The sequence below is a fragment of the Prosthecodimorpha hirschii genome (assembly GCF_001305515.1).
GTDB lineage: Bacteria > Pseudomonadota > Alphaproteobacteria > Rhizobiales > Ancalomicrobiaceae > Prosthecodimorpha > Prosthecodimorpha hirschii.
This window is the reverse complement of sequence record NZ_LJYW01000002.1, coordinates 1-57107: the sequence shown is the minus strand read 5'-3', so window position 1 is coordinate 57107 and position 57107 is coordinate 1. Positions and strand designations below refer to the sequence as shown.

Annotated in this window: 49 protein-coding genes (1 of these 49 running past the window's edge); 32 read left to right on the top strand and 17 right to left on the bottom strand. The window is 68.5% G+C overall.

The genetic code is table 11. From position 1 onward, the window contains the following. Positions 1–198, bottom strand: the 5' portion of a protein-coding gene (gene xth / locus ABB55_RS28065; protein ID WP_083464284.1) for an exodeoxyribonuclease III. Its footprint begins 591 nt before the window's first position; the window shows 198 of its 789 coding nt (coding positions 1–198); the start codon lies at positions 196–198; its stop codon lies off the left edge, out of view. A gap of 542 nt (positions 199–740) precedes the next feature. Between xth and ABB55_RS28060 the strand changes: the two genes are divergently transcribed. From ABB55_RS28060 to ABB55_RS27940, 25 genes are all read left to right on the top strand, one after another. Next, a complete protein-coding gene (locus ABB55_RS28060; protein WP_054362380.1) occupies positions 741–1106 on the top strand; it encodes an NADH-quinone oxidoreductase subunit A in 366 nt (121 codons plus the stop codon). Continuing rightward, on the top strand, positions 1097–1681 hold the full coding sequence (locus ABB55_RS28055) for a NuoB/complex I 20 kDa subunit family protein (protein WP_054362379.1): 585 nt from the start codon (positions 1097–1099) through the stop codon (positions 1679–1681). Before ABB55_RS28060 ends, ABB55_RS28055 begins: the two co-directional genes overlap by 10 nt. 36 nt (positions 1682–1717) lie before the next feature. Next, the gene (locus tag ABB55_RS28050) at positions 1718–2323 is read left to right on the top strand and encodes an NADH-quinone oxidoreductase subunit C (RefSeq protein ID WP_054362378.1); all 606 of its coding nucleotides are present in this window, start codon (positions 1718–1720) and stop codon (positions 2321–2323) included. Between the two features lie 15 nt (positions 2324–2338). Continuing rightward, positions 2339–3529 carry an NADH-quinone oxidoreductase subunit D gene (locus ABB55_RS28045; protein WP_054362377.1) on the top strand — a complete coding sequence of 397 codons (1191 nt, stop codon included), beginning with the start codon at positions 2339–2341 and terminating at the stop codon, positions 3527–3529. After that, positions 3529–3804, top strand: a complete 276-nt coding sequence (locus tag ABB55_RS28040) for a hypothetical protein (RefSeq protein ID WP_054362376.1) — start codon at positions 3529–3531, stop codon at positions 3802–3804. Before ABB55_RS28045 ends, ABB55_RS28040 begins: the two co-directional genes overlap by 1 nt. Positions 3805–3815: 11 nt before the next feature. Further along, positions 3816–4496, top strand: a complete 681-nt coding sequence (gene nuoE, locus ABB55_RS28035) for an NADH-quinone oxidoreductase subunit NuoE (RefSeq protein ID WP_054362375.1) — start codon at positions 3816–3818, stop codon at positions 4494–4496. 61 nt (positions 4497–4557) lie between these two features. Continuing rightward, positions 4558–5847 (top strand): NADH-quinone oxidoreductase subunit NuoF, encoded by a 1290-nt coding sequence (gene nuoF, locus ABB55_RS28030; RefSeq protein WP_054362374.1) that lies wholly within the window; start codon positions 4558–4560, stop codon positions 5845–5847. Positions 5848–5852: 5 nt separating this feature from the next. Further along, entirely contained in the window at positions 5853–6497 is a 645-nt protein-coding gene (locus ABB55_RS28025; RefSeq protein ID WP_054362373.1) for a hypothetical protein, read from the top strand. A gap of 173 nt (positions 6498–6670) precedes the next feature. Beyond that, on the top strand, positions 6671–8776 hold the full coding sequence (gene nuoG, locus ABB55_RS28020) for an NADH-quinone oxidoreductase subunit NuoG (protein ID WP_054362372.1): 2106 nt from the start codon (positions 6671–6673) through the stop codon (positions 8774–8776). Between the two features lie 12 nt (positions 8777–8788). Beyond that, positions 8789–9841 carry an NADH-quinone oxidoreductase subunit NuoH gene (gene nuoH / locus ABB55_RS28015; RefSeq protein ID WP_054362371.1) on the top strand — a complete coding sequence of 351 codons (1053 nt, stop codon included), beginning with the start codon at positions 8789–8791 and terminating at the stop codon, positions 9839–9841. A gap of 10 nt (positions 9842–9851) precedes the next feature. Then, a complete protein-coding gene (locus tag ABB55_RS28010; protein WP_054362370.1) occupies positions 9852–10088 on the top strand; it encodes a hypothetical protein in 237 nt (78 codons plus the stop codon). Between the two features lie 32 nt (positions 10089–10120). Further along, positions 10121–10609, top strand: coding sequence for an NADH-quinone oxidoreductase subunit NuoI (nuoI, locus tag ABB55_RS28005; protein ID WP_054362369.1), 489 nt, complete (start codon positions 10121–10123; stop codon positions 10607–10609). A 77-nt stretch (positions 10610–10686) separates the two neighbouring features. Then, entirely contained in the window at positions 10687–11295 is a 609-nt protein-coding gene (locus ABB55_RS28000) for an NADH-quinone oxidoreductase subunit J (RefSeq protein WP_054362368.1), read from the top strand. A 119-nt stretch (positions 11296–11414) separates the two neighbouring features. Continuing rightward, entirely contained in the window at positions 11415–11723 is a 309-nt protein-coding gene (nuoK, locus tag ABB55_RS27995; RefSeq protein ID WP_054362367.1) for an NADH-quinone oxidoreductase subunit NuoK, read from the top strand. A 7-nt stretch (positions 11724–11730) separates the two neighbouring features. After that, positions 11731–13911: an NADH-quinone oxidoreductase subunit L gene (gene nuoL / locus ABB55_RS27990; protein WP_054362366.1), complete on the top strand. Its 2181-nt coding sequence runs from the start codon at positions 11731–11733 to the stop codon at positions 13909–13911. Continuing rightward, positions 13911–15422, top strand: coding sequence for an NADH-quinone oxidoreductase subunit M (locus ABB55_RS27985; RefSeq protein ID WP_054362365.1), 1512 nt, complete (start codon positions 13911–13913; stop codon positions 15420–15422). The genes nuoL and ABB55_RS27985 overlap by 1 nt, the downstream gene beginning before the upstream one ends. 162 nt (positions 15423–15584) lie before the next feature. Beyond that, positions 15585–17012, top strand: a complete 1428-nt coding sequence (gene nuoN / locus ABB55_RS27980; RefSeq protein ID WP_054362364.1) for an NADH-quinone oxidoreductase subunit NuoN — start codon at positions 15585–15587, stop codon at positions 17010–17012. After that, the gene (locus tag ABB55_RS27975) at positions 17012–17794 is read left to right on the top strand and encodes a biotin--[acetyl-CoA-carboxylase] ligase (RefSeq protein WP_054362363.1); all 783 of its coding nucleotides are present in this window, start codon (positions 17012–17014) and stop codon (positions 17792–17794) included. Before nuoN ends, ABB55_RS27975 begins: the two co-directional genes overlap by 1 nt. A gap of 120 nt (positions 17795–17914) precedes the next feature. Then, positions 17915–19597, top strand: coding sequence for a ribonuclease J (locus ABB55_RS27970; protein ID WP_054362362.1), 1683 nt, complete (start codon positions 17915–17917; stop codon positions 19595–19597). 89 nt (positions 19598–19686) lie between these two features. Beyond that, positions 19687–20805 carry a hypothetical protein gene (locus ABB55_RS27965; RefSeq protein ID WP_054362361.1) on the top strand — a complete coding sequence of 373 codons (1119 nt, stop codon included), beginning with the start codon at positions 19687–19689 and terminating at the stop codon, positions 20803–20805. Positions 20806–20948: 143 nt separating this feature from the next. Continuing rightward, complete coding sequence (gene mce, locus ABB55_RS27960) at positions 20949–21353, top strand: methylmalonyl-CoA epimerase (RefSeq protein ID WP_054362360.1); 405 nt, start codon at positions 20949–20951, stop codon at positions 21351–21353. A gap of 185 nt (positions 21354–21538) precedes the next feature. Next, positions 21539–21802: a DUF1467 family protein gene (locus ABB55_RS27955; protein WP_054362359.1), complete on the top strand. Its 264-nt coding sequence runs from the start codon at positions 21539–21541 to the stop codon at positions 21800–21802. A 1111-nt stretch (positions 21803–22913) separates the two neighbouring features. Further along, positions 22914–24236, top strand: a complete 1323-nt coding sequence (gene proS / locus ABB55_RS27950) for a proline--tRNA ligase (protein ID WP_054362399.1) — start codon at positions 22914–22916, stop codon at positions 24234–24236. After that, positions 24233–25564: a lipoprotein-releasing ABC transporter permease subunit gene (locus ABB55_RS27945; protein ID WP_394367208.1), complete on the top strand. Its 1332-nt coding sequence runs from the start codon at positions 24233–24235 to the stop codon at positions 25562–25564. Before proS ends, ABB55_RS27945 begins: the two co-directional genes overlap by 4 nt. A gap of 5 nt (positions 25565–25569) precedes the next feature. Next, complete coding sequence (locus ABB55_RS27940; protein WP_054362397.1) at positions 25570–26307, top strand: ABC transporter ATP-binding protein; 738 nt, start codon at positions 25570–25572, stop codon at positions 26305–26307. Between the two features lie 196 nt (positions 26308–26503). Here the strand turns inward: ABB55_RS27940 and ABB55_RS27935 are convergent, their stop codons facing one another. From ABB55_RS27935 to ugpB, 4 genes are all read right to left on the bottom strand, one after another. After that, complete coding sequence (locus ABB55_RS27935; RefSeq protein WP_054362358.1) at positions 26504–27601, bottom strand: sn-glycerol-3-phosphate import ATP-binding protein UgpC; 1098 nt, start codon at positions 27599–27601, stop codon at positions 26504–26506. 1 nt (position 27602) lies between these two features. Further along, positions 27603–28451, bottom strand: coding sequence for a sn-glycerol-3-phosphate ABC transporter permease UgpE (gene ugpE / locus ABB55_RS27930; protein WP_054362357.1), 849 nt, complete (start codon positions 28449–28451; stop codon positions 27603–27605). After that, positions 28451–29332 (bottom strand): sn-glycerol-3-phosphate ABC transporter permease UgpA, encoded by an 882-nt coding sequence (gene ugpA, locus ABB55_RS27925; protein WP_054362356.1) that lies wholly within the window; start codon positions 29330–29332, stop codon positions 28451–28453. The genes ugpE and ugpA overlap by 1 nt, the downstream gene beginning before the upstream one ends. A 147-nt stretch (positions 29333–29479) precedes the next feature. Beyond that, positions 29480–30796: a sn-glycerol-3-phosphate ABC transporter substrate-binding protein UgpB gene (ugpB, locus tag ABB55_RS27920; RefSeq protein ID WP_054362355.1), complete on the bottom strand. Its 1317-nt coding sequence runs from the start codon at positions 30794–30796 to the stop codon at positions 29480–29482. Between the two features lie 413 nt (positions 30797–31209). Between ugpB and ABB55_RS31360 the strand changes: the two genes are divergently transcribed. From ABB55_RS31360 to ABB55_RS27885, 7 genes are all read left to right on the top strand, one after another. Beyond that, positions 31210–32877, top strand: coding sequence for a septal ring lytic transglycosylase RlpA family protein (locus ABB55_RS31360; RefSeq protein ID WP_054362354.1), 1668 nt, complete (start codon positions 31210–31212; stop codon positions 32875–32877). Between the two features lie 214 nt (positions 32878–33091). Beyond that, positions 33092–34381: a D-alanyl-D-alanine carboxypeptidase family protein gene (locus tag ABB55_RS27910; protein ID WP_244472211.1), complete on the top strand. Its 1290-nt coding sequence runs from the start codon at positions 33092–33094 to the stop codon at positions 34379–34381. Continuing rightward, positions 34381–35061 carry a dTMP kinase gene (gene tmk / locus ABB55_RS27905; protein ID WP_054362353.1) on the top strand — a complete coding sequence of 227 codons (681 nt, stop codon included), beginning with the start codon at positions 34381–34383 and terminating at the stop codon, positions 35059–35061. Before ABB55_RS27910 ends, tmk begins: the two co-directional genes overlap by 1 nt. A gap of 9 nt (positions 35062–35070) precedes the next feature. Then, positions 35071–36150 carry a DNA polymerase III subunit delta' gene (locus tag ABB55_RS27900; protein WP_054362352.1) on the top strand — a complete coding sequence of 360 codons (1080 nt, stop codon included), beginning with the start codon at positions 35071–35073 and terminating at the stop codon, positions 36148–36150. Between the two features lie 142 nt (positions 36151–36292). After that, positions 36293–37852, top strand: coding sequence for a methionine--tRNA ligase (gene metG, locus ABB55_RS27895; protein ID WP_054362351.1), 1560 nt, complete (start codon positions 36293–36295; stop codon positions 37850–37852). A 79-nt stretch (positions 37853–37931) separates the two neighbouring features. Beyond that, positions 37932–38711: a TatD family hydrolase gene (locus tag ABB55_RS27890; RefSeq protein WP_054362350.1), complete on the top strand. Its 780-nt coding sequence runs from the start codon at positions 37932–37934 to the stop codon at positions 38709–38711. 7 nt (positions 38712–38718) lie between these two features. Further along, complete coding sequence (locus ABB55_RS27885) at positions 38719–39528, top strand: MBL fold metallo-hydrolase (protein WP_054362349.1); 810 nt, start codon at positions 38719–38721, stop codon at positions 39526–39528. 664 nt (positions 39529–40192) lie between these two features. Here ABB55_RS27885 and ABB55_RS27880 read toward each other — a convergent pair. From ABB55_RS27880 to ABB55_RS27825, 12 genes are all read right to left on the bottom strand, one after another. Continuing rightward, positions 40193–41398 carry a diaminopropionate ammonia-lyase gene (locus ABB55_RS27880; RefSeq protein ID WP_054362348.1) on the bottom strand — a complete coding sequence of 402 codons (1206 nt, stop codon included), beginning with the start codon at positions 41396–41398 and terminating at the stop codon, positions 40193–40195. A gap of 122 nt (positions 41399–41520) precedes the next feature. Beyond that, the gene (locus ABB55_RS27875) at positions 41521–42282 is read right to left on the bottom strand and encodes an SDR family oxidoreductase (protein WP_244472210.1); all 762 of its coding nucleotides are present in this window, start codon (positions 42280–42282) and stop codon (positions 41521–41523) included. Then, the gene (locus ABB55_RS27870; RefSeq protein ID WP_054362395.1) at positions 42279–43913 is read right to left on the bottom strand and encodes an AMP-binding protein; all 1635 of its coding nucleotides are present in this window, start codon (positions 43911–43913) and stop codon (positions 42279–42281) included. Before ABB55_RS27870 ends, ABB55_RS27875 begins: the two co-directional genes overlap by 4 nt. Before the next feature lie 1037 nt (positions 43914–44950). Further along, positions 44951–45457 (bottom strand): aromatic-ring-hydroxylating dioxygenase subunit beta, encoded by a 507-nt coding sequence (locus ABB55_RS27865; RefSeq protein WP_054362346.1) that lies wholly within the window; start codon positions 45455–45457, stop codon positions 44951–44953. A gap of 11 nt (positions 45458–45468) precedes the next feature. Continuing rightward, positions 45469–46782: an aromatic ring-hydroxylating dioxygenase subunit alpha gene (locus ABB55_RS27860; RefSeq protein ID WP_054362345.1), complete on the bottom strand. Its 1314-nt coding sequence runs from the start codon at positions 46780–46782 to the stop codon at positions 45469–45471. Positions 46783–46949: 167 nt separating this feature from the next. Then, positions 46950–47915, bottom strand: a complete 966-nt coding sequence (locus tag ABB55_RS27855) for a PDR/VanB family oxidoreductase (protein ID WP_054362344.1) — start codon at positions 47913–47915, stop codon at positions 46950–46952. Then, positions 47915–49483, bottom strand: coding sequence for an indolepyruvate oxidoreductase subunit beta family protein (locus ABB55_RS27850; RefSeq protein WP_054362343.1), 1569 nt, complete (start codon positions 49481–49483; stop codon positions 47915–47917). The genes ABB55_RS27855 and ABB55_RS27850 overlap by 1 nt, the downstream gene beginning before the upstream one ends. Before the next feature lie 363 nt (positions 49484–49846). Then, positions 49847–52003, bottom strand: a complete 2157-nt coding sequence (locus ABB55_RS27845) for an indolepyruvate ferredoxin oxidoreductase subunit alpha (RefSeq protein WP_054362342.1) — start codon at positions 52001–52003, stop codon at positions 49847–49849. A gap of 431 nt (positions 52004–52434) precedes the next feature. Then, positions 52435–53229, bottom strand: coding sequence for an SDR family NAD(P)-dependent oxidoreductase (locus tag ABB55_RS27840; RefSeq protein WP_054362341.1), 795 nt, complete (start codon positions 53227–53229; stop codon positions 52435–52437). Beyond that, the gene (locus tag ABB55_RS27835) at positions 53226–54902 is read right to left on the bottom strand and encodes an ATP-dependent acyl-CoA ligase (RefSeq protein WP_083464279.1); all 1677 of its coding nucleotides are present in this window, start codon (positions 54900–54902) and stop codon (positions 53226–53228) included. The genes ABB55_RS27840 and ABB55_RS27835 overlap by 4 nt, the downstream gene beginning before the upstream one ends. Beyond that, a complete protein-coding gene (locus ABB55_RS27830) occupies positions 54899–55693 on the bottom strand; it encodes a cyclase family protein (RefSeq protein WP_054362340.1) in 795 nt (264 codons plus the stop codon). The genes ABB55_RS27835 and ABB55_RS27830 overlap by 4 nt, the downstream gene beginning before the upstream one ends. Then, positions 55690–56928, bottom strand: a complete 1239-nt coding sequence (locus tag ABB55_RS27825) for an SDR family NAD(P)-dependent oxidoreductase (RefSeq protein ID WP_338053640.1) — start codon at positions 56926–56928, stop codon at positions 55690–55692. Before ABB55_RS27825 ends, ABB55_RS27830 begins: the two co-directional genes overlap by 4 nt. Positions 56929–57107 lie beyond the last annotated feature (179 nt).

The window sequence follows — 57107 nt, the reverse complement described above, 5'->3', positions numbered from 1 at the left end:
CGCCACGCCGTTGAAACCCTTCTGGCCGTGCACCGCAGCGTGGTAGCCGAGCGCCTGCACGTCGGCGACCGGAAAGCCCTCGTCGACCGTCTTGATCTCCTGCAGGCAGACCACGTCCGGGCGTGCCTCCGCGAGCCAGGCGACGAGCCCGTCGATCCGCGCCTTGGAGCCGTTGATATTCCAGGTCGCGATCTTCATCGTTCGTCCAAAATGCCAGAGTCGGCGCCATCTTAGCGGAGGTGCGCGGTTTGTCATCACGGGCCTGCGCCGCGCCGGCCGCCGGCACCGCTTCCGTCGCCAGCCATTCCGGAGGCGATCGGCTGGTATGCCAGATTGTCGTGGTCGGCGACGAATCGGAACCATGCCGGCGGCGGGCGGCCGGGCGCCGCATCGGGCGTTGCGTTCCGGCGTCCCATCGGTGCGGCAGCGCTCCGCCTGCCGGGGCGGGTCGGTGCGGATGCGCCGGCGTTGCGAACTCGTCCGAATTGATGGGTTCATGGTGCCGCGGGGCGGGCGGGAATGCGCTTGCGCGAGCCCCCACGCTGGGCTAAGCGTGCGGCGGTTGCGGTGCGGAAAAGGCGGCGTCGGACGGGTTCCGGACACGGGTTCCGCGGCGCTACGGGAAACTACGAAATGCCCTCCGGCGGCACTCTCTGGGCGCCAGGGCGGATCGGGAAATCCCTGAACGGTCTTGCCTGCCCGCCTTCCGCTTCAAGCGGCGTTCGACGAGGTCGACGGTCATGAATGACCTTCTGAGCAACTACCTGCCGATCGCGGTCTTCATCGGCGTTGCCGCCGTGATCGGCCTTGCTCTTCTGATCGCGCCCTTCGCGGTCGCCTACAAGAGCCCGGATCCGGAGAAGCTGTCCGCCTACGAGTGCGGCTTCAACGCCTTCGACGATGCGCGCATGAAGTTCGATGTCCGGTTCTATCTGGTCTCGATCCTGTTCATCATCTTCGATCTCGAAGTGGCGTTCCTGTTCCCCTGGGCGACCGTGTTCGGCGACATCGGCTGGTTCGGTTTCTGGTCGATGATGGTGTTCCTCGGCGTGCTGACCATCGGCTTCGTCTACGAGTGGAAGAAGGGAGCCCTGGAATGGGATTGATCCAGCCGACGGGCGGCCCGCTGGTCGCCCCGAGCCCCAAGGGCCTCATCGATCCGTCGACCGGCAAGCCGATCGGGGCCACCGATCCCTTCTTTCTCGACATCAATGCCGAGCTCGCCGACAAGGGCTTCCTGGTCACGGCGACCGACGATCTGATCAACTGGGCGCGCACCGGCTCGCTCATGTGGATGACCTTCGGCCTCGCCTGCTGCGCGGTCGAGATGATGCAGATGTCGATGCCGCGCTACGATGCCGAGCGTTTCGGCTTCGCGCCGCGCGCCAGTCCGCGCCAGTCCGACGTGATGATCGTCGCCGGCACGCTGACCAACAAGATGGCCCCGGCGCTGCGCAAGGTCTACGACCAGATGCCGGAGCCGCGCTACGTCATCTCGATGGGCTCCTGCGCCAATGGCGGCGGCTACTACCACTATTCCTATTCGGTGGTGCGCGGCTGCGACCGCGTGGTGCCGGTCGACATCTACGTGCCCGGCTGCCCGCCGACGGCGGAAGCGCTGCTCTACGGCGTGCTCCTGCTGCAGAAGAAGATCCGGCGCACCGGGACGATCGAGCGCTGACCGCGCGTCGCCCCGGACCCAAGAAGTGAGGAGCCCATGAACGAGGCACCGACGGAACTCGGGGACTACATCGCCGGCGCGCTCGGGCCGAAGGTCGAGGGCTGGGCGGTCGGCGTCGACATGCTGACGCTGACGGCCACGCCGGCCAGCATCCTCGATGTGCTCGCCTTTCTGCGCGACGACGCGCGCCTGCGCTTCGTCAGCTTCATCGACATCTGCGGCGTCGACTATCCGGCCCGCGAGCAGCGTTTCGACGTGGTCTACCATCTCCTGTCGCCGAGCCTGAATGCGCGCCTGCGCATCAAGGTGGCGACCGACGAGATGACGCCCGTCCCCTCGGCAACCGGGCTCTTCCCCGGCGCCGACTGGTTCGAGCGCGAGGCCTACGATCTCTACGGCATCCTGTTCACCGGCCATCACGACCTGCGCCGCATCCTGACCGACTACGGTTTCGACGGTCATCCGCTGCGCAAGGACTTCCCGATGACCGGCTTCGTCGAGGTCCGCTACGACGAAGAGCAGAAGCGGGTCGTCTACGAGCCGGTCCGGCTCAATCAGGAATTCCGCAATTTCGACTTCCTGTCTCCGTGGGAAGGCACCGAATACGTGCTGCCCGGCGACGAAAAAGCCAAGTCGAACTGACGAGAGTGCGCGACCATGTCCGACGGGCAGCTGCGAAACTTCAACATCAACTTCGGACCGCAGCATCCGGCCGCGCACGGCGTGCTGCGCCTGGTGCTGGAGCTCGACGGTGAGGTCGTCACCCGCGTCGATCCGCATATCGGCCTCCTGCATCGCGGCACCGAGAAGCTGATCGAGGCCAAGACCTATCTGCAGGCCGTGCCCTATTTCGACCGGCTCGACTATTGCGCGCCGATGAACCAGGAGCACGCCTTCTGCCTGGCGGTCGAGAAGCTGGTCGGGCTGGAAGTGCCGAAGCGCGGCCAGTTGATCCGCGTGCTCTATTCCGAGATCGGCCGCCTCCTCTCGCATCTCCTCAACGTGACCACCCAGGCCATGGACGTAGGCGCGCTGACCCCGCCGCTGTGGGGCTTCGAGGAGCGCGAGAAGCTGATGATGTTCTATGAGCGGGCCTCCGGCTCGCGCATGCACGCGGCCTATTTCCGGCCCGGCGGCGTCCACCAGGACCTGCCCGACCGTCTGGTCGCCGACATCGGCGCCTTCTGCGATCCCTTCCTGAAGACGGTCGACGATCTCGACGAGCTTCTGACCGAGAACCGCATCTTCAAGCAGCGCAACGCCGATATCGGCGTGATCAGCCTGGCCGATGCCTGGGCCTGGGGCATGTCGGGCGTGATGGTGCGCGGCTCCGGCGCCAAGTGGGACCTGCGCAAGGCGCAGCCCTACGAGTGCTACGGCGAACTCGCCTTCGACCTCGCCATCGGCAAGAACGGCGACTGCTACGACCGCTATCTCATCCGCATGGAAGAGATGCGCCAGTCGGTCCGGATCATGAAGCAGTGCGTCGAGCGTCTGCTCGGCAAGGAGCGGGTCGGCCCGGTCTCGTCGACGACCAACAAGGTGGTGCCGCCGAAGCGCGGCGAGATGAAGCGCTCGATGGAAGCGCTGATCCACCACTTCAAGCTCTACACGGAAGGCTTCCACGTCCCCGAGGGCGAGGTCTATGCGGCCGTCGAGGCGCCGAAGGGCGAGTTCGGCGTCTATCTCGTCTCCGACGGCACCAACAAGCCCTATCGCTGCAAGATCCGCGCGCCGGGCTTCGCCCATCTGCAGGCCATGGACTTCATGAACCGCGGCCACATGCTGGCCGACGTGTCGGCGATCCTCGGCTCGCTCGACATCGTCTTCGGGGAGGTCGACCGCTGATGCGCCGTCTCGCTGCCTTCGCGCTCCTCATGGCGGCCGCCGGTCCGGCCGCCGCCCAGTCGCTGGCCGACCAGCCGACCAAGTCGATGTCCGACCTGCTCGGCGACGCCTATTCGGTGGTCTCGACGACCGGCAACGGACGGCCGGGCGAGGTGGTGGTGATCCTGCGCCGCGAGGCCAAGCACTATGCCTGCGTGCTTTCGGAGCTGCGCGGCACGACCTATTCGGAGGCGAAGGCCAAGCCCGTCGCCAATCCCTGCATTCCGCTGAACTGAAGGCGCTTCCGATGGCCGTTCGCAGACTGGCACCCGCCGAAGTCCAACCCGCCAGCTTCGCCTTCTCGGCGGAGAACCTGGCCTGGGCGCAGGCGACCATCGCCAAGTATCCGGCAGGCAAGCAGGCCTCGGCGGTGATCCCGCTTCTGTGGCGGGCGCAGGAGCAGCATGACGGCTGGGTGTCGGAGGCGGCGATCCGCTATCTCGCCGACATGCTCGGCATGCAGTATATCCGCGTGCTCGAAGTCGCGACCTTCTACACGATGTTCCAGCTGGCCCCGGTCGGCAAGAAGGCGCATGTCCAGGTCTGCGGCACCACGCCCTGCATGCTGCGCGGCTCGGACGACCTGATCAAGGTCTGCAAGTCCCGGATCGCCCCGCACGCGCACGAACTCTCCGCCGACGGCAATTTCTCCTGGGAAGAGGTCGAATGCCTCGGCGCCTGCGTGAACGCGCCGATGGTCCAGATCTGGTCGGACTGCTACGAGGACCTGACGCCGGACACGCTGAACGGCGTGCTCGACATCTTCGAGCGCGGCGACAAGCCGTCGCCGGGACCGCAGAACGGCCGCCATCTCTCGGTGCCCGAGGGCGGCGCGGTCACGCTGACCGATCCGGGCCTCTACGATGGATCCTACCGCGTCAACATCGTGACCGACGGCTCGGTGACGCCGAAGCCGGCGGGAGAATGAGGACGCCGATGACCAGCCGCGCCGACCGCATCCGTGACCTTCTCGTGAGCCGGGACTGAGCATGCTCCAGGACAAGGACCGCATCTTCACGAACATCTACGGCCTTCAGGACAAGAGCCTGAAGGGCGCGATGTCGCGCGGGCTCTGGGACGGCACCAAGGCCATCCTGGACATGGGCCGCGACTGGATCATCGACCAGATGAAGGCGTCTGGCCTGCGCGGCCGCGGCGGCGCCGGCTTCCCGACCGGCCTGAAATGGTCGTTCATGCCGAAGAAGTCGGACGGGCGGCCGCACTATCTGGTCGTCAATGCCGACGAGTCCGAGCCCGGCACCTGCAAGGATCGCGAGATCCTGCGCAACGATCCGCATCACCTGGTCGAGGGCTGCCTGATCGCCTCCTTCGCGATGGGCGCCAACGCGGCCTATATCTATGTGCGCGGCGAGTTCATCCGCGAGCGCGAGGCGCTGCAGCGGGCGATCGACGAGGCCTATGAGGCGCGTCTGATCGGCAAGGACAATATCCACGGCTATCCGTTCGATCTCTACGTGCATCACGGCGCCGGCGCCTATATCTGCGGCGAGGAGACGGCGCTGCTCGAAAGCCTGGAAGGCAAGAAGGGCCAGCCGCGCCTGAAGCCGCCGTTCCCGGCCAATGTCGGCCTCTATGGCTGCCCGACCACGGTCAACAACGTCGAATCCATCGCCGTCGCGCCGACCATCCTGCGCCGCGGCGGTGCCTGGTTCGCCGCGCTCGGCAAGCCGAACAACACCGGCACCAAGCTCTTCTGCGTCTCCGGCCACGTCAACAAGCCGGCGACCTTCGAAGAGGAGATGGGCGTCTCCTTCCGCGAGATGATCGACAAGCATTGCGGCGGCATCCGCGGCGGCTGGGACAACCTGCTCGCCGTGATCCCGGGCGGCTCGTCGGTGCCGCTGGTGCCGGCGGCGCAGATCGCCGATGCGTCCATGGATTTCGACACCCTGCGCGGCCTCGGCTCCGGCCTCGGCACGGCGGCGGTGATCGTGATGGACAAGTCGACCGACATCGTCCGGGCGATCGCGCGGCTGTCCTATTTCTACAAGCACGAGAGCTGCGGCCAGTGCACGCCGTGCCGCGAAGGCACCGGCTGGATGTGGCGCGTCATGGAACGCATGGTCCATGGCGATGCCACCAAGAAGGAAATCGACACCCTCTTCCAGGTGACCAAGCAGATCGAAGGGCACACCATCTGCGCCCTCGGTGATGCTGCCGCCTGGCCGATCCAGGGCCTGATCCGCCACTTCCGCCACGAGATCGAAGCGCGCATCGATGCCCGTCACGGCGCGCGCCCGCTGGTGGCGGCGGAGTGACAGCGATGACTTGGCTGGGGCGCATATTCGGGACAAGCGTTGCGGTCGCGTCGGCCGCCGCACCGAATTGCGCGTCGGCGGAAGACGCGCAGAAGGTCTTCGAATATGTGGAAGCCAGCGGGTTCATCTCGTTGGCGGCCCCAGAGGAAAGAGTTGGCCTTCAAGCCGCGCTGATGCAGCGCGGTGCGGCGGCAATTTTCGAAGCGCAGTCGCTGCTTGCTCCGGCCGATGCCGAAGATATCGCAGAAGGCGGTGTCGCGACGTTTTTGGAAGACATCGAGCCGAGGCTGGCTCGTTTCGGCGTGCAGCTCGGGGCCATCTCGGAAACTTACGAAGAAGATCGGCATGTCGTGCATGTCGGTGGCCGAGAATGGACGATCTGGTCTAACGACCGAGATGGCAGCCCTGACACTGTGGAAATGGGCAAGTTTTGGGCGGTCTCGACGGCGCGAACCTTTGCGTTGCTCAATGATCGCCTTGCGGCTTCGGGGACCCAGATTCGCGCCTATGCAGTCGGTGGCGGCGAAGATGGCTTGGTCTTTTTTCTGACTCCGACCGTGGCGGCGTCCCTTGCGCGGATCAAGGAACTTGGCCGCGAAGCGCCTTACCTAATGACCGAGACGCCGCCCTACTACGGAGCGCCACAATGATGATTCGGGTCGTGGCGGTTTCGAGGGTCCGGCGGTACGACCGCTGCAGTTGGACCGTCGGAGAAGGTCTCGCAGGCGCTGCGCGTCCGGGAAGCGGCAGGCGAGTTCGCATGGACTGGTTCGAGCGGCAGCTCGACTTGGTCGATCAGAGGTATTGAGAGGCACTACGGGCCATGGCCAAGATCAAGATCGACGGCATCGAACTGGACGTCGCGCCCGAGTCGACGTTGCTGCAGGCCTGCGAAATGGCCGGGGCGGAGGTGCCGCGCTTCTGTTTCCATGAGCGGCTGTCGATCGCCGGCAATTGCCGCATGTGCCTGGTCGAGGTGAAGGGCGGCCCGCCCAAGCCGCAGGCCTCCTGCGCCATGGCGGTGCGCGACCTGCGCCCGGGTCCGAACGGCGAGGCGCCGGAAGTCTTCACCAAGACCCCGATGGTGAAGAAGGCGCGCGAAGGCGTGATGGAATTCCTGCTGATCAACCATCCGCTCGATTGCCCGATCTGCGATCAGGGCGGCGAGTGCGACCTGCAGGACCAGGCGATGGCCTATGGCGTGGACACCTCGCGCTATGCCGAGAACAAGCGCGCCGTCGAGGACAAGTATATCGGCCCGCTCGTCAAGACGAGCATGAACCGCTGCATCCAGTGCACGCGCTGCGTCCGCTTCACCAACGAAGTCGCCGGCGTCGGCGATCTGGGCCTGATCAGCCGCGGCGAGGATGTCGAGATCACCACCTATCTCGAAACCGCGATGCGCTCGGAACTGCAGGGCAACGTGGTCGATCTCTGCCCGGTCGGCGCCCTGACCTCGCGTCCCTACGAATTCACCGCCCGGCCCTGGGAACTGACCAAGACCGAATCGGTCGACGTAATGGACGCGCTCGGCTCGAACATCCGCGTCGACAGCCGCGGCCGCGAGGTCCTGCGCATCCTGCCGCGGCTCAACGAGGCCGTGAACGAGGAATGGATCTCGGACAAGACCCGCCATGTGGTCGACGGCCTGCGGACCCAGCGGCTCGATCGCCCCTATCTGCGCGGCGCCGACGGCCGGCTGAAGCCGGTCTCATGGGCCGAGGCCTTCGGCGCCATCGCCGCGAAGGTCAAGGCGACGGCGCCGAACCGGATGGCCGCGATCGCCGGCGATCTCGCTTCGGTTGAAGAACTCTACGCGCTGAAGACGCTGGCGACCGCGCTCGGCATCGCGTCGATCGACGGCCGTCCCGCTCTGAGCGGGCTCGATCCGAAGTTCGGCCGCGGCAGCTATCTGTTCAATGCGACCATCGAGGGTGTCGAGGCGGCGGATGCGGTGCTGATCGTCGGCGCCGACCTGCGCAAGGACGCGCCGATCCTCAATGCCCGCATCCGCAAGCGCTGGCGCCAGGGCGGCTTCAAGGCCGCCGTCATCGGCACGCCGGTCGACCTGACCTACGACCACGTCCATCTCGGCGTCGGTCCGGATACGCTCGAGGCGCTGGCCCGCGGCGAACTGGCCTTCGCCGAGGTGCTGAAGGCCGCCAAGCGGCCGCTGATCCTGGTCGGGCAGGGCGCTGTCGCCCGGGCCGACGGCCTCGCGGTCCTGTCCGCCGCCGCCCGGCTCGCCCGGGATGTCGGCGCGGTGTCGGACGAGTGGAACGGCTTCTCGGTGCTGCATAACGGCGCCTCCGCCGTCGGCGCGCTCGATATCGGCTTCGTGCCCGGCGAGGGCGGCCTCGGCACCGCCGGCATCGTGGCGGCGGCCGGTCGCGGCGATCTCGACGTGGTCGTGCTGCTCGGCGCCGACGAGATCGATACCGCGGCGCTCGGCTCGGCCTTCGTGGTCTATCTCGGCACCCATGGCGACGCCGGGGCGCATCGCGCCGACGTGATCCTGCCCGGCGCGGCCTATACGGAAAAGTCCGGCACCTTCGTCAACACCGAGGGCCGGGTCCAGCTTGCCAACCGGGCGGCCTTCCCGCCGGGCGAGGCGCGCGAGGACTGGGCGATCCTGCGGGCGCTGTCCGCCGTGCTCGGCAAGACGCTGCCGTTCGACAGCCTTGCCGGGCTGCGCGCCAAGCTCTATGCAGCCTATCCGCATCTCGCCCGGATCGACACCATCGCCCCGACATCGGCCGGCGACGTGATCGCGCTGGCCGATGTCGGCGGCGCGATGGACCGGGCCGGCTTTGTGGGACCGATCCAGGATTTCTATCTGACCAACCCGATCGCGCGCGCGTCCGCCGTGATGGCCGAGTGCTCCGCGCTCGCCCGCGCGCGGACGACCGCGGCCGCGGCGGCCGAATGAGGACGGACGACAATGGCTGACTTCTGGTCCTCCTATCTCTGGCCGCTGATCATCATGGTCGCACAGTCCGTGCTGCTGATGGTCGTGCTCCTGGTCGTGATCGCCTACATCCTCTATGCCGACCGCAAGATCTGGGCGGCCGTCCAGCTGCGGCGCGGCCCGAACGTGGTCGGACCCTGGGGGCTGTTCCAGTCCTTCGCCGACCTGCTGAAATTCGTGCTGAAGGAGCCGGTCATCCCGGCGGGCGCTTCCAAGGGCCTGTTCCTGCTGGCGCCGCTGATCACCGTGATCCTGTCGCTCGCCGCCTGGGCGGTGATGCCGGTCGCGCAGGGCTGGGTGATCGCCGACATCAATGTCGGCATCCTCTACATCTTCGCGATCTCCTCGCTCAGCGTCTACGGCATCATCATGGGCGGCTGGGCTTCGAATTCGAAGTATCCGTTCCTGGCCGCGCTGCGCTCCGCGGCGCAGATGGTCTCCTACGAAGTCTCGATCGGCTTCGTGATCATCACCGTGCTGCTCTGCGCCGGCTCGCTGAACCTGTCGGCGATCGTGCATGCGCAGGAGACCCGGGGCCTGGCCAGCCTGCTCGGCGTGCCGTGGCTGACGGTGCTGAACTGGTACGTCATCCCGCTCTTCCCGATGTTCGTGATCTTCTTCGTGTCCGCACTCGCGGAGACGAACCGGCCGCCCTTCGATCTGGTCGAGGCGGAGTCCGAACTCGTTGCGGGCTTCATGGTCGAGTACGGTTCGACGCCGTACATGATGTTCATGCTCGGGGAATATGTGGCCATCGCGACCATGTGCGCGCTGACCACGATCCTGTTCCTCGGTGGCTGGACGGCGCCGATCGCGCTGCCGCCCTTCACCTGGATCCCGGGCATCTTCTGGTTCCTCCTCAAGGCGCTGCTGGTCTTCTTCATGTTCGCCATGGTGAAGGCCTTCGTGCCGCGCTACCGCTACGACCAGCTCATGCGGCTCGGCTGGAAGGTGTTCCTGCCGATCTCGCTCTTCGCTGTGGTCGCGGTGGCGGGCTTCCTGCGGCTGACCGGGCTGGCGCCCTGAGGAGACGCCGATGGAATTGTCGCTGCCGGGTCTGATCGGCGCGGTCTTTGGGCTGGGGGTCGGCGTGATCGACTACGGCCTGATCGCGATGCTGATCCGTCGGGCGGCCGAGCGCAAGGGAACGGCCGCTCCGCTGATCCGGGTCGGTCCGACCGCGCTCGATCGGGTCATGAAGGTGGTTTTCGTGGTCAATGCCCTGGTCTTCGCCGGGCTCGGCTACTGGTTCGGATCGACCGTCGGCGGGTGAGCCGGTCGGCGGATGATGAGGGAAGCGACAGGATGACACTCGATCAGGCTGCAAGGGCCTTGTTCCTGAAGGAGTTCGTGCAGGCCTTCGTCCTGTCCATGCGCTACTTCTTCAAGCCGAAGGCGACCATCAACTATCCCTTCGAGAAGAATCCGATCTCGCCGCGCTTCCGGGGCGAGCATGCGCTGCGCCGCTATCCGAACGGCGAGGAACGCTGCATCGCCTGCAAGCTGTGCGAGGCGATCTGCCCCGCCCAGGCGATCACCATCGAGGCCGGCCCGCGCCGCAACGACGGCACGCGGCGCACGACCCGCTACGATATCGACATGACCAAGTGCATCTATTGCGGCTTCTGCCAGGAAGCCTGCCCGGTCGATGCCATCGTCGAGGGACCGAACTTCGAGTTCGCCACCGAGACGCGCGAGGAGCTCTACTACGACAAGGACAAGCTGCTCGCCAACGGCGCCCGCTGGGAGCGCGAGATCGCGCGCTCCATCGAGATGGATGCACCCTACCGCTAGAGTAGACGGATTGCCGGGTCGCGCCCGGCCCGGAACGAGACTATCAATCGCCGGCCCGGCCGGCTCAGGGGTTCCCGATGGTCCTGAAAGCCCTCTTCTTCTATCTCTTCGCGGCCGTCACGGTCGCGTCGGCCTTCATGGTGATCTCGGCAAGGAACCCGGTCCACTCGGTCCTGTTCCTGATCCTCGCCTTCATCAACGCGGCCGGCCTGTTCCTGCTGGTCGGCGCCGAGTTCCTGGCCATGATCCTGGTCGTGGTCTATGTCGGCGCCGTCGCGGTCCTGTTCCTGTTCGTGGTCATGATGCTCGATGTCGACTTCGTCGAGCTGCGCCAGGGCTTCCTGCAGTATCTGCCGATCGGGTCCGTTCTGGGCGCGGTGCTGCTGGTCGAACTGCTGATGGTGCTCGGCGGCTGGGCGATCGATCCCGGCCTGGTCGGCAAGGGGGCGGTGCCGATCACGGCGACGGGCAGCAACATCGAGCAGATCGGCACGGTGCTCTACACGAAATATGTCTTCTTCTTCCAGGCATCCGGCTTGGTGCTGCTGGTCGCGATGGTCGGCGCAATCGTGTTGACGCTCCGCCACAAGGAAGGCGTGCGCCGACAGGATATCTCCCGTCAGGTCGCACGCGGCCCGGCCAGTTCGATCGAGGTCGTCTCGGTGGAGACCGGCAAGGGCCTCTGAGGTTTCGGTTTCGGCGCGCCGTCCGGGGGGCCGGGGGGCATTTCGACGGTTGCGCCGGAGCATTTCGAGGAAGTCTGGGTGTCAGGCCGGCGTGGCCGGCGCCCGAACGGGGGTGACCCATGGAAATCGGATTGTCGCACTACCTCTCGGTGGCCGCGATCCTGTTCACGCTCGGGGTGTTCGGCATCTTCCTCAATCGGAAGAACGTCATCGTCATCCTGATGTCGGTCGAGCTGATCCTGCTCGCGGTGAACATCAATTTCGTCGCCTTCTCGGCCTTCCTCGGCGATCTCGTGGGCCAGGTCTTCGCCCTCCTGGTCCTCACCGTCGCGGCGGCGGAAGCCGCGATCGGCCTTGCCATTCTGGTGGTCTTCTATCGCAACCGCGGTTCCATCGCGGTCGAAGACATCAATTCGATGAAGGGTTGACCGGCTCATGTACTCGGCCATCGTCTTCCTGCCGCTGATCGGCTTTCTGATCGCCGGCGCCATCGCGCTCTTCGCGCATCCGACCGCGCCCGACGGCGCGGCGGCGCTGAGCGGCCATGGCCATGACGCCCACGGGCACGGTTCCCACGGTCACGCGTCCCACGGTCACGCGTCCCACGGTCACGCGTCCCACGGGCACGACGACCATGGCCACGGCCACGGTCATGCCGCCGACGATCACGGCCACGGCCATGACGACCACCATCCGTCCGCACCGGGATCGCGCGCGGCGGAACTGGTCACGTCGAGCCTGATGGTCGTCGCCGCGCTCCTATCCTGGGTGGCCTTCGTCAGCGTCGGTCTCGGCACCGGCGAGGCGGTCCGCGTGCCGCTGTTCGCCTGGATCCAGTCCGGCACCCTGTCGGTCGACTGGGCGATCCGGGTCGACACCCTGACCGCCGTCATGCTGGTGGTCGTCAACTCGGTCTCCGCGCTGGTCCACATCTACTCGACCGGCTACATGAGCCACGACCCGCATCGGCCGCGCTTCTTCGCCTATCTGTCGCTGTTCACCTTCGCCATGCTGATGCTGGTGACCAGCGACAACCTCCTGCAGATGTTCTTCGGCTGGGAGGGCGTCGGCGTCGCCTCCTACCTGCTGATCGGCTTCTGGTTCCAGAAGCCCTCGGCCAATGCGGCCGCCATCAAGGCCTTCGTGGTCAACCGGGTCGGCGATTTCGGCTTCGCGCTCGGCATCTTCGGCGTCTACGTGCTGTTCAACTCGATCGAGTTCACGACCATCTTCGCCAACGCCCAGGCGATGGTCGGCCACAAGCTGCACTTCCTGAACGGGAATGTGGACGCGCTGACGGTGATCTGCCTGCTCCTGTTCATGGGCGCGATGGGCAAGTCGGCGCAGTTCCTGCTGCACACCTGGCTGCCCGACGCGATGGAAGGCCCGACCCCGGTCTCCGCGCTGATCCACGCCGCCACCATGGTGACCGCGGGCGTGTTCATGGTCGCCCGGCTGTCGCCGCTGTTCGAACTCGCCCCGACCGCGCTCGCCGTCGTCACCTTCATCGGCGCGACCACGGCCTTCTTCGCCGCGACGGTCGGCCTGGTGCAGAACGACATCAAGCGCGTGATCGCCTATTCGACCTGCTCGCAGCTCGGCTACATGTTCGCCGCCCTCGGCGTCGGCGCCTATTCGGCCGGCGTGTTCCACCTGTTCACGCATGCCTTCTTCAAGGCGCTCCTGTTCCTCGGCGCCGGCTCGGTGATCCATGCCGTCTCGGGCGAGCAGGACATCCGCCGCATGGGCGGCCTGAAGGAGCATATCCCGCTGACCTATTCGATGATGGTCATCGGCACCCTGGCGCTGACCGGGTTCGGCGTGCCCTTCAGCCAGGTCGGCTTCGCCGGCTTCAACTCGAAGGATGCGATCATCGAGAGCGCCTTCATGGGCCACGGCGTCTTCGCCACCTATGCCTTCATGCTCCTGGTGATCGCGGCGCTGTTCACGTCCTTCTACTCCTGGCGCCTGATCTTCATGACCTTCTGGGGCGCCCCGCGCGCACCTAAGGAGGTGATGGACCATGTCCACGAGAGCCCGCGCTCGATGACCGTGCCGCTGATGATCCTCGCCTTCGGCGCGGTCTTCGCCGGCATGCTGTTCACGGGCCTGTTCAATGGCTACGGCCATGGCTGGGAAGCCATCAAGGGGCATTACGACGCCTTCTGGAAGGGCGCACTCTTCACGGGTCCGGAGAACCGGATGATCGAGGAGACCCACAACGCGCCGTTGCTGGTCAAGGCGTCGCCCTTCATCGCCATGGTGATCGGCTTCGTGACCGCCTACTGGTTCTACGTCGTCGATCCGTCGCGGCCCGGCGCGGTCGCCGCGCAGAATCCGGGGCTCTACAAGTTCCTGCTCAACAAGTGGTACTTCGACGAGCTCTACGACTTCCTGTTCGTCCGTCCCGCCAAGTGGCTCGGCCGCTTCCTCTGGAAGGAGGGTGACGGGCGCGTCATCGACGGCCTCGGGCCCGACGGCGTCTCGGCCCGCGTGGTCGACCTCACCCAGCAGGTGGTGCGGCTGCAGACCGGCTATCTCTACCACTATGCCTTCGTGATGATGATCGGCATCGCCGCGCTGGTGACCTACATGATGCTCGGAGGCTCGCACTGATGTCCGGCTGGCCCCTGCTTTCGATCGTCACCTTCCTGCCGCTGGTCGGCGTGTTCTTCGTCGCCATCGTCGGCGGCGAGGATGCCGTGGCGAAGAACCGGATCCGGATGACCGCCCTGGTCACCACGGTCTTCACCTTCCTGGTCTCGCTCCTGATCCTGGCCCGTTTCGACACGGCCAATCCGGGCTTCCAGCTGACCGAGAAGGCCGCCTGGATCGGCGGCTACTTCAACTATGCGATGGGCGTCGACGGCATCTCGGTGCTGTTCGTCATCCTGACCACCTTCCTGATGCCCTTCTGCATCCTGGCCAGCTGGGACAGCGTCGATCGCCGCGTCAAGGAATACATGATCGCGTTCCTGGTCCTCGAGACGCTGATGATCGGCGTCTTCACGGCCACGGACCTGATGCTGTTCTACGTCTTCTTCGAGGCCGGCCTGATCCCGATGTTCATCATCATCGGGGTCTGGGGCGGACCGCGCCGGGTCTACGCCTCGTTCAAGTTCTTCCTCTACACGCTGCTCGGCTCGATCCTGATGCTGGTCGCGATGGTCGCCATGTACTGGCAGGCCGGCACGGCCGACATCCCGACCCTTCTCGGCCACAAGTTCCCGGCCGGCATGCAGACCTGGCTGTGGCTCGCCTTCTTCGCCTCCTTCGCGGTGAAGATGCCGATGTGGCCGGTGCATACCTGGCTGCCGGACGCCCATGTCGAGGCGCCGACCGCCGGATCGGTGATCCTGGCCGGCATCCTCCTGAAGATGGGCGGCTACGGCTTCCTGCGCTTCTCGCTGCCGATGTTCCCGCTGGCCTCCGACCATTTCGCGCCGCTGGTCTTCACCCTCTCGGTCGTCGCGATCATCTACACCTCGCTGGTCGCGCTGATGCAGGAGGACATCAAGAAGTTGATCGCCTATTCGTCCGTCGCCCATATGGGCTTCGTGACCATGGGCATCTTCTCCGGCAACATGCAGGGCATCCAGGGCGGCATCTTCCAGATGATCAGCCACGGCTTCGTCTCGGCGGCGCTGTTCCTCTGCGTCGGCGTCGTCTACGACCGGATGCACACCCGCGAGATCGCCGCCTATGGCGGACTGGTCAACCGGATGCCCTGGTACGCGGTCGCCTTCCTGATCTTCACCATGGCCAATGTCGGCCTGCCGGGCACCTCGGGCTTCGTCGGCGAATTCCTGACGCTGATCGGCGCCTTCCAGGCCAACACCTGGGTCGCCTTCTTCGCCACGACCGGCGTCATCCTGTCGGCCGGCTACGCGCTCTGGCTCTACCGCAAGGTGGTGTTCGGCGCTCTGGAGAAGTCGAGCCTCGCCGGCATGCTCGACCTCGACCGGCGCGAAAAGGCGATCCTCTATCCGCTGGTCGCCGTGACCATCCTGTACGGCGTCTGGCCGGCCCCGATCCTCAACACGATCGCAGCCTCGACCAGCGCGCTGGTGGTCAAGTATCAGGCCGCGATCGAGGCGGTCACCAAGACCGCCGCGCTGACCCACTGATCCGGTCGGGCGGCGGGGCAGGGGCTCCGCCGGCCGACCCGTCCCGCGGGGCCGCACTTGGCGCCGCTGCCGAATTGATGTGATGGACGTCCGCCTCGCCGGTCTCCGCCTCTGAGAGGGCAGGGGAGCGACCCGAGGGCACCGAAGGGAACGACACTCGTGATGGCTCTCCCCGCCCTGTCCCCGGCTTTGCCGGAGATCCTCCTCGCGGTCGGCGCGATGGCGCTCCTCATGTTCGGCGCCTTCGCCGGCGAGAAGTCGTCCCGCACGGTGTCGTTCGGCGCCATGGGGCTGATCGCGGTCGCCTTCCTGATGCTGCTGGTCGCGCCCAAATACGGCACGACCTTCTCGGGCGCCTATGTGCTCGATCCCTTCGCGCGGCTGATGAAGCTGCTCGCGCTGGCGGGCTCGGGCTTCGCCATCCTGATGTCGCTCGACTTCGCCCGCCGCGAGAAGTTCGACCGCTTCGAGTATCCGGTGCTGATCCTGCTCGCCACCGTCGGCATGATGGTGATGATCTCGGCCAACGACCTGATCTCGCTCTATCTCGGCCTCGAACTGCAATCCCTGGCGCTCTACGTGATCGCCGCGATCGACCGCGACAATGTCCGCTCGACGGAAGCCGGCCTGAAGTATTTCGTCCTCGGCGCCCTGTCGTCGGGCATGCTGCTCTACGGCGCCTCGCTGACCTACGGCTTCACCGGCCATACCGATTTCGCCGGCATCGCCGCGGCCCTGAAGGCGCACGGCTCCTCGCTCGGCATCGTCTTCGGCATCGTGTTCGTGCTCGCCGGCCTCGCCTTCAAGATCTCCGCCGTGCCGTTCCACATGTGGACCCCGGACGTCTACGAAGGCGCGCCGACCCCGGTGACGACCTTCTTCGCCGGCGCGCCCAAGATCGCCGCCGCCGCCCTGATGGTGCGCGTGGTCATCGACGGCTACGGCCCGATCGCCAAGGACTGGCAGCAGATCGTCGTCTTCATCTCGATCGCCTCGATGGTGCTCGGCGCCTTCGCCGCGATCGGCCAGCGCAACATCAAGCGCCTGATGGCCTATTCGTCGATCGGCCACATGGGCTACGCGCTGGTCGGCCTCGCTGCCGGCACCCAGCAGGGCGTCGAAAGCGTCATCCTCTATGTCGCCATCTATCTGGCCATGACGCTCGGCACCTTCGCCTGCATTCTGGCCATGCGCCGCAAGGACGGCCCGGTCGAGGATATCGGCGAACTGGCCGGTCTGTCGCGCACCAGCCCGGTGCTGGCCTTCCTGCTCGCCATGCTGATGTTCTCGCTCGCCGGCATCCCGGTCCTGGCCGGCTTCTTCGCCAAGCTCTACGTGTTCATGGCCGCCGTGAAGGCGGGCCTCCTCGGCCTCGCCATCGTCGGCGCGCTCGCCTCGGTGGTCGGTGCCTTCTACTACCTGCGCGTCATCAAGATCATGTATTTCGACGAGCCCAAGCCGGCCTTCGAGCCGATGCCGCTGGAGTTGAAGGTCGTGCTCGGCCTGTCCGGTCTGTTCGTGCTCGGCTATGTGCTGATCGCCAATCCGATCGGCACGGCGGCGACCACGGCGGCGGCGAGCCTGTTCTGATGGACCAGCCGGCCCTCGGCGCCAAGGCACGGGCGGCCGGCATCCGTCTGGAGTGCTTCCGGACGATCGGATCGACCAACACCGAGGCCATGGAGCGCGCCCGTGCGGGCGATCCCGGCCGGGTTTGGTTCTATGCCGAGGAACAGACCGCCGGGCGCGGCCGGCGGGGCCGGTCCTGGTCGACGCCGACCGGCAACATGGCGGCGAGCTACCTGCGCATCCTCGAAATCGGCCCGCAGGCCGCCGCCACCTACAGCTTCGTCGCAGGCCTCGCGCTGCATGAGGCGCTGTCCGGGCTGCTGGCCGGCAGCCGGCTGGCCCTCAAATGGCCGAACGACCTCCTTCTCGACGGGGCCAAGTTGTCGGGCATCCTGCTCGAGGCCGAGCAGTTGGGCGGCGGCCGCATGGCGCTGGTCGTCGGCATCGGCGTCAACGTCCTGTCGGCGCCCGAGGGGCTGCCCTATCCGACCGCCTCGCTGGCCGGCGCCGGGCTGGCCGTCCCGGCCGCGCAGGTGTTCGAACGGCTCGCCGAGGCATGGGTCGAGATCGAGGCCCTGTGGGACGAGGGACGGGGACTGCCCGCCATCCTGTCGCTTTGGCGGCAACGGGCGGCCGGTCTCGGCGCGCCGGTGTCGGTGACGCTCGGCAGCCAGACCGTTTCCGGGCGTTTTGAGGACATTGATGCCGAAGGCCGGCTCGTCGTCGTTGCGGCCGACGGACGCCGTCAGGCGGTCACGGCCGGCGAAGTTCATTTCGGAGCGGCCGCTACCGCCGCACCGTGACGGGAATTGGTGCAAGGGCCCGCGTTTGGCGGGCGTGGGAACCCTCGACCGGAGCCCCCGCTTACCGTATACCCGGGCACCCGGCGGATCGGGTATGCCACGAGCGAGGATGGTTCCGGAATGCGAAAGCGGCGTGAGGGCGACGACCTGGTCTTTCTGCCTCTGGGAGGCGTGGGCGAGATCGGGATGAATTGCGCGCTCTACGGCTTCGGGCCCGAGGCCGACCGCAAGTGGATCATGGTCGATCTCGGCATCACCTTCGCCAACGAGTTCGACGAGCCCGGGGTCGACGTGATCTTCCCCGATCTGCGCTTCGCGGAATCCGAAAAGCGCAACATTCTCGGGCTGATCATCACCCATGCGCACGAGGATCACTTCGGCGCACTGCTCGATCTCTGGCCGCGCCTGAAGGTGCCGGTCTATATGACGCCCTTCGCCCATGGCCTGCTCGAGGCCAAGGCGGAAGGCCATGCCGGGGCGCCCGAGATCGCGGTCCGCCGCTACAAGGCCGGCGAGCGCTGGACGCTCGGGCCGTTCGAGATCGAGGCGATCAACGTCGCCCATTCGATCCCGGAGTCGAATGCGCTGGCGATTCGGACCGCGCTCGGCACGGTGATCCATACCGGCGACTGGAAGGTCGATCCGACCCCGGTGCTCGGCGCGCCGACCGATTTCGACCGGCTGGCCGCCTACGGGGCGGAGGGCGTGCGCGCGCTGATCTGCGATTCGACCAACGCCGTGCGCGAGGGCATCTCGCCGAGCGAGCGCGAGGTCGCCACCAGCCTGACCGAGATCATCCGCAAGGCGCCGCAGCGCGTCGCCGTCACCACCTTCGCCTCCAATGTCGGCCGCATCCGCGCCGTGGCTGAGGCCGCCGTCGCTGCCGATCGCAGCGTGGTCATTCTCGGCCGCGCCATGCACCGGGCGATCGACGTTGCGACCGAGCTCGGCATGTTCGAGGGCCTGCCCGGCTTCCTCGGCGAGGATGCCTATGGCTACCTGCCGCGCGACCGCGTCGTGGCGCTGATGACCGGCAGCCAGGGCGAGCCGCGCGCCGCCCTCGCCAAGGTCGCCTCCGGCGAACACCGCAACATCGCCCTGTCGCAGGGCGACACGGTGATCTTCTCGTCCCGTACCATCCCGGGCAACGAGAAGGCCGTGAACACCATCCAGAACCAGCTCGCCACCGCCGGCGTGCACGTGATCACCGACCGCGACGGGCTGGTCCATGTCTCCGGCCATCCGCGCCGGGGCGAACTGGCGCGCATGTATGAGGCCGTCAAGCCGGAAGTCTCCATTCCGGTCCATGGCGAGGCGGTCCACCTGAACGTCCATGCCGATTTCGCCCGCAGCTGCGGCGTCAAGCGGGCGGTGATCGGCGGCAACGGCAAGATGATCCGCCTGGCGCCCGATCCGGCCGAGATCGTCGACGAGGTCTTCGCTGGTCGCCTGTTCAAGGACGGCCGGCTGGTCGTGCTGCCGGACGACAGCGGCGTGCGCGAACGGCGCAAGGCCTCCTTCGCCGGCGTCATCGTCGTGTCGCTCGCCCTCGACGGCAAGGGCACCGTCGCCGCCGAGCCGGAGGCGGTCCTGGTCGGCATCCCGTCCGAGGACGAGGTCGGCAAGGACTTCGAGGATGTCGTGGTCGATGCCGCCGAGCAGACCATGGCCGGCCTGCCCAAGGCCAAGCGCCGCGATCTCGACCTTGTCGCCGACGCGGTCAAGCGCTCCGTGCGGGCGGCCGTCGCCGAGCGCTGGGGCAAGAAGCCGATCGTCGAAGTGATCGTCCACGAGGTCGACTGACGGGCCCGCCCGGTTCGGCTACTCTCTCTCCCGCGCGGCGGTTCGTCTGTCATGGCGGATGGGCCCTGCTTGGCGTGAGGGGCTGTTCCATGGCCGGGGACGAGGGGCCGAAATCGATCCTTCTGCAGCGCTGGGAGGCGGAACGCGCGGCCGCCTCCGCGCGAACCGAGGCTTGGCTTCGCGGCATCTTCGAGGAAACCGCCACTGAAGGTGGCGATGCCGCTCGTGCGCCGCCTCCGAAGATGGTCCCGGAGGCGACGCAGCGGCTGCGGGCCATGCTGGCGACGCCCACGGCGAACAATCTTCCGGAAATCCTTGCGGCGTGCTTCATGCTGGCGACGCGCTCGCGCGGGCGCCCCGCCTATGACGACATCAACCGCGGGGCGAGGGTCTACCAGGCGGTGACCGATCCGTCGGCAACCGAATATCTCGACGATCGCTACGTGCCCGTGACCGGCGCCGAACTCTTCCGGAGAGTGGTCGAGGACGAGAAGTCCGACGGCGTCCTGATCGACGACTACAAGCGCTGCGAACCGGGCGACGTCAGTGCCTGTCGCAATCTGCTGCTGTCGCCGGGCTTCTGCGCGGCGGCGATGGCGGGGCGGGACTGTCGCCCCGGTGCGGATCCGATGCCGGCGCAGTCGCGCGCCGAAATCGAACTCTGGCTCGAACTGCATTTCTTTCCCACGTCACGGCAGGCCGTTGAAGCGACCCGCCCCGACGGCTCCCGACTGCTTCGCTTCCACGCGGACAGCCACTACCGCCCGTGGAGTTGCCTGGAGACCACGGACGTGCAGGGGACCGACAGCGACATCTGGAGCCCGGTCTTCGCGCTCTCCGCCGAGGCCGCGGCGCGCGGGCCGGGCGATTTCGGCGATCGGCCGAGCCGTATCCTGTGTCCCGGCCTGCTGGCCGCCCGCAAGCTGCGTGGGACCGCGCCCGGGACGCGCGCCTTCGGGACCTTCGTCGGCATCGGCCGGTTCCAGGACGCCGTCAGCCGCCGTGACGCGGCGATGCAGGTGGTGGCGGCGTCCGAAATGCTGAAGCTCATCCCGAAGGGGCAGGGCAGGGTGCCGCGCACGGCATTCCTGACCGTCGAGGGCGCCGCGGAGGCGCGCAAGCGCCCCGATTTCTTCACCCGGCCGGGCCTGGAGGCCGAGCGCGCCCACGGGCTGCGGCACGCCCGAGTCTGGGCCTGGGGCCGATGAACCGATAGGGCCGATGAACTCCTGGGGCGATGAGATAGCGCGGCGATCGGTCCGCCGGTGCGGCGCGCCTGCGCCCATCGTCCGACTTGCCGCCCGTGCGCCGGCGGCCTACATCTCCGCCCCGCAAGCCAAGGGAGACGGGCATGATCGGACGCCTCAATCACGTCGCCATCGCGGTCAGGAACATCGAGGCCGCATCGGCGATCTATCGCGGGGCGCTCGGCGCCACCGTCACGGCGCCGACGCCGCAGCCCGATCACGGCGTCACCGTCGTCTTCGTCGAACTGCCCAACACCAAGATCGAGTTCCTGGAGCCGCTCGGCGAGAATTCGCCGATCGCCAAGTTCCTGGAGAAGAACCCGGACGGCGGCATCCATCACGTCTGCTACGAGGTCGACGACATCCTCGCCGCGCGCGACCGCCTGAAGGCGGAGGGCGCCCGGGTGCTCGGCTCGGGCGACCCGAAGATCGGCGCGCATGGCAAGCCGGTCCTGTTCCTGCATCCGAAGGACTTCCTCGGAACCCTGGTCGAACTCGAGCAGGCGTGATCGCCGGCGGGCGTCGGGACGGCAGGGCCGCGGGCTCCACACGCTGACCGACCGATCCGGCCTGATGCGGCGCACTGGCCTTGCAGGACCGGAGGGTCGCGGCTCCCGTCTGGCGCCGGTCAGGCAACTGCTCTACATCGCTGAGCATCCCGGCACCGCGTCCGGCGGCAACCTCGGAAACCAGCATGAGCTACGGCACCGGCTTCGCGATCTATTTCGTCCTCTGGTGGGTGACGCTCTTCGCCATCCTGCCCTGGGGCGTGCGTCCCCAGCATGAGAGCGGGGCGGTCGAATCCGGCACCGATCCCGGCGCTCCGGCGCGCCCGATGCTGCTGAAGAAGCTGATCTGGACCACCGTCGTCTCCGGCGTGATCATGGCCGCCATGGTCTGGGCCCGCAAGAACGGCTGGTCGCTGCTCGACCTGCCGATTCCCGGCATGCCGAAGTGATCCGATCGACAGCGGCTGAGTCGCATCGGCATGGGGCGCCGTTCGCCGGGTGACGTCCCGCCGCCGGTGCCGACCGAAGGCGTCGCGGGCGCCGGTCTCCCGCGCGGTCCCCGACGCCGGACGGCACGGGCTCGAACATCACGATTCTGCCGTCCGATGGCGGCGGGGCACCCCTGAGGGGCTATTCGCCGGTGCCGTGGCAGAGGGGCAGGTCCCGGTGCGCGAGATGGGACGGCAGCACCGTCGCCTTGGTCTTGCACGCCTGTCCGACTTGCGCCGGCTGGCCGCAGGACCGGGGAGGCCGGCTGAGGGGAATCGCCTCAAGGGCAGGGTGTCGCCGGCCTTCGGATCGGTCGAGATGCCGAGATCGACCGGATTGCCGCAGGATCGCGCCGAGCACGGCCTCCGATCGTCTATGGGCGGGACGGTTCGATGAGGGGCGGAGGGGCCGCACCAGGTGCGAGCCCGGCGGACGAGGACATGCCGGTCGCGCGCCCCGGTCTTCGCGTCGTCGCCCAAAATCCGTGTCGGGAATGGTCTGATGGCTCACACTGCAGACATAAAAAAAGCAAGGCGTTTCCGCCTTGCTTTTTTCAGTTGCGCGTCTCAACCCTTTACCGATGCCCGTCGGCTCCTGACAGCTGACGACCATTGTGGCAGCTACCGAAAACGGTGCGCCAGGGTTGCTTCCTCCCAAGACTTAGACCGCGATGCCTCGTAGGGTCTCACTTTGGCCGGGCTGTATGGCAGCCCTGGCGGACCCGTTTTCTTATGGCGAGACCATAGCCCGGCGATCCGGCTTTGTCATCTATTTGTGCAGGGCCTGTGTCGATTTTTTGCCGCCTCGGACGCCGATAATGCGCATCGGATCGATTTAGACATTTCAAAAAGTCTGATGAAAAGGCGTTTCCGTTCCATTTTGATCGGAAACCTGACAGTGTCGGCCAACTCTTGGGCAGTGCCTGATTTCGAGGCGACGGGTGGCGCGATAGGCGGCTCTTGCGGCGGTACGGGGCTTGCCCTTGTCTTTTCGGCCCCTTTCGGCTTTCTGTGACGGACTGCCGCGAACCGGCGGATTCCCTCTCTCCCGACTGCAGCCGAAGGCATGCCGATGCGTCTCTCCCGCTATTTCCTGCCCATCCTCAAAGAGACGCCGAAGGAAGCCGAGATCGTCTCGCACCGCCTGATGCTGCGGGCCGGCATGATCCGCCAGCAGTCGGCCGGCATCTATTCCTGGCTGCCGCTCGGCCACCGCGTGCTGACCCGGATCGGTCAGATCGTGCGCGAGGAACAGAATCGCGCGGGCGCGCTCGAACTTCTGATGCCGACCATCCAGTCGGCGGATCTCTGGCGCGAATCCGGCCGCTACGACGACTACGGCAAGGAGATGCTGCGCATCGAGGACCGGCACGAGCGCGAGATGCTCTACGGGCCGACCAACGAGGAGATGATCACCGAGATCTTCCGCTCCTATGTGCGCTCGTATCGCGACCTGCCGCTCAATCTCTACCACATCCAGTGGAAGTTCCGCGACGAGGTGCGCCCGCGCTTCGGCGTGATGCGGGGGCGCGAGTTCCTGATGAAGGACGCCTACTCGTTCGACGTGGACCAGGAAGCGGCACGCCACGCTTACAACAAGATGTTCGTCGCCTATCTGCGCACATTCGCGCGCCTGGGCCTCAAGGCGATTCCCATGCGCGCCGATTCGGGACCGATCGGCGGCGACATGAGCCACGAATTCATCATCCTCGCCGCCACCGGCGAGAGCCAGGTCTTCTGCGACAAGGCGCTGCTCGAAATGCCGATTCCCGGTGAGGACACGGATTTCGACGCCGATCTGACGCCGGTCGTGAAGTCCTGGACGTCGCACTATGCCGCGACCGAGGAAAAGCACGACGAGGCGGCCTTCGCGGCTCTGCCGGAAGACGCCCGCGTCGCCGCGCGCGGTATCGAGGTCGGCCATATCTTCTATTTCGGCACCAAATATTCCGAGCCGATGGGCGCCAAGGTGGCGACGCCGGACGGCGCCGAGCGCCCGGTCCATATGGGCTCCTACGGCGTCGGCGTTTCGCGCCTGGCCGCCGGCCTGATCGAGGCGAGCCATGACGAGCAGGGCATCATCTGGCCCGATTCGGTCGCTCCGTTCGATGTCGGCCTGATCAGCCTGAAGGTCGGCGACGCCAAGGTCGATGCCGCCTGCGCCGATCTCTACGACAAGCTCGGCAAGGCCGGCCGGGACGTGCTCTATGACGATACCGACGGCCGCCCCGGCGCCAAGTTCGCCACCATGGACCTGATCGGCCTGCCCTGGCAGCTGATCGTCGGACCGAAGGGGCTGAACGACGGGCTGGTCGAGCTGAAGCGTCGCGCCACCGGCGAGCGCGAGACGCTGACCCCCGAGGCCGCCCTCAACAAGCTGACCGGAACGCGATGATCAGAGCCATCCTGGAACGGTTGAAGGGTGCGGCGGCCGGGGGCGGCGATCCGCTCGGCGAAGCCGATGCCGGCAGCACGCGGCCGTTCGCACCTTTCGAATGGATGATCGCCTGGCGCTATCTGCGCCCGCGGCGCCGGCAGGCGGCCGTGTCGGTGATCGCTCTGTTCTCGTTCCTCGGCATCATGATCGGCGTCGCCGCCCTGATCACCGTGATGGCGGTGATGAACGGCTTCCGGGACGAACTGATCTCGAAGATCCTCGGCTTCAACGGGCACATCCTGGTCCAGGCGACCGATGCGGCCTTCACCGACTATGGCGAGGTCTCGGACCGCGTCTCCTTCGTGCCGGGCGTGACGGCCGCGATTCCCTTCATCGACGGCCAGGCGCTCGCCTCAGGACCGCGCCAGGCGCTCGGCGCCATCGTGCGCGGCATGCGCAAGGAGGACCTGGACCGGCTCGGCCTCGTCTCGGGCAATGTCCAGCAGGGCACCCTCGACACCTTCAAGGACGGCGGCGGCGTCGCGGTCGGCTCGCGTCTGGCCCGGAGCCTGGGACTGCAGGTCGGCGACCAGATCACCATCGTCACCCCGCGCGGCAACGTCACGCCGCTCGGCGTCACGCCGCGCGTGAAGTCGTTCCCGATCATGGCGATCTTCCAGATCGGCATGACCCAGTACGACAATACCTACATCTTCATGCCGCTCGGCGACGCGCAGAACTACTTCAACCTCGAAGGCCGCGTCTCGGCGATCGACATCTATGTCTCCGAGCCCGATCGGGTCGGCGAGATCACCAAGTCGGTCGAGATCGCCGCGCAGCGCCCGGTCCTGGTGACCGACTGGCGCTACAAGGACATGACCTTCTTCTCGGCGCTCGAAGTCGAGCGCAACGCGATGTTCATGATCCTGACGCTGATCGTGCTGGTCGCGGCGCTCAACATCGTCTCGGGCCTGACCATGCTGGTCAAAGACAAGACGCGCGACATCGCCATCCTGCGCACGATGGGGGCGACCTCGGGTGCGATCATGCGCATCTTCTTCATTGCCGGATCGTCGATCGGCGCCACCGGAACGCTCGCCGGCTTCCTGCTCGGCATGGTGCTGTGCCGCTACATCGAGCCGATCCGCAGCGCCCTGTCCTGGCTGAGCGGCACGCAGCTCTATCCGCCGGAGGTCTATTTCCTGACCAAGATGCGGGCGGTCGTGCATTCTGGCGAGACCGTCTCGGTGATCGTGATGGCGCTGATCCTGTCGCTGCTCGCCACCATTCCGCCCTCCCGCCGGGCCGCCAAGCTCGACCCGGTCGAAGCCTTGAGGAACGAGTGATGGCCATGGACGCCCGTCCCGAAGGCCCCGAGACCGCCGCGGCCGAGCCGCAGGCGAACGGCCGCGCGATCCCGGCGCTGCGTCTGCGCGGTGTGGAGCGGCGCTACCGCGAGGGCGATCACTTCCTCGAGGTTCTGCGCAGCGCCAACCTGGCCATCCAGGCCGGCGAGGTGGTGGCGCTGATCGCCCCGTCGGGCGCCGGCAAGTCGACCCTGCTGCATGTCGCCGGGCTTCTGGAGAAGCCCGATGCCGGCGAGGTCTATATCGGCGGCGTCGCGGCCGGCTCGCTCGACGATGCGGGCCGCACGCGCATGCGGCGGATGCAGATCGGCTTCGTCTACCAGTTCCATCACCTCCTCCCGGAATTCACCGCGGAGGAGAACATCATGATGCCGCAGATGATCCGCGGGCTCGACCGCAAGCTCGCCGCCGAGCGGTCGCGCGAGCTGCTCGCTTATATGAAGCTGGCCGAGCGGGCGAGCCATCGGCCGTCCGAACTGTCCGGCGGCGAGCAGCAGCGCGTCGCCATCGCGCGCGCGGTCGCCAATGCCCCGAAGCTTCTGCTCGCCGACGAACCGACCGGCAATCTCGACCCGAAGACCGCCCATTATGTCTTCGACGCCCTCCAGGCGCTGGTGCGCGCCTCCGGTCTCGCGGCCCTGATCGCGACCCACAATCTCGACATCGCCGATCGCATGGACCGCCGGATCACCCTGCAGGACGGCAAGATCGAAGAGATCTGACCGGGCGCCGGTCGCGGTTCCGCCCGCTCCCGGCTGCGGGTGGATTTGCCATGCCCGTTTCTGCGACCGCGCTGCAGCCGGCCGTCCGATCGGCTTTCCTGCCAACGCCGGGACCGGTCACGTTCGGCAATCCGCCCGGTCCCCGTCCCATGCCTTGCGAGACGCGGGCGGGCCCGAAGAAGCGGGGCAGGGGGCGTCAGGCGTCGAGCGGAATGCGCCGGCCGGTCTCGCGGTCGAAGAGGTGCAGGTCGTCGCGCCGGGCGACCACGCGGCGAACCGTGCCGGGAGCGGCGGCGATGGTGCCGGGCTCGCGGATCACGACATCCGGGCCGGTGGCGCCGAGGCGACCGTGCAGGAAGGTTTCGGCGCCCACGGCCTCGACGGCCGACACCGTGTAGGACAGGGCGATGCCGCCCTCGGGCGCGGGTTCGTCGCCGACGACATGGAGATGTTCCGGACGGATGCCGAGACGGGCGCCGGTGGCCGGCACGGCGATGCCGAGGCCGCCGACGATGCCCGCGTCGCCCGCCACCGGGCGCAAACCGTCCGGGCCGATGGCGACATCGATCAGGTTCATCGGCGGCGCGCCGATGAAGCCGGCGACGAACAGGGTCTCGGGCCGGCGATAGAGATCGAGCGGGGCGCCGATCTGTTCGACGCGGCCCTTGTTCATCACCACCAGCATGTCGGCCAGCGTCATCGCCTCCAACTGGTCGTGGGTGACGTAGACGGACGTGGTGGCCAGCGAACGCTGCAGGCGGCGAATCTCGACGCGCATCTGCACGCGCAGCTTGGCGTCGAGATTGGACAGCGGCTCGTCGAACAGGAAGACCTGCGGCTTGCGCACGATCGCCCGGCCCATGGCGACGCGCTGGCGCTGGCCGCCGGAAAGCTGGCGCGGCTTGCGCGCGAGCAGGTCGCCGAGTTCGAGCACGCGCGCCGCCTCGCGCACGCGGGTCTCGATCTCGGCCTTGGGCGTGCCGCGATTCCTGAGCCCGTAGGCCATGTTGTCGTAGACCGACATGTGCGGGTAGAGCGCGTAGTTCTGGAACACCATGGCGATGTCGCGCTCGGCCGGCTCGACCGCGTTGACGACCCGCCCGCCGATCGAGACCGTGCCGGTGGTGATCGTCTCCAGGCCCGCGATCATGCGCAGCAGCGTGGACTTGCCGCAGCCCGACGGGCCGACCAGCACGCAGAAGGCGCCGTCCGGGACGGTGAATTCGACATCCGTCACAGCGGTGACGCCGCCCGCATAGGTCTTGCCCACGCCGGTCAGAACGACCTCGGCCATGCTATTTCTCCGTCTCCACGAGGCCCCTGACGAACAGCTTCTGCATCACGATCACGACCAGGACCGGCGGCAGCATCGCCAGCACGGCGGTCGCCATGGCCAGCTGCCACTCGGTCAGCGCATCCTGCGTGACGATCATCTTCTTGATGCCGATCACGATGGTCTGCATGTCGTCGCGCGTGGTGATCAGGAGGGGCCAGAGATACTGGTTCCAGCCATAGATGAACTGGATCACGAACATCGCCGCGACCGAAGTGACCGAGAGCGGCACCAGCGTATCGCGGAAGAACTTCATCGGGCCGGCGCCGTCGATCTTGGAAGCCTCGACCAGTTCGTCCGGCACAGTCATGAAGAACTGGCGGAACAGAAGCGTCGCGGTGGCCGAGGCGATCAGCGGGATGGTCAGACCCGCATAGGTGTCGAGCATGTTGAGGTCGGCGACGATCTTGTAGGTCGGGTAGATGCGCACCTCGACCGGCAGCATCAGGGTGACGAAGATCAGCCAGAAGATCGTCATCCGGAAGGGAAAGCGGAAATAGACGACCGCGAAGGCCGAGGTCAGCGAGATGACGATCTTGCCGATCGCGATCGTCATGGCCATGACGAAACTGTTGAACAGCATCCCCCCGACCGGCTGGCGGGTGGTGCCGGAGGTGCCGACGAACAGGGTGCGCCAGTAGTTTTCCAGGAACAGCGGGCCGGGGGTGAGCGGCATCTTGCCGTTGGCGATCGTCGCCGCGTCCCAGGTCGAGGCGACGAAGGCGAGATAGACCGGGAAGGCCAGGATGGCGATGCCGATCAGCAGCGTCAGGTGGGCGAGGGCGGTGCCGAAAGGGCGGTGCTCGACCATCAGTATTGCACCTTGCGCTCGATGAAGCGGAACTGCACCGCGGTCAGCGCGATCACGATGACCATCAGGATGACCGATTGCGCCGCCGATCCGCCGAGATCGCCGCCGACGCGGCCGTCGGAATAGACCTTGTAGACCAGCGTCTCGGTCGCCTTGGCGGGGCCGCCGGCGGTGGTCGCGTCGATGATGCCGAAGGTGTCGAAGAACACGTAGACCACGTTGACGACGAACAGATAGAAGGTCGTCGGCGACAGGAGCGGGAAGACGATGGTCCAGAAGCGCCGCACGGGCCGCGCGCCGTCGATCGCCGCGGCCTCGATGACCGATTTCGGGATCGCCTGCAGGCCGGCCAGGAAGAACAGGAAATTGTAGGAGACCTGCTTCCAGGTCGCCGCCATCACGACCAGCGCCATGGCGTCGGTGGAATCGAGCAGCGGGTTCCAGGTGAAGCCGAGCCCGCGCAGGCCCTGCGAGACGAGGCCGAGCGAGGGCTGGAACATGAAGAACCAGAGCACGCCGGCGACCGCCGGGGCGACCGCATAGGGCCAGATGAGCAGGGTCCGGTATGCGGTCGCGCCCTTCAGCTGGCGGTCGGCCTGCACGGCCAGGAACAGCGCGATCGACAGCGACAATGCGGTGACCAGCGCCGAGAAGAAGGCCGTCGTGCCGATGGTGCGGTAGTAGTCCGCCTTGGCGAACAGGTCGCGGTAGTTGGCGAACCCGACGAATTCCGACGACAGTCCGAAGGCATCCTCCTGCAGGAAGGACTGCCAGACGGCCTGGCTGGCCGGCCAGTAGAAGAAGACCAGCGTCACGACCAGTTGCGGTGCGACCAGCGCGAAGGGCAGCAGGCGGCCCTGGAAGATGGCGCGTTTTTCCATCGCGGGAGCACTCGGATCGCGGAGCCCGGATCGCGCGGGCGGCGGGGTGGCGACGGCCGGGATGGCCGCCGCGAAGCAGGCGCGGAAGGGGACGGGGAGGGCGGCGGCCGGAGCGGTGCGGCTGGCGCCCGCCCCGGCCGGCCGGGATCAGCGCGTGGCGGTCTGCTCGAACTTGCGCAGCATCTCGTTGCCGCGCGCCACGGCGGCGTCGAGCGCCTCCTTGGCGGACTTCTTGCCGGCCAGCGCCGCCTCGATCTCCTCAGACCACACGTCGCGCATCTGAACCATGCCGCCGAAGCGCAGACCGCGCGAATTCTCGGTCGGCTCCTTGTTGGTCAGTTCCTTCAGCGCGGTCTCGAGCAGCGGGTTCTTGTCGTAGAAGCCCGAAGCCTTGACCTTCTCGTAGGCGGCCTTGGTGATCGGCAGGTAGCCGGACTCGGTGTGCAGCTTGGCCTGGCGGTCGGTGTCGGACAGGAAGGTGAAGAACTTCGCCACGCCCTTGTACTCGGCTGCCGGCTTGCCGCCCATCACCCAGAGCGAGGCGCCGCCGATGATCGAATTCTGCGGTGCGCCCGGCACGTCCGGATAGTAGGGCATCGGCGCGTTGGAATAGTCGAACTTGGCGTTGGCCTTGACGTTGCCGTAGAAGGCCGACGAGGTCAGGAACAGCGGGCATTCGCCGGAGGTGAAGCGGCCCTCGCCGGTGTTGGTGCGGCCGGAATAGTCGAAGGTCTTGTCCTTCTGCAGCGCGACCAGCGTCTCCAGGTGCTTGACGTAGAGCGGCGCGTTGATCTGCAGGACGGTGTCGAAGCCGTCCATGCCGTTGGCCCGGGTGGCCAGCGGCACGTTATGCCAGGCGCCGAGCTGCTCGATATTGGCCCAGGTCGTCCAGGCGGTGGAGACGCCGCAGGTGGCGAAGCCGGCGGCCTTCAGCGTCTTGGCCGCCTCGAACACCTCCGGCCAAGTCTTCGGGGGCTGGTCCGGATTGAGGCCGGCCTTGCGCAGGGCGTCGCGGTTGACCCACATCACCATGCTGGAGGAGTTGAACGGGAAGGACAGCATCTCGCCCTTCACGGTCGAATAGTAGCCGGTGATGGCGGGCAGATAGGCCTTCGGATCGAAGGTCTCGCCGGCATCCTTCATCATCGTCTGCACCGGCATGATGGCGCCCTTGGCGGCCATCATGGTGGCGGTGCCGACCTCGAACACCTGCATGATGTGCGGCGCATTGCCGGCGCGGTAGGCGGCGATGCCGGCATTCAGCGTGTCGGCATAGGAGCCCTTGTAGCTCGGAACGACCTTGTAGTCCTTCTGGGACGCATTGAAGTCCTCGGCGAGCTTGACGATGACGTCGTTGTTCGCGCCGGTCATGGCATGCCACCACTGCAGCTCGACCTGCGCCTGGGCGGCGCTGGCGGCGAGCGAGAAGGCGGCGGCGAGGATAAGCGGCTTCACCGTGGTCATGGCGGTCTCCCGGTCGTTTCCAGACGTCGTTGCGTCGATCCCGATGGCGGCGCGACATCCGGTGGAAGCTCACCGGCTAGCCGTCCCGCGTCACGGTTCTGTGACGGTTTTGTTTCCGACTGTCGTAACAGCTTCCCGGGCGAAAGCCAGCTTGGCAAGTCCCCGGCAACAGCCAAGCCGGCTACCGATCGTCGAAAGGCGCCCCGGCGGTCTGATTTGGCGCCGAATGGCGTCGGATCCGGGCGAATTCGCTTCGGTTAAGGATCGGGTAACGGCTCAATGCAAATTTGAGCGGACAGGGCCGGGGCCGGAAAGAATTCCGGGCGTCGGTGTCCCTGGCGCAACACCTCGCGGGCCGGACAGAACGGACGGCCGGGGAGGGTGCCGCCCCACGGGGCGGCAAGGTGGCCGCGATGTCCTTGTTCCTGCGTTCCTCGCGCACCCGCTTCCAGGCTTTCGGCCGCGGCGCGGCCTTCCTGATGACCTGCACGGCTCTGGCCGCCTGTTCCAGCGCGCCGAACGGCACCGATCCGCGCTACGGCGTCTCGGCGAGCCGGCGGGTCTATGCCGACGGCCAGCCGATCCCCAAGGGCGGCGGCCGCGAACAGGTCGGCAAGCCCTACAACATCGCCGGGCGGACCTATGTGCCGCGCGAGGACCCGAACTACGACAATACCGGCGTCGCCTCCTGGTACGGCAGCGACTTCCACGGTCGTCTGACCGCCAATGGCGAGATCTACGACCGCACCGCCATATCGGCCGCGCACCCGACCATGCCGCTGCCGTCCTATGCGCGCGTGACCAACCTGCGCAACGGCCGCTCGATCGTCGTCCGGGTCAACGACCGCGGCCCCTATGCCGGCAATCGCGAGATCGACCTGTCGGAGCGGACCGCCGAACTGCTCGACTTCAAGGGCAGGGGCCTCGCCGAAGTTCGCGTCCAGTATGTCGGCCGCGCACCCGTCGAGGGCTCCGACGATCGCCAGCTGGTGGCGACGCTCACCGAAGGCGGCGCGCCGTCGATCGCAAACGATCGCGTGATGGTCGCGCAGGCCGGCGGACGGGCGCCGCAGATGCCGCCGTCGCGCATCCAACTCGCCGATGCCTCCGGCACGCCCGGCTATCCCGACGCCGGCCGCGCCATGCCGACCTCGGACATGGGGCCGGCCCCGGTTCGCCTTGCCGGCCGCGCGCCCGCCGTTTCCGAGGACGACGACGGCTGGCCGGCGCCGCCGCCCCCGCGCGGCGCGGCCGCCGGCCGGGCCGGCTATGGTGGCGGACCAGGCCCGAACTACGGTGCCGGGCAGGGCCCCGCCTATGGTGCAGCCCCCGGAACCGCCGGTGCCGGTTCGGCGCCCGCCGCCATGATGCGTCCCGCCTATGGCGCTCCGGACGCAGGTGCCGTCCGGGCCGGGGTGGGCGCCAACGGCCAGCCCATTCGCCTGCAGCCGGGCGCCGGCCAGCAGCCCGCCTACGTCTACCCCAATGGTGGCCAGCCGGCCGGACGCGGCGCGGTTCCGCCCGGCTGGCAGGTCGGTCCCGACCCCGTCGCCGCCGGCCGGCGCGCGCCGGCCATGCCGGGGGCCCTGCCGGATCCGGACGATGACGGCATCGATGCCGATGCCCTGTCGCTGGCGCCGACCCGGCGTCCGGTCATCGGGGCGCCGACGCCGGCCGCCCGGCCTGCACCGGTCCGTCCGTCGTCGCGCCTCTCCTACGCGGACGGTGCCGGCGCGGACGGTGCCGGCCCGGCCGCCGCGACGGCCGCGGTCTTCGCTCCGATGGGCGAGGGGCGCTCCTTCTCGGCGCTCGGCGGCGGTCGGAGCCCGGGCGACGGAACCGCCCGGATGCCGGCCGCCGCCGTCACGCTCGACCTCGGCGCCTATGCCGACGCGGCCAATGCCGAGCGCCTGATCGCCCGGATGCGCGCCCATGGCGACGTGCGCAGCCAGATCGTCGCCAAAGCCGACGGTCGCCGCCTGACGGCGGTCACGCTGGTCGTCGAACCCGGGCACTCGGCTGCCGCCGTCGCTGCGGCCCGCAGCGCAGGCGTCGACGCGGTCCCGGTGTCCCGCCGCTGACGAAGCGGCCGCCTGCGACGCAGCGGGAAGGCCGGGAATTCCGACCCGCCGGATCGCGCGGCCACCACTATTCGGTTGGCCGCGCCTGCGGCATGTCGGATAGTCGCGCGGAGGATCGTCCCGGATTCGGGAGCGCGTCCGGCGGGTCCGTCTGCGCGCGGGCGAGGCCGGAAACTGCGCCGACGAGCGGGTACCGGACGGTGGAGTGAGCCAAATGGTGCGACATGGCGGGAAGGCCGGCTTCGGGCCGGCCCGGTACGAGCCGAAGCTCGACCGTCCTGAGGCCGGGCCGGCGTCGCGTGCCCGTTCGATGTCGCGTCGTGCCGTCGTCCGCCTGGCTGCGGCCGTGATCGGCATGGCGGCGCTGGTCGCAGCCCCGGCATCGGTTCTCGCCCAGGCGCAGACCTTCGAGACCAAGGCCGAGCAGGCGATCCTGATCGATTTCGAATCGAACACCGTTCTCTTCGAGAAGAACGCCGACAAGCTGTTCGCCCCGGCAAGCCTCGCCAAGATGATGACGATCGCGGTCGTGTTCGATCAGATCAAGGCCGGCAAGCTGACGCTGGAGCAGGATTTCACCATCTCCGAGCATGCCTGGCGGACCGGCGGCGCCCCATCGCGCACCTCCTCGATGTTCGCGCCGATCAATTCCCGGGCGACCGTCAACGACCTGATCCAGGGCATCTGCGTCCAGTCGGCCAATGACGGGGCGATCGCGATCGCGGAAGGCATCGCCGGGACCGAACTGGCCTTCTCGGAGATGATGAACAAGAAGGCGCGCGACATCGGCATGACCAAGTCGGTGTTCCGCAATCCGACCGGCCTGCCCGACCCCGACCAGAAGATCACCGCGCGCGAATATGCCAAGCTGGCGGCCTATATCATCGCCAACCATCCGGATCTCTACAAGGTCTATTCGCAGCGCGAGTTCACCTACAACAAGATCCGACAGCAGAACCGCAATCCGCTTCTGAACGACGGCATCGGCGCGGACGGCTTCAAGACCGGCTACATCAAGGAATCCGGCTACAATATCGTCGGCTCGGCCGTGCAGGGCGGCCAAAGGCTGATCGCCGTGATGGGCGGCATGAAGAGCGAGAAGGAGCGCGCGGAGGAGTCGCGCAAGCTCCTGGAATGGGGCTTCCGCTCGTTCGAACAGATCACCCTCTACAAGGCCGGCGAGTCGCCCGGCGACGCCAAGGTGTTCGGCGGCGCGACCGCGACGGTGCCGCTGGTCGGCGAGAAGGCGCTGACGCTCCTGGTGCCGCGCGGCAACCGGGACAAGCTCAGGGCGCACGTCATCTATCGCGGACCGGTCAAGGCCCCGATCGAGAAGGGGGCGCAGATCGGCAAGCTCCAGGTCCTGCGCGGCGACAGCGTGATCCAGGAAAAGCCGCTCTATGCCGCCGAGGCGGTCGGCCTGGGTCCGATGCACAGCCGCGCGATGGATGCGGCCTACGAGTCGGTCGTGCGCTTCGTGCGCGAGACCGTGGGCCTCAAGTGATGACGGCCGGCGTCGGCCTGCCCGACGCCCCTCGCCGGCCGGCGCGCTTCATCACGCTGGAAGGCGGGGAGGGCGCGGGCAAGTCGACCCAGGCCCGCCGTCTCGCCGAACGCCTGCATGGTCTCGGCATCGGCACCGTCTCGACGCGCGAACCCGGAGGCTCGCCCGGCGCCGAGGCCGTCCGCCACGTACTCCTTTCGGGCGCGGCCGAGCGGTTCGGGCCGGATGTCGAGGCGATCCTGTTCGCCGCCGCCCGCGCCGACCATGTCGACGAGACCATCCGCCCGGCGCTGGAGCGCGGCGACTGGGTCATCTGCGATCGCTTCGCCGATTCCACGCGCGTCTATCAGGCCGAGATCGGCACCGCCCTGATCGACGCGCTGGAGACCGTGGCACTCGACGGCCTCGTGCCGGATCTGACCCTGCTGCTCGACCTGCCCGCGGAAACCGGCCTGGAGCGCGCCCGCGCGCGGCGCGGCGACGACGCGGTCGACCGGTTCGAGAAGGACGCCCTGGCGCTCCATGTCGCCCGGCGCGAGGCGTTCCTGGCGCTGGCGCGCCGCCATCCCGAGCGGATCGCGGTGATCGATGCCGGAGCGGAGGCCGATGCGGTCGCCGAGGCGATCTGGGCGACGGTGGCGGCGCGGTTCGGTCTGGCGTCCGGCGGCCCGGCCGGGTAGAGCGTCGTCATGGCACGCGCAGCGACGACCCCCCAAGAGGCGGCCCCGGAAGCCGACGCGATCGACGGCGCGCCGCTGCCGCGCGAGCGGCATACGCTGATCGGCCACCGGGAGGGCGAGCGCACCCTGCTCGACGCCTACCGATCCGGCCGCATCCATCACGGCTGGCTGATCGGCGGCGCCAAGGGCATCGGCAAGGCCACGCTCGCCTTCCGCTTCGCCCGCTTCGTGCTCGCCCATCCGGACCCGTCGGCGCCGGCCGTCCAGCAGGCGACGAGCCTGGCCGTCGACCCCGACAGCCCGGTCGCCCGCCGCATCGCGGCCGGCTCGCATGGCGATCTCCTGCATCTGCGCCGGCCCTGGGACGAGAAGACCAAGCGCCACAAGACCGTGCTGACCGTCGCCGAAATCCGCCGCACGGTCGGTTTCTTCGGCTCCACGGCGGCGGAAGGCGGCTGGCGCGTGGCGATCGTCGATGCGGCCGACGATCTCAATGCCAGTGCGGCCAACGCGCTCCTGAAGATCCTCGAGGAGCCGCCGGCGCGCAGCCTGTTCCTGGTGCTGACCCATCAGCCCGGTCGCCTGCTGCCGACCATCCGCTCGCGCTGCCGGCGCCTCCTGCTGCCGAGCCTCACCGAGGACGACCTGATCGGCGGCCTGACCGGCCTCGGCTACGGCCGCAACAGCGATGCCTCGACGCTGAAGACCGCGGCCGGCATCGCCGACGGCAGCCTGCGCCGCGCGATCCAGCTGATCGAGAGCGACGGCGTCGCGCTCTATCGCAAGGTCGAGACGCTCGCCCGCCGGCTGCCGGCGCTGGAGGTGAAGGACCTGCATCGGCTCGCCGACGAGGTGACCGGGCGCGGCGCCGACGAGGCCTTCGAGACGGCGACGGAGTTCTTCCTCGGTCATGCGGCGACGCGGGCGCGCGAGGCCGGATTGGCCGGGCAGGGGCGCCGCGCCGCCGCCTGGGCGGAGGCCGAGACCGCGGCCCGGCGTGACCTGGCGGCGGTCGATGCGCTCAATCTCGACAAGCGCGCCGCCCTGATTTCCCTCGTGCGCACCCTTGTCGAAGCCGCACGGAATTGAGTATCCCGAGCGGGAGCCTCTATGGAATGATGCGCAGGCAGGATATTCCAGACGCACAGGGTACGAGCACCCCGCCGGCATCCGCCCGGATGCGGAGGTGCTCCAGCGCCGGACCCCGCCGGCGATCAGGACGCTCCGAGATATGACGAAACCGAAATTCTTCATCACGACCGCGATCGACTACCCGAACGGCCGGCCCCATGTCGGCCACGCCTACGAGAAGATCGCCTCCGACGCCCTGGCCCGCTTCAAGCGGCTGGACGGCTTCGACGTCCTGTTCCTGACCGGTACCGACGAGCATGGCCTGAAGATGCACCAGACCGCGGCGCGCGAGGGGCTGACGCCGCGCCAGCTGGTCGACCGCAACGCGGCGGTCTTCAAGGACATGGACGCGCTGCTGAACGTCTCCTACGACGATTTCATCCGCACCACCGAGCCGCGCCACCATGCCTCCGTGCAGGAGATCTGGCGGCGGATGGAGAAGGCCGGCGACATCTACAAGGCCAAGTATGCCGGCTGGTATTCGGTGCGCGACGAGGCCTATTACGCCGAGGGCGAGACCCAGGTCGGCGACGACGGCGTGCGCCGCTCGATCGGCACCGGAACCCCGGTCGAATGGACCGAGGAGGAGAGCTACTTCTTCAAGCTCTCGGCCTATGCGGATCGGCTGCTCGCGCATTACCGCGACCATCCGGACTTCATCGGCCCGTCCTCGCGCAAGAACGAGGTGATCTCCTTCGTCGAAGGCGGGCTGGAGGATCTCTCGATCAGCCGCACCACCTTCGACTGGGGCGTGCCGGTGCCGGATGCGCCCGGCCATGTGATGTATGTCTGGATCGATGCGCTGACCAACTACATCACCGGCGCCGGCTTTCCGGACGAGGCGTCCGAGAAGTACAAGACCTACTGGCCGGCCGACCTGCATGTCATCGGCAAGGACATCGTGCGCTTCCATGCGGTCTACTGGCCGGCCTTCCTGATGTCGGCCGGTCTGCCGCTGCCCCGGCGCGTCTTCGCCCACGGCTTCATCTTCAACCGCGGCGAGAAGATGTCGAAGTCGGTCGGCAACGTGGTCGATCCGTTCGATCTGGCGCATGCCTATGGCGTCGATCCGATGCGCTTCTTCTTCCTGCGCGAGGTGCCGTTCGGCCAGGACGGCAACTACAGCCACGACGCCATCGTGGCGCGGATGAACGCCGATCTCGCCAACGATCTCGGCAATCTGGCGCAGCGCTCGCTGTCGATGATCGCCAAGAACTGCGGCGGCGTGCTGCCGCAGCCGGGGCCGCTCGCGGCCGCCGACGCGGCGCTGCTCGCCCAGGCCGACGGCCTGATGGCGGCCGCGCGCACGGCCTTCGACGCCCAGGAGATCCACAAGGCCCTGGAGGCAATCTGGTTCGTGGTCGCGGAGACCAACCGCTACTTCACCGCGCAGGAGCCGTGGGCGCTGCGCAAGACCGATTTCGCCCGCATGGAGACCGTGCTCTGGGTCACCGCCGAGGTGCTGCGCATCGTCGGGCTGCTGATCCAGCCGATCATGCCGAAATCGGCCGGCACGCTGCTCGACCTGCTCGGCCAGCAGGCGCCGGAGGCGCGCGTCTTCGCCGCGATCGGCACCCGCATCGCCGGTGGCACGGCGCTGCCGGCGCCGGCGCCGGTGTTCCCGAAATATGTCGAGCCGGAGACGGGCGAGGGGGCCTGACCCCGCCCCCGCTCCTCCCAATCCTCTCGTCACCCCCATCCCAATCCGGGCCGCGCGCGGCCCGGGCACCGGATCCGCCATGCCCCTCGTCGATTCCCATTGCCACCTGGATTTTCCCGATTTCGCCGAGGAACTCGACCAGGTGGTCGCGCGTGCCCACGCGGCCGGCGTCGCCAAGATGGTGACCATCTCGACGCGGGTGCGCCGCTTCGACGCCATCAAGGCGATCGCCGAGCGTTTCGACAGCGTCTGGTGCTCGGTCGGCACCCATTGCCAGAACGCCCACGAGGAACTCGACATCTCCGCCGACGATCTCGCCCGGCTGGCCGAGCATCCGCGCTGCGTGGCGATCGGCGAGGCCGGGCTCGACTACCACTACGATCTGTCGCCGCGCGACGCGCAGGAGGAAGGCTTCCGCCGGCATATCGCGGCCGCGCGCATGACCGGGCTGCCGCTGGTGATCCATGCCCGCGACGCCGACGAGGACGTGGCGCGCATCCTGGAGGAGGAGACGGCGAGGGGGCCCTTCCCGATGGTCCTGCACTGCTTCTCGTCGGGCGCGGAACTCGCCCGGCGCGGTCTCGCCTGCGGCGCCTATCTGTCCTTTTCCGGCATCCTGACCTTCAAGACCGCCGAGACCATCCGCGAGGTCGCGGCCTTCGCGCCCGAGGACCGCATCCTGGTCGAGACCGACGCGCCCTATCTGGCGCCGCTGCCGTATCGCGGCAAGCGCAACGAGCCGGCCTATACGGCCAAGACCGCGGCCGTGCTGGCCAAGGTGCGCGGCGTTTCCGACGACGAGATCGCCCGGATCACCACCGACAATTTCCACCGGCTCTTCGCCAAGGTCCCACGGTGACGATGCCATGGCGGCGTGGCTGACCTTCCGCATCCTGGGCTGCGGCTCGTCGCCGGGCGTGCCGCGCATCGGCAACGATTGGGGCCAGTGCGACCCGCGCAATCCGAAGAACCGGCGCCGGCGCGCGAGCCTCCTGGTCACGCGCCGGGACGGCGACGGCGAGCCGACCCGCGTGCTGGTCGATACCGGTCCGGACCTGCGCGAGCAGATGCTCGATACCGATGTCGACTGGGTCGACGGCGTGCTGCTGACCCATCCGCATGCCGACCACATCCACGGCATCGACGATCTCAGGAGCTTCGTGCTCAACCGGCGCCGTCGGGTCGATGTCTACATGGATGCGGCCACGTCCGAGCGGGTCCGTCACGCCTTCGACTATTGCTTCGTGACGCCGCCGGGCTCCAGCTACCCGCCGATCCTGAACGAGCACCGGATCCAAGATGGTGTGCCGATCGCGGTCGACGGTCCGGGCGGCGCGATCACGGCCGTGCCGTATCGCCAGAGCCATGGCGACATCACCTCGCTCGGCTTCCGCTTCGGCGGGCTGGCCTATTCGCCGGACGTGAGCGCGATGCCGGAGGATGCCTTCGACCGGCTTGGCGGTCTCGACGTGCTGATCATCGACGCGCTGCGCTGGGTGCCGCATCCGAGCCATTTCTCCGTCGACGAGGCGCTCGAGGTGATCGCGCGCCTGAAGCCGAAGCGCGCCATCCTGACCCACATGCATATCGATCTCGACTACCGCATCCTGAAGGCCAAGCTGCCCGACCATGTCGAGCCGGCCTATGACGGCCTGGAGATCGAATTGCCGGCCTGATCGTTGGACGGCCGTGGTTGCCTGCCGGCCCGGCGAAGACCGCTGCCGCCGGATGGCGGATGACCGAGGCTCTGGGGGCCTTGGCCGCGGTCCTTGGCGGGGGGCCTTTGGCGCGGGCCCTTGGCCCTGCGTGGCCGATGCCACCGACAGAGGACCTGGGGTTCGGCAGGGGGCGGTCCCAGGAAGCCGCTGGAGCCCGATCGCCTCAAACGCCGTCCAGATAAAAGTTCCATAATCCATCTTATGCGAATCACGGTTCTGGGAGTCGTGCTGCGGACAGGCTTCCGGGCTGGCCCGGCTCCCGGCTGGCGCGCTTCCCGGCTCGCCCGTCCCCTGTCCGACGCGTCCGATGCTTGGCGACGGCTTGGCGACGGCATTCGGGACTGTCTGCAGCCCGGAGTGCTGACCGGCCTCGCCGACGCAGCAGATGCCATAGCCTGTCCTGGCTCCCTTGGGCTGCCGGAGCATGGGCATTCCCGGACGCCTGCACGGTGCCGGATGGACGAGCGCGACATCGATCGGCGACGGCTCACGCCATCCCGTCGGACGCGGCCGTCAGCCGCGACCGAGCTCAAGCCCGCCGCAGCTCACGCGGCTGCCCAGGCCCATCCTTCACTCTGGCCCATCCTTCACCCGGTCCCGTCCGTCAACCCGGTACGGCGCTTCACTCCGCGACGTCTTCGGCGCGGCGTCCGACGACGCGCTCGTAGGTGGCCGGATCGGTTGCGCCTTCGCTGCCGATGACCAGCACCCGGGCGGCGCGGTCCAGTCCGAGTGTGGCCCTGAGCGCCGGATCGAGCGCGGCGGCCACGAGACCGGCTGCGGCCGCGGCACCGGATTCGCCGGCCACGATCGGCGGATCGCCGTTCTGGCCCGTGGCGAGGAGTTTCATCGCCGCCATGGCGGCTTCGTCGGGCAGCGCGATCACGTCGTCGAGCCCGCCCTTCAGGATATCCCAGGCGACCGGCGAGACTTCGCCGGCGGCCAGGCAGGCCATGAAGGTATCGGTCGATCCCTCGATCACGATCGGCCGGCCCGCCGCCACTGTGCGGAACACGCAGTCCGCCTGGTTCGGCTCGACCACGACGAGGCGCGGCCGGGCGGGCCCGGCGGTCTCCCAGAGATAGGCCGCGAGGGCTGCCGCCAGGCCGCCGACGCCGGCCTGAACGAAGACATGCGTGGGCGGCGCCTGCCCGTCGATCGCCTGCAGCACCTCCGCGGCGATCAGCATGTAGCCCTCCATGACTCGGATCGGCACGGCCGCGCTGCCTTCGCTCGACGTGTCGGCCACCAGCGTCCAGCCGGCGGCGGCGGCGGCGCGCGCCACGGCCCGGACGCTGTCGTCGTAACCGCCTGGAACACGGCGCATTTCGGCGCCGTAGGCGGCGATCGCGGCCTCGCGTTCGGCGCTGACCCCTTCATGGATGAAGATCACCGACCGGCAGCCGAACAGGCCCGCCCCCCAGGCGACCGAACGGCCGTGATTGCCGTCGGTCGCGGTCGCAACGGTCATCTCCGCAGTCCGGTCGCGATAGCGGCCCGCCAGCAGATCGGCACTCGTAGCCGCGATCCCCTCGCCGGCCAACCGCTCCTGCAGGATGCGCAGCACCGCATAGGCGCCGCCCAGCGCCTTGAAGCTTCTGAGGCCGAAACGGCGGCCTTCGTCCTTGTAGAGAACCGCGCCGAGGCCGAGCCGGCCCGCCAGACCGTCGAGCGGCAGCAGGGGCGTCGGCGCATAGCCCGGCCAGCTCTTGATCTCCGCCGCGGCCGCGGTCGCGCCCGCAACGGATAGGATCGCCCGCTGTGCATCCGGATAGGCGTCCCGTCGGGCGAGCGGATTGGCAACGTGGCGGGCCGGAAAGGCATGCATGGTCGGGCTCCCGGGATCGAAGGGTCGTGCCCCCGTTCATGCACCCGGAATGCACCGGGACGCCAGAGCCAGGGTGCAGCGCCCTGCCCGATTCCCAGGCGATTCCTTGGGCATTCGGCCGATCAGATCGTGATCGTGCCGACGCTGGCGCCGCCGCAGACATAGAGCACCTGGCCGGTGACGAACCCGGCCTCCGGGGCGGCGAAGAAGGCGACCGCCCGCGCCACGTCGTCCGAGCGGCCGAGCCGCTTGACCGGAATGGCTGCGGCGAGCGCCTGCTCCCGCGCGCTGCCGGGCTCGATCACGTCCCGGAACATGGCCGTATCCTGGATCGGTCCCGGCGCCACAACATTGACGGTGATGCCGGCAGGGCCGAGTTCCAGCGCCCAGGTCCGTGCCATGCCGATCATGCCGGCCTTGGTCGCCGAATAGGCCGTGCGGGTCGGCAGCCCGAGCGCGGCCCGGGAGGAGATCAGCACCACCCGCCCCGCCCCGGCCGCGCGCATGGCCGGCAGGAAGGCCTGTAGCAGGATCAGCGGTGCGCCGACATGCAGATGGGTCAGATCGTCGAGATCGGCATCGGTCACCGCCTCGATCGGTCGTGCCCGGATCGTGCCGGCATTGTGGACCAGGATGCCGACCGCATGGCGCGCTGCCACCGCCGCCGCCGCCGCCCGGGTCGCGGCCGGATCGGTCAGGTCGACCGTGACGGTTTCGAGCTGCGGATCGGCGAACTCGGCCGCCCCCCGCGACAGCGAGACGACATGGTGGCCGGCGGCGATCAGCTGGCGCGAAATGGCCGCGCCGATCCCCGCGCCGCCGCCGGTGACGACGGCGACCGGACGGTCGGCGGACGAGGCTTCGGTCATGGCGGCTCCGGTCATGCGGTGCGCTTCTTCAGGGCGCGGGTGTCGAGGACGTCGCCGGCGGCCATCCGCTCGGCGACGGCGGTCTTCAGTTCGCCGCGCTGGATCTTCTGCGTCGAGGTCAGCGGCAGGGCTTCGGCGAAGGCGATCCAGCCGGGCGCCTTGTAGTAGGCGAGCCGGCCGAGGCAATGGGCGACGATGTCGTCGGCGAGGCGCGCGGCGGCCTGCGCATCCACCGGCTTGTCGTGCGGCACTATCAGGGCGAAGACCTCGTCGCCGCGCACGGGATCGGGCGTCGCCGCGACCGCCGCCGCCTTGACGGCCGGATGGCGCAGCAGCACCGCCTCGACCTCGACGGCGGCGATATTCTCGCCGGAGCGGCGGATGACGTTCTTCTTGCGGTCGACGAAATGGAACGACCCGTCCGGCCCGCGCCGGACCACGTCGCCGGTATGGAACCAGCCGTCCCGCCAGGCTTCCGCGCTCGCCTCCGGGTCCTTCAGATATTCGCGGAAGAAGCCGAAACGCGGCTCCGGCCCGGCGCGCCGAACGAGCAGTTCGCCCGGCTGGTCGACCGCCGCCTCGGTGCCGTCCTCCGCCACGATGCGCGTCGCCATGCTGGCGGGCGCCCGGCCGAAGCAATTGGAGCCGACGTGACGCGGCTCGTCCGTGGCCGCGATCACGGCCCCTGCCCCGGTCTCGGTCATCGCCCAGGCCTCGATCAGCGGGAAGCCGAAGCGCGCCTCGAACGGCGCCTGCAGGTCGCGCGGCACGCCGGCACCGAAGCCGAAGCGGACCGTGTGGGCGCGGTCGCTCGGGTCGGCCGGCGCGGCCATCAGCATGGCCGGCATCACGCCGAGATAGTGCAGCACGGTCGCCCCGCTGTCGCGGACATTGGCCCACCAGCTCTTCGGATGGAACCGGTCGACCGCGATCAGGCAGCCGCCGGTCATCAGCATGGCCATGGCCGAATAGGCCATCGCGTTCATGTGGAAGACCGGCAGCGGGGTGATCATCCGCTCGACGCCCTCCCGAAGCGCGATCAGGCCGCCGGTTTCGGCATACCAGCGGCCGGCCTCGAGGAAATACTCGTTCGGCAGTACGCAGCCCTTCGGCCGGCCTGTCGTGCCGGAGGTGTAGAGCAGCCCGCATTCGGTATCGACGTCCGGCGTTCCCGGCCGCGGCGGATCGAACGGCGCGCGCTCCGGCGCCTCGCCCGGCGCCACCACGGCAACCGACCGGCCGGCGACCTCGGCGGCGGCACGGATGTCGCCCATCCGCTCCGGCAGGACCACGGCTGCGGCGATCTCCGAATGGCCGATCAGATATTCGAGTTCGGCCGAGCGCAGATCGGGATTGATCGGCACGACCGAGATGCCGAGCCGGTTGAGCGCGAACCAGGTCAGGAAATAGATCGGCCGGTTCTCGGTCAGCAGCGCGACCCGGTGGCCGCGCCCGAAGCCCGCCTTGGCCCAGCCGACCGACAGCCGCTCGACCGTCTCGGCCGCCGCCGCATAGGTGATCTCGCCGGCCTCGATCCCGTAGCGCTCCGCCGTCTCCGGCAGAACGGCGAGAAACGGCCGCTCCGGCCAGCGCGCCGCCGCCTGTCGGAAGGCGGCGTGAACGGTCTGCGGCTTGGCTTCGGTCATCATTGGCTCGCTGCTCATACGCCTGATCTGCCCTCAATTTCCCGGTTGATCCCGGCCCCCGCAACATCTCCTTCTCCCCCTGACAGGGGGCGAAGGGGAAACCCGCGAGACCGGGTGCGGAGGGCCGGGCCGTCGAAAGCGCGCGCCGCTGAAAGCCCGCGCCGCCGGAAGGTCGGGCCACAAGCCCCGATCTTCCGGCCCCATCCCCTTCTCCCCTTGCGGGAGAAGGGGCCCGAAGGGCGGATGAGGGATTGCGATGCCCCCGCCCCGCCCGAAACGTTCGGTCCACGCCCGGAGACGGCTTGGACCGCGGATCCGGCGGAAATCCGCGCCATCCAGGCCCCCTCATCCGCCCTTCGGGCACCTTCTCCCCCTTGGCAGGGGGCGAAGGGGAAACCCGCGAGACCGGGTGCGGAGGGCCGGGCCGTCGAAATCCCGCGCCGCTGAAAACCCGCGCCGCTGAAAACCCACGCCGTCGGAAGGTCGGGGCACAAGTCCCGATCTTCCGGCTCCATCCCCTTCTCCCCTTGCGGGAGAAGGTGCCCGAAGGGCGGATGAGGGGTTGCGATGCCCCCGCCCCGCCCGCATCGTCCGGTCCACGCCCGGAGACGGCTTGGACCACGGATCCCTTGGAAATCCGCGCGATCCAGGCCCCCTCATCCGCCCTTCGGGCACCTTCTCCCCCTTTGCAGGGGGCGAAGGGGAAAACCCGGAGATTGAGGCGCAGGAGGGCCGGGCCGTCGAAAGCCCGCGCCGTCGGAAGGTCGGGCACAAGTCCCGATCTTCCGGCTCCATCCCCTTCTCCTCTTGCGGGAGAAGGTGCCCGAAGGGCGGATGAGGGGTTGCGATGCCCCTGCCCCGCCCGCATCGTCCGGTCCACGCCCGGAGACGGCTTGGACCGCGGATCCGGTGGAAATCCGGGACATCCAGGCCCCCTCATCCGCCCTTCGGGCACCTTCTCCCCCTTGGCAGGGGGCGAAGGGGAAGCCCGCGAGATCGGGTGCGGAGGGGGCTCGCTGCTCAGGCGCCCCCTCGCCTCACATGAACAGCTGGATGTTGCCGAAGGCGGCTTCGCAGTTGACGAGGTCGACGCGCTTCAGCTTGATGCGGATCTGGCCGTCGATCACCGTCAGCGTGTGGGTCGCCCAGGCGGCGTAGAGCTTCTGGTCGTCGAAGCGGGTCTCGACATAGTGCATCGGCGTCCAGGTGACGTATTCGTTGGCCGCTTCGTCGCGCCGGTCGACCTGCGGAACCTGCAGGACATGATGGCAGCGGCTCTTCGGTTTCTGGCTGAAGGTTCGATTTCCCTTCAGACGCTCGACACGGATCTTGAGAAGCAGCTTGTCCTCATACATCAGCGAACAGGTCAGCTTCGGATCGGTCTGCCCCCATTCCAGCGGCATCCAGTAATAGGCGTCGTCGGTGTAGAGCTCGAGCCACTCCTCGAAACGCTGCTGATCGATCATGCGCGCCTCGCGCACGACGAAATCGATCAGCTGCTGGTCGGTCGGCGCGCCGGTGAGCACGGGAACATGGACGGTCATGGCCGCTCTCCTCACATGCTCATGGTCATGAACTTGGACCAGGCGCGGAACTGGTTCCGCATCTGCCATTCGGTCGTGCCGTTGGTGACGACGGTGGCGTCGGCCTCCTCGGCCGGGTCGTAGAGCCGCTGCACGTTGACCCATTCGTTGCCGTTGCAGCGCAGGCCTTCCTGGGCGCGCTCGTACATTTCCAGGTCGTCATGGCCGACCACCGAGGTCGGCGCATTGATCAGCCGGTTGTACATCAGCGTCCGTTCCAGAAGCATGTCCGGCGCGTCGACCAGCCGGAACGTCCAGCTCTCGACCAGCGTCTTGTCGGCCGCGATCGGGATGAAGTTGCGCAGGAGCTGGATCGGCCCCTTGATCATGATGTTGGGGAAATAGACCGTGTTGTGCCGGTTCTCGTCCAGGATCGCCTTGGCGCGGTTCTCGCCATAGGCGGCGGTCATCTGGTCGAAATAGCCGGGGATGGCCGAATAGTCGGAATGGATCGAATGCGACACGCCGGTATGGCCGTGCCCGTTCGGCCAGACGCGGATGCCCATGCCCTCGAAGAACTCGTATGGCGACATGAAGGGCAGGAAGATCTCCACCGCCATCGGCTTCTTGGTCCCGGGCGGCGCGTTCTTCCAGACCTCGGACGCGGTCCCGGCCGACGATTCATGCGCCACCATCGGATGGCAGGTGTCGGTCTGGTTCTCGACCAGCATCTTCCAGTTGCAGTTGTGCATGTAGCGCAGCACGCCGCCGGCGACCTGGAGCCGGCCGACCGGCGAGCGGTCGATCATGTTGTCGAAGCTCGACAGGCTGTCGCCGAAGAACTCCTCGAAGCCGAGCCCGGCGTCGTTGAGCTTGGCGAAGACGAAGCCGCGATAGTTCTTGACGTGGCGGACCTTGGCGAGGCCCTCGGCCGCGTGGCTGGTCTCGAAGCCGGTATTCTCGTAGCCCTTCTTCAGGGGGATCGCGAGCAGGCTGCCGTCCAGCTTGAACGACCAGGCGTGATAGGGGCAGCGGAAGAACTTGCCGGCATTGCCGCAGGGTTCCGTGGTCACCCGCACGCCCTTGTGCGGACAGCGGTTGTAGAGGACGTTCACGTCGCCATTGCCGTTGCGCACCATCAGCACCGGCTGGGTGCCGACCGTGGTGCCGTAATAGTCGCCGGCATTGGGCACCTGGCTGTCATGGCCGACATAGACCCAGGTGTTGGCGAAGAGATGCTCCATCTCCAGCTCGAACAGTTCCTGGTCCACATAGAGATCGCGATGCACCTCGGTCTCGCGCACCAGCCCGCGCACCGCTTCGACATTGCCTCTGTATTTCGCCATAGCCACCCTCCCGGTCGCTCAATTCGGGTTCCGGATCGGAGTCCATTCCCACGCCGCCGTCCATCCGGATCCTCCCCTAGTGGTTCGATCGAGCCGGATGGTCCCCATCCGGCTCGTGAATCCGAACCACTTACGCCTTGACCACGGGGTCCGGCCGGACGCGGCCCTCAAAGATCGATCACCAGCCGCGGCGTCTTCGACCGCGAGATGCAGATCTGCATCAGCGTGCCGGCCGCGCGCTCGCTCTCGGTCAGGATGAAGTCGCGGTGATCGGGCACGCCCTCGATCACGCCGACCTGACAGATGCCGCAATCGCCGCGCCGGCAGTCGAACATCGGGTCCTCGCCGGCCTCGACCAGCACGTCGACGATGGTCTTGCCCGGCGGCACGACGAAGCTCTTGCCGGACGACTTCAGCACCACCTCGAAGGGCTGATCGCCGGCGGCCGCCACCGGCGCCGTGAAGATCTCGAAATGCAGCCGGCCGTCGCGCCAGCCGAGCGTCTTGGCCTGATCGCGCGCCGCCTCGATCATCGGCAGCGGTCCGCACAGATAGAGCGGACCGGCCGCGCCGAGCCCCGCCATGACGCCCCGGAGGTCGAAGAAGCCGCCGGCCTCGTCGTCGGCGTGGATGGTCAGCCGGTCGCCGGCGACCGCGCGGCACTCGTCCAGGAAGGCCAGATCGGCCCGCGACCGGCCGGCATAGTAGAAGCGGAACGGATGGTTCGCGGCGGCCAGTTCGGCCGCCATGGCCAGGATCGGCGTCACGCCGATGCCGCCGGCGACCAGCGTGACCGGCCCCTCCGCCGGCTCCAGCGGGAAATTGTTCTGCGGCGGTTCCAGCGTCACGGCATCGCCGGCGACGAGCCCGTGCATGTAGGCCGAGCCGCCGGTCGAGGCCTCCTCCAGGCGGATGCCGAGGCGGTAGTGATGCGGCCGCGTCGCGGCGGCAGGCTCGGGCGTCGCGTTGACCAGGCTGTAGGAGCGCGTGTCGCCGCCGGGCAGGCGGATCTTGACATGCGCGCCGGCCTGCCAACTCGGCAGAGGGCCGCCGTCGGGTCGGGCAAGGCGAATGTCGCGCACGCGCGGCGCGGCATTGCGGGTCTCGACCACGGTCAGTGCAAGCGTCTCCATCAGGTCGCGGCCTCCGACAGCATGGCTTCGATCGTCTTCACGGCACCGTCGAGGGCGGTCCCGGCCTCGTCGAGCAGCGCCGCCTGCCGCAGGCGCCGCACCCAGTCGGCCGCATCGGTCCGGCCGGCGAGCCGCGGCACCATGGCGGCGACGCGGTCGTATTTCGACAGGCCGCGGGCATGGGTGTCCGAATAGCCCTTCACCAGGCGCCGGCATTTCAGCACCTCCAGCGCCAGGGCCGGATCGGTCGCGAGATGGCGCCCGGCCAGGGCCAGCCAGGCCTCCATATGGGCCATCTCGCGGCCATGCCGCAGTGCACCAAGGCGGAACCGCTTGAAAGATGCAACTGCATAGAGCTGCAGAAAGCCGAGGATGGTGCCGGTGCGCACGCGCCGGCCGCGATTGACGATCCGGTCGAGCGCCCGGAAGAGACCCGGACGGCTTTCGATCCAGGCGCCGAGCCGGGCCGGCAGCGCGGAGCAGACCTCCTCCATGCGCGGATGCATAAATTCGGTGGTCAGCACGATCTGGTCGGCGCGGGCGGCGACCTCGCGCCGGACGCGGTCGAAGCGGGTCTCGCGGATCTTCAGGTCGGCGACCCGATACATGTCGTCATACGCCATGGCGACGGCGATCTGGCGCGCCGCTTCGACCGCGATGGCGTCGCCGAAGCCGAGCGTGGTCGCGGCAGGGATTTCGGCCAGGAAGGCTTTGAGCCGGGACAGATAGGCGTCCGCATAGGCCGGATCCTGCCAATCGGTCAGCCGGCGCACGCCCGCATAGGCCATGGCCCGCGCCGCCGGCGGCACTTCGTCGTGGATGCGGGCCAGCAGCGCATCGAGGGCCGGCGCGCCGACCCGCACGGGCGGTTCCGGCAGGGCCTTGTCGGGCCCCTTGGGCGGCAGGTCGGGCTTGCCGGCCTTGCCGGCGCGATCGAAGCCGGCCGCGAAGGCGCGCAGGCTCGCCTCGACGCCGACCCCGCCGGCGCGGATCGCGCCCTCGAAGGCTTCGCGCGGGAACGGCAGCGCGCCCGAACCGGCCAGGGCACCGAACAGGCTGGCCGAGACGACCGATCCGTTCGCCTCGGCGAGCGCAGCCATGTCGAAGGCGATGGTCCGCTTCGTGGCGATGCCGGCCGCCTCCGCGACCGCGGTCGAATCCCCGATGCCGTCGCCGGGCCGTTCCTTCTCGACGACCGCGAAGGACCGGTGGGTCGAGGCGATCAGCGTGGTCCGTTCTGGCGTCACCAGGCCGCGCAGGATGGCGCGTCCGCCTTCCATCCATTCCGCCGCAAGGACCACGTCGACATCGCCGGCCGCCGGCATCAGCGACAGAACCGGGCTGGCATCGGGCCGGGCACGGATCATCTCGACATAATAGATCGTCGCGCCGGTCCGCTGGGCGACACCCGGCACCGACGTGGTTTGCGCGACCCAGCCGGCCCCTTCGGCCAGCGCCACGATCCAGTCGGCCAGCACGCCGCCGCCCTGCCCGCCCATCGCCAGGATCGCCACCGCCAGCGGCCGATCCTCGCGCCGGATGCCGCCCCGCCCGTCCGGACCCACCATCTCAGCCACGCTCACCCCGCCCTCCTGCCATCCCGGCCGCCAACCTCCATCCCCATCTCAAGACCCCCGGCGGCCCTTCCCCTTCTCCCCCTTGGGGGGGAGAAGGTGCCCGAAGGGCGGATGAGGGGGACGATGCCGCATCATGCTCGGCGCTGTCGGTCCGAATGCCACGCTCGGACCGGACGTCCGTCCCGGTCTGCACGATCCACCCCCTCAACCGGCCTTCGGCCACCTTCTCCCCCCTCGGGGGGAGAAGGGAATGGTGCGAGATCTGCGCCATGAGGGGCGCGGGCGGGATTTCTGAACGGATCCGGCCTGCAATCTGCGGCATCAGCATCGGGGCGGGCGGCGTCGGCATCGCCGTCAGGCCGGGAAGGCGATGCGGCGCGCGGCGTGGCGGCGCTGCAGGAAGCCGATGGCGGCCGTGCGGATGCGCGCGAGGAAGCGGTCCCAGCCGGTCGGGTTCTGGACGATGTCGGCGCGATAGAAGGACGGGCAGAGCACCGCGGCTTCCGAGACCTCGCCGCAATTGCCGCAGCCGACGCAGCTGTTGTCGATCGCGGCGACCGGATCCTCCTTCAGGGGATCGTCGGTATGCTTGACCGACAGCGACGGACAGCCGGACAGCCGGATGCAGGCATGGTCGCCGGTACAGACATCCTCGTCGACGCCGAACCGTTCGCGCACGACCCGCTCGCCGCGCTTCAGGGCGGCGGAGGTCAGCGGCTTCAGCCGGCGCTGCTTGTTCAGCATGCATTCCGACGAGGCGACGATGATCTTCGGCCCCGTCTCGGTCGTGGTCAGCGCCTCGCGCAGGGTGTCGCGCAGCCGGGCGACGTCGTAGGTCCGGTCGATCTGCCGGACCCAGTGCGCGCCGATGCCCTTGACGGCGGCGACGATCGAATTGTTGGTCGCCCGCAACCGGTTGAAGGCGCGCGACGACAGGATGTCCTGCCCGCCGGTGGCGGCCGAATAATGATTGTCGACGATCAGGATGACGCCGTCCTGCTTGTTGAAGACGGCATTGCCGACGCCCGACGACAGGCCGTTATGCCAGAAGCCGCCATCGCCCATCACGGCGATCGATCGCTTCGATGCCGGCACGTTGAAGGCCGAGGCCGAGGCCGGGCCGAGGCCGTAGCCCATCGTGGTCGCGCCGATATTGAAGGGCGGCAGGATCGAGAACAGGTGGCAGCCGATATCGGCCGCGACATGGTGCGGTCCCAGCTCCTTCTCGACCAGCTTCATGGCTGCGAAGATCGGCCGCTCCGGGCATCCCGTGCAGAAGCCGGCCGGGCGCGGCGGCACCACGTCGGCGAGCGCCTTGACCTTCGGGTCGGCCAGGATCGGCCGGGCATCCGGCACCGGCGGGCGGTTGCCGAGCAGGTCCGGCGCGTGGCGCTCGACGAAGGCCGTCATCGCGTCGAGCATCACGGTGGCGGTCAGTTCGCCGGCGACGGGGAAGATGCCCTTGCCCTCGAGACGGGTCGGACAGTCGGCCTTGCGCAGGATATGGGCGAGCGCCTGCTCCAGATATTCCGGCGCGCCCTCCTCGACCATCAGCACGGCGCGCTTGCCGCGGCAGAAGGCGACCAGTTCGTCGTCGACCAGCGGATAGGTGACGTTGAGCACATGCAGCGGCACGCGCGTGTTGCCCCAGACGTCGGCGAGGCCGAGCCGGGTCAGCGCGCGGATCACGCCGTTATACATGCCGCCCTGCATGACGATGCCGATGTCGGCACGGCCATCGTCGCCGAAGGTCTCGTTGAGCCTATGCGTTCGAATATACTCGATCGCCGCCGGCCAGCGCTTCTCGACCTTCTCCTTCTCGTGCTGGAAGGAGGCGGGCGGCAGCACGATGCGGCTGGTGTCGCGCACCGGATTGTCGAGCGCCTCGGCCAGCGAGAAGGCCGGCCGCCGGTTGTCCTTGGCGATGAAACTGCCGGTGACGTGGCAGCAGCGGATGCGCACTTCGAGCATCACCGGCGTGTTGGTCGCCTCCGACAGCGCGAAGCCGTCCTCGACCGCCTTGACGATGGAGGGCAGGTTCGGGCGCGGATCGAGCAGCCACATCTGCGATTTCATCGCGAAGGCGTGGCTGCGCTCCTGCATGATCGAGGAGCCTTCGCCGTAATCCTCGCCGACGATGATCAGCGCACCGCCGGTCACCCCGCCGGAGGCCAGATTGGCCAGCGCATCCGAGGCGACATTGGTGCCGACGGTCGACTTCCAGGTCACCGCGCCGCGGATCGGATACATCACCGAGGCGGACAGGGTCGCGGCGGCGGCGGCCTCGCTGGCGCTCGATTCGAAATGCACGCCGAGTTCGGACAGGATCGGCTCGGCATCGGCGAGCACGTCCATCAGGTGCGAGATCGGCGAGCCCTGATAGCCGGCGACATAGCCGACGCCGCACTGCAGGAGGGCCTTGGTGATGGCGAGGATGCCCTCGCCCCGGAACACCTCGCCGTCGGCGAGCTTCAGGTCCTCGACTTCCCGGGCAAAGGATCGTTCCGCCATGACTGGGACTCCACGTTCCTTGCAAAACCATATTTCAAGGCTGAAGTAATGTCAAAGGGCGACGGTCACCGGCAACCGCCCTGCCGCCGTGCCGGCTGCAGGCGCACGCGTCCCGGCGAGCCGGTATCGCGGCGATGGATCGTTCCAGCCGCACCGTGCAATCGGTCGACATCTCTCGCCGGTTCCGAGCGGCATCGTCTTCTCGTCCCCGGGAGGAAGGCCAAGAAGCCGGAGAAACGAGGGCAACTTATGCACAATCCATCAACCGGCTATCCCCAGCTTTTCCCCTCAGGCGAGAAACGGGAATGTCGCGAAGGCGGCGCGTGGGGCGGACAGCCGGAGATCGCGAGGTGGGAACAGCGGCGAGCCAGACCCAGGCGGCCCTGCAGAAGTGTCGACCATTCATCCGGGTCAAACGGCCTGCCTTCGGATCAGGCGAGGCCCCTGCCCCCATCGAGGTCGATGACCTGGCCGGTCGTGTAGCCGGCAGCGTCGGAGGCGAGGTGGACGATCAGGGCGGCGACTTCCTCGCCGCGGCCGAGGCGGCCGACCGGGATGCGGGCGCGGACCGCGGCGAGCCGATCCGGGGGCAGCGCGGCGGTAGCCGGACCGTCGATGGCCGAAGGCGCGACGCAGTTGACGGTGACGCCCGCCGGCGCGAGGTCGAGAGCGAAGATGCGGGTCAGCTGCTCGATGCCGGCCTTGGCGATGGCATAGTGCGGGCCGGTCGCGGCGCTGACCCGGTGGCCGGCATAGGAGCCGAGATTGACGATCCGGCCGAAGCCGCGCGCCCGCATATGGGCGCCGGCCAGACGGCAGCCGTTGAGGCAGCCGCGCAGGTTGACGGCCAGCACCCGGTCCCAGTCGGCCGCCGTCACGTCCCAGACCGTACCGCCCGCGGTGATGGCGGCATTGTTGACCATCACCTCGATGGCGCCGAAGCGGGCGATCGCCTGATCGAACCCGGCCCGGAAGGCGATCTCGTCGGTCACGTCGAGAACCGCACCGATCGCCTTGTGCCCGGCGGCGGCCAGCTCCTCCGCGGCCGCCGCGACCGCCGGCGAGATGTCGGCCAGCACGACGGCGGCCCCGGCCTCGGCGAGACCGTGGGCGATGGCGAGACCGAGACCCTGCGCGGCGCCGGTGACGAAGGCCGCACGCCCGGACAGCGGCCTGCCGGACCGCTCGACGGCGCCGCTCCCCTGCCCGGTCGACGGATCGCTCATGCGCCGGAACCCGACTGGGGGCTCGTCGCCGCGGAAGCGGTCGGGGCGGACCCTGGCTCTGCGGCGGCGGGGGCCGAAGCAGCCACCCCGGAGGGCTGCGTCGCGGCACGCTCGCGGTCCCAGGTGCCGGGCCCGACGCCGCGCTCGCGCAGCTTGAATTTCTGCACCTTGCCGTTCTCGGTGCGCGGCAGGTCGGCGACGATGTCGATATAGCGCGGCACGGCGAAGCGCGGCAGGCGCGGGCCGCAGAAGGCGACCAGATCGGCCGGCGTCAGGCTTGCCCCGGCCTTCGGCACGATCGCGGCCATGACCTCGTCCTCGGCCAGATCGGAGCCGACGGGGAAGACGGCCGCGGTCTCGATCGCCGGATGCGACAGCAGCACCTGCTCGACCTCGTGCGAGGAGATGTTCTCGCCGCGGCGGCGGATGGAATCCTTCAAGCGGTCGACGAAGCGGAAGTGGCCGTCTTCATCGCGGATGACCCGGTCTCCGGTGTGGAACCACAGGTTCCGCCACGCTTCGACGGTCTTTTCGGGCATGCCGAAATAGCCGGTCGCGAAGGCGAAGGGCGCGTCGGCGCGCAGCACCAGTTCGCCGGGCGTGCCGTCCGGCAGCGCATTGTCCTCGCCGTCGACCACGCGCGCCTCGAAGCCCGGGCGGACACGGCCGATGCTGCCGGGCTTCTGGCCGGAAGCCGGAGCGCCGATGACGAAATTCGTCTCGGTAGAGCCGTAGCCTTCGAGGAGGCGCACGCCGGTGCGTTCGCGGAAGGCCTCTATCATCGCCGCCGGCACGCCCGGGCCGAGGCCGACGGTGACGCGGTGGGCGCGTTCCTCGGGCGCCTCCGGGCGCGACATCAGGATCGGCACCATGGCGCCGAGCAGGTAGACCCGCGTCGCCCCGGCCGCCACCATGGCCGGCCAGAAGCCGGAGGCGGAGAAGCGCGGCTCCAGATGCATGCGCGCGCCGGTGACCAGCGCCTGCGCGAAGGTATTGAGCGCGTTGATATGGAACAGCGGCAGCGTGGTGGCGAGCACGTCGTCGGGGCCGATCTCGAGCAGGTCGGCGGTGTTGTGGCCCCACCAGTAATATTGCGCGTGCGGGCACATCACGCCCTTGGAGGGGCCGGTGGTGCCGGAGGTGTAGAGGATGGCGAGGCTGTCGCCGGGGCCGAGATCGGCGGCGGCGACGGGCTCCGCACGCTCCGGCCAGGGCGTCACGGGCACGCCGGCGATGGACCCGGCCGACGCCTCGCCGAGGCACCAGATGGCGCGCATCGGCAGCGGTTCGGGGCCGGCATGGTCGAGGCGGGCGAGGAATTCGGCCTCGGCGACCAGAAGCGCCGCGCCGGCATTGCGCAGATAGTAGCCGATCTGCGGCCCCATCGCGGCGGTGTTGATCGGCACCGCGACGGCGCCGAGCCAGCCGCAGGCGAGCACCAGTTCCATCAGCTCCGCCCGGCTCGCCGACAGGATCGCGACCCGGTCGCCGCGCCGGATCCCGGCCGCGGCGAGCGCCCCGGCGCGCCCCGAAACCGCCGCGACGGCATCGGCGACGCTCCAGCGGGTCCCGCCGACGGCGAAGAGGGCGCGGTCCGGCGCCCGGTCGGCGGCAGCCAGCAGCAGGCGCGGCAGCGTGCGGGCCGCCGGCGGCAGGATCAGGCGGCCGGTCATGCGGGCTGTCCGACAGCGGGCACCAGGGCGAGCACGCGCAGCGGGCTGCCGCTGCCCTGCAGGATCTTCAACGGCGCGGCGATCAGCACCGCCCCGGTCGGCGGCAGAAGGTCCAGATTGGCGAGGCATTGCAGGCCATACTTGCCGGCGCCGTGCATGTAGTAGTGGCACGGATAGGGCGGCAGGAAATGCGCGGCCTGGCCGGCGTCGGTGCCGATCGTCTCGGTGCCGAAGCCGATCACGTCGCGCTCCTCGACCAGGAAGCGCACGCAATCCGGATCGGGGCCGGGCGTGTGCTGGCCGATCTCGTCGAAATTCTGGTAGGCGACCGGATCGGTCTTCTTCGACCAGTCGGTGCGCATCAAGACCCAGCTTCCCGCCGGGATGCGGCCATGCTCCGCCTCCCAGGCCTCCAGGAAGCCGCGCGTCAGCAGAAAATCGGCGTCGCGAGCGGAGTCGGCGACGCAATCGATCACGCAGGCCGGGGCGATGAAGTCGCCGATCGGGATCGTGTCGCAGGAGCCGTTCGGCCGGTCGCGGCCGGAGACCCAGTGCACGGGCGCATCGAAATGCGTGCCGGTATGTTCGCCGAAGGAGAGGTTGTTCCAGTACCAGGCGCCGCCGCGCTCGTCGTAGCGCGACACCTCCTCCATCCGGAACGGCCGGCTCTGGCCGACTTCCGGCGGCAGGGTGATGTTGGGAAAATCCGGCGCCAGCGTGTGGGTCAGGTCGACGAGGCGCACGGTACCGGTGCCGAGCGCGGCGAGAAGGTCAGTGAGGGCGGCGGTCATCGGCCGAGTTCCCGTTCGAGCGCCTTGGGGTTGTCGCGCAGGCGTGCGAGCCATTCCTGCGCCACGTCGCCGGGATAGACATCCTCGACCGACCCGCGCAGGGCGCCCAGGATGGCATTGGCGACCGCGGCCGGGGCGAGCTTCGGCGGCAGGACCTGCTGGTTCCATTCGTCGTCGATCGGCCCGGGGAAGACGTTGACGACGCGCACGCCGCCGCGGCGCAGTTCCGCCCGGAGCGCCTGCGCGTAGGAGAGCCCGGCCGCCATTGAGGCCGAATAGGTCGCCTCCTCGGGGAAATTGGCGATCGCATAGATGGACAGGAGGTTGACCCAGGCGACCGCGCTCGACTGCCCGTCGGCGCCGCGCGCGCGCAGCACCGGGCCGAAGGCCTTGGCGAGGCGCAGGAGACCGAAGGCGTTGACCTCCATCTCCGCCTGCGCGGTCTCCACGCCGGCGCGGCCGAACAGGGAATGGATGCGGTGATAGCCGGCCGTGTTGACGACGATGTCGACCTTGAAGCCGATCTCGCCGGCCAGTTCGTCGACCGAGCGGCTGTCGGTCACGTCGAGCGGCACTTCGGTGACGCCGGGCAGCGCCCGCGTCGCCGCCCAGCCGGGCGGATCCTTCCAGGGCTCGCACTGACCGGCCCAGACGATATCGGCCCCGGCCTCGACCAGCGCCTTGACCATCGCCTGGCCGACCGGGGACTTGGCGTCGGTGACCAGGCATTTGCGGAAGCGCGGGTCGGCGGTCAGCTCGCGCAGCTTCGGATCGTCGGCGGGCGTGCCGGCACCGGCGCCGCGGGCGACCAGCACGGCCTGGCCCGCCCGGTCGAGCATGGCCGACAGCGTGACGCGGGCCGGCGCGCGCGGGGCGTCGTCGGGCAGGTGGACGACCACGGTCGCGCCGGCATCCAGGCGCACAAGCCCGGTCCGCCACGGCGCGCGTTCCCGGAAATAGAGTTCCTGCGAATGGTGCACGACCGTATCGGCGAGCAGGTCGCCGTTCGGATTGGTCTCGCGCCATTCGAGCCGGTCGGACAGGCAGGCCGCGCAGGCGTCGCGCGGCGGATACTGCACCGCGCCGCATTCGAGGCAGTGCTGCAGCTCGAACCGGCCGAGCGCGGCGGCGCGGACGAGCCCGAGCGCGGTCCGGCTGCGCCGGTCCGGCGGCAGGGTCGGGATGCGGCTGCGCAGGATCGGATTCTTGCGCTTCGGACGCGTGATCTTGGCCATGGTCATCCGCCTCGCCGTTGAGAATTTGGGATCAGGTCCGCATGGTTCTGGATGATCCAAGCCCGACCAAAGCGCCCTGCGCCGCCGGCCGATCCGCCCGGAATGCGTTGCGGGATGGGGGCGGAATCTACCAAAAGCTCGGTGCCGCCCGCCCATCCGCCATCTCTCAGCGCATTCCC

What these genes read in the sequence shown, in the direction of transcription:
- ABB55_RS28060 (WP_054362380.1), top strand. Translation starts at nt 741, where the DNA reads ATGAATGACCTTCTGAGCAACTACCTGCCGATCGCGGTCTTCATCGGC.
- ABB55_RS28055 (WP_054362379.1), top strand. Translation starts at nt 1,097, where the DNA reads ATGGGATTGATCCAGCCGACGGGCGGCCCGCTGGTCGCCCCGAGCCCC.
- ABB55_RS28050 (WP_054362378.1), top strand. Translation starts at nt 1,718, where the DNA reads ATGAACGAGGCACCGACGGAACTCGGGGACTACATCGCCGGCGCGCTC.
- ABB55_RS28045 (WP_054362377.1), top strand. Translation starts at nt 2,339, where the DNA reads ATGTCCGACGGGCAGCTGCGAAACTTCAACATCAACTTCGGACCGCAG.
- ABB55_RS28040 (WP_054362376.1), top strand. Translation starts at nt 3,529, where the DNA reads ATGCGCCGTCTCGCTGCCTTCGCGCTCCTCATGGCGGCCGCCGGTCCG.
- nuoE (WP_054362375.1), top strand. Translation starts at nt 3,816, where the DNA reads ATGGCCGTTCGCAGACTGGCACCCGCCGAAGTCCAACCCGCCAGCTTC.
- nuoF (WP_054362374.1), top strand. Translation starts at nt 4,558, where the DNA reads ATGCTCCAGGACAAGGACCGCATCTTCACGAACATCTACGGCCTTCAG.
- ABB55_RS28025 (WP_054362373.1), top strand. Translation starts at nt 5,853, where the DNA reads ATGACTTGGCTGGGGCGCATATTCGGGACAAGCGTTGCGGTCGCGTCG.
- nuoG (WP_054362372.1), top strand. Translation starts at nt 6,671, where the DNA reads ATGGCCAAGATCAAGATCGACGGCATCGAACTGGACGTCGCGCCCGAG.
- nuoH (WP_054362371.1), top strand. Translation starts at nt 8,789, where the DNA reads ATGGCTGACTTCTGGTCCTCCTATCTCTGGCCGCTGATCATCATGGTC.
- ABB55_RS28010 (WP_054362370.1), top strand. Translation starts at nt 9,852, where the DNA reads ATGGAATTGTCGCTGCCGGGTCTGATCGGCGCGGTCTTTGGGCTGGGG.
- nuoI (WP_054362369.1), top strand. Translation starts at nt 10,121, where the DNA reads ATGACACTCGATCAGGCTGCAAGGGCCTTGTTCCTGAAGGAGTTCGTG.
- ABB55_RS28000 (WP_054362368.1), top strand. Translation starts at nt 10,687, where the DNA reads ATGGTCCTGAAAGCCCTCTTCTTCTATCTCTTCGCGGCCGTCACGGTC.
- nuoK (WP_054362367.1), top strand. Translation starts at nt 11,415, where the DNA reads ATGGAAATCGGATTGTCGCACTACCTCTCGGTGGCCGCGATCCTGTTC.
- nuoL (WP_054362366.1), top strand. Translation starts at nt 11,731, where the DNA reads ATGTACTCGGCCATCGTCTTCCTGCCGCTGATCGGCTTTCTGATCGCC.
- ABB55_RS27985 (WP_054362365.1), top strand. Translation starts at nt 13,911, where the DNA reads ATGTCCGGCTGGCCCCTGCTTTCGATCGTCACCTTCCTGCCGCTGGTC.
- nuoN (WP_054362364.1), top strand. Translation starts at nt 15,585, where the DNA reads ATGGCTCTCCCCGCCCTGTCCCCGGCTTTGCCGGAGATCCTCCTCGCG.
- ABB55_RS27975 (WP_054362363.1), top strand. Translation starts at nt 17,012, where the DNA reads ATGGACCAGCCGGCCCTCGGCGCCAAGGCACGGGCGGCCGGCATCCGT.
- ABB55_RS27970 (WP_054362362.1), top strand. Translation starts at nt 17,915, where the DNA reads ATGCGAAAGCGGCGTGAGGGCGACGACCTGGTCTTTCTGCCTCTGGGA.
- ABB55_RS27965 (WP_054362361.1), top strand. Translation starts at nt 19,687, where the DNA reads ATGGCCGGGGACGAGGGGCCGAAATCGATCCTTCTGCAGCGCTGGGAG.
- mce (WP_054362360.1), top strand. Translation starts at nt 20,949, where the DNA reads ATGATCGGACGCCTCAATCACGTCGCCATCGCGGTCAGGAACATCGAG.
- ABB55_RS27955 (WP_054362359.1), top strand. Translation starts at nt 21,539, where the DNA reads ATGAGCTACGGCACCGGCTTCGCGATCTATTTCGTCCTCTGGTGGGTG.
- proS (WP_054362399.1), top strand. Translation starts at nt 22,914, where the DNA reads ATGCGTCTCTCCCGCTATTTCCTGCCCATCCTCAAAGAGACGCCGAAG.
- ABB55_RS27945 (WP_394367208.1), top strand. Translation starts at nt 24,233, where the DNA reads ATGATCAGAGCCATCCTGGAACGGTTGAAGGGTGCGGCGGCCGGGGGC.
- ABB55_RS27940 (WP_054362397.1), top strand. Translation starts at nt 25,570, where the DNA reads ATGGACGCCCGTCCCGAAGGCCCCGAGACCGCCGCGGCCGAGCCGCAG.
- ABB55_RS27935 (WP_054362358.1), bottom strand. Translation starts at nt 27,601, where the DNA reads ATGGCCGAGGTCGTTCTGACCGGCGTGGGCAAGACCTATGCGGGCGGC.
- ugpE (WP_054362357.1), bottom strand. Translation starts at nt 28,451, where the DNA reads ATGGTCGAGCACCGCCCTTTCGGCACCGCCCTCGCCCACCTGACGCTG.
- ugpA (WP_054362356.1), bottom strand. Translation starts at nt 29,332, where the DNA reads ATGGAAAAACGCGCCATCTTCCAGGGCCGCCTGCTGCCCTTCGCGCTG.
- ugpB (WP_054362355.1), bottom strand. Translation starts at nt 30,796, where the DNA reads ATGACCACGGTGAAGCCGCTTATCCTCGCCGCCGCCTTCTCGCTCGCC.
- ABB55_RS31360 (WP_054362354.1), top strand. Translation starts at nt 31,210, where the DNA reads ATGTCCTTGTTCCTGCGTTCCTCGCGCACCCGCTTCCAGGCTTTCGGC.
- ABB55_RS27910 (WP_244472211.1), top strand. Translation starts at nt 33,092, where the DNA reads ATGGTGCGACATGGCGGGAAGGCCGGCTTCGGGCCGGCCCGGTACGAG.
- tmk (WP_054362353.1), top strand. Translation starts at nt 34,381, where the DNA reads ATGACGGCCGGCGTCGGCCTGCCCGACGCCCCTCGCCGGCCGGCGCGC.
- ABB55_RS27900 (WP_054362352.1), top strand. Translation starts at nt 35,071, where the DNA reads ATGGCACGCGCAGCGACGACCCCCCAAGAGGCGGCCCCGGAAGCCGAC.
- metG (WP_054362351.1), top strand. Translation starts at nt 36,293, where the DNA reads ATGACGAAACCGAAATTCTTCATCACGACCGCGATCGACTACCCGAAC.
- ABB55_RS27890 (WP_054362350.1), top strand. Translation starts at nt 37,932, where the DNA reads ATGCCCCTCGTCGATTCCCATTGCCACCTGGATTTTCCCGATTTCGCC.
- ABB55_RS27885 (WP_054362349.1), top strand. Translation starts at nt 38,719, where the DNA reads ATGGCGGCGTGGCTGACCTTCCGCATCCTGGGCTGCGGCTCGTCGCCG.
- ABB55_RS27880 (WP_054362348.1), bottom strand. Translation starts at nt 41,398, where the DNA reads ATGCATGCCTTTCCGGCCCGCCACGTTGCCAATCCGCTCGCCCGACGG.
- ABB55_RS27875 (WP_244472210.1), bottom strand. Translation starts at nt 42,282, where the DNA reads ATGACCGGAGCCGCCATGACCGAAGCCTCGTCCGCCGACCGTCCGGTC.
- ABB55_RS27870 (WP_054362395.1), bottom strand. Translation starts at nt 43,913, where the DNA reads ATGACCGAAGCCAAGCCGCAGACCGTTCACGCCGCCTTCCGACAGGCG.
- ABB55_RS27865 (WP_054362346.1), bottom strand. Translation starts at nt 45,457, where the DNA reads ATGACCGTCCATGTTCCCGTGCTCACCGGCGCGCCGACCGACCAGCAG.
- ABB55_RS27860 (WP_054362345.1), bottom strand. Translation starts at nt 46,782, where the DNA reads ATGGCGAAATACAGAGGCAATGTCGAAGCGGTGCGCGGGCTGGTGCGC.
- ABB55_RS27855 (WP_054362344.1), bottom strand. Translation starts at nt 47,915, where the DNA reads ATGGAGACGCTTGCACTGACCGTGGTCGAGACCCGCAATGCCGCGCCG.
- ABB55_RS27850 (WP_054362343.1), bottom strand. Translation starts at nt 49,483, where the DNA reads ATGGTGGGTCCGGACGGGCGGGGCGGCATCCGGCGCGAGGATCGGCCG.
- ABB55_RS27845 (WP_054362342.1), bottom strand. Translation starts at nt 52,003, where the DNA reads ATGGCGGAACGATCCTTTGCCCGGGAAGTCGAGGACCTGAAGCTCGCC.
- ABB55_RS27840 (WP_054362341.1), bottom strand. Translation starts at nt 53,229, where the DNA reads ATGAGCGATCCGTCGACCGGGCAGGGGAGCGGCGCCGTCGAGCGGTCC.
- ABB55_RS27835 (WP_083464279.1), bottom strand. Translation starts at nt 54,902, where the DNA reads ATGACCGGCCGCCTGATCCTGCCGCCGGCGGCCCGCACGCTGCCGCGC.
- ABB55_RS27830 (WP_054362340.1), bottom strand. Translation starts at nt 55,693, where the DNA reads ATGACCGCCGCCCTCACTGACCTTCTCGCCGCGCTCGGCACCGGTACC.
- ABB55_RS27825 (WP_338053640.1), bottom strand. Translation starts at nt 56,928, where the DNA reads ATGGCCAAGATCACGCGTCCGAAGCGCAAGAATCCGATCCTGCGCAGC.